The following is a 45,325-nucleotide window of genomic DNA, read 5'->3' on the forward strand; positions in this document are numbered from 1 at the left end:
CGGTGTGGCAGATGCCGGTAGCCTTGACCTCGACCAGCACCTCGCCGGCGCTTGGGCCTTCGAGGTCGACCTCCATGATCTCCAGAGGCTTTCCGGCCGCGACAGCGACTGCAGCGCGGGTTTTCATGAAATTTCGCTCCGAACAGTTTGCAAATGCATAGGCGTGGATATCCAAATGCTATACGGGATCAGCAATTGCCTCCCACCTTTCCCGGACAAGTTTTCGCATCAAGAGAGCCTCAGCCCATCTATCGGTGCTATCGTTGCCATCCGCAGCGGTGATGGCATATGGCTTTGGTCCTAGTTCACAGACGAAGGCAAGAGTGCCGTCGGCAGGAGCCTTGCGCCTCCAGCTTCTAAAACCAAATTCCCACCATTCAAGAAACAGGTCCACCCACATGCGGTGATGCGGATACGATATCTCAATCTGGACCTGTTCCCGCGAAGCCACCCTGCCGTGAAATGCCCAGCAATTTTCAAGGATTCGGTGAATATAGCTGGTCTCCTCTGCGGGGACAGGAAAAGGAAATTCCCTGCCGACGAGGAAATGGGAAAGATCGCCGACAAGCCGAAGATCTGGCAGGCAGTCCAACAAATCCAAAACGAAATAGAGATCTGTGGTCATGCGGTTGCGGTGCGTTTCAAAATAAACAGGGAAGTCAACCTGTTCAGCTAGGCGGCACCATCCTTCCAAAAGCGGAATGCACTCCTGCAGCCTGCGTGGGCGTATGTCCGGCTGAATATTTAGATGATGAACGCCACAGTCGACAGCGTTTTCAAGAACCGGCTTGAGATCATCGATTGTCTTGGGAAAGCACTGCCCCTCCGCAACCATCCCAGCAGCTTTCAGGAGGGGGGAAAGCCGTCGCACCAGTTGCCGATCCGTCCACTCTTCGCTGACGCCGTCGAATTGTTCATTGACTATCATTTCGACGTTTTCTTCCATTGATCTTTCGAATCCATCGGTGTGCCGGCGCTCCATAGCCCACAAAGATTGAAGCACAAGAAGCTTTTGTACCATTCTCATTCTCCAACCAGCAGAACGCTAGCGAATACCCAAGTCGACGATGCGGTCTCTTATGCCGCAGCACTGCTTAACAGCGATCGCAGATCAACCGACGCGTCGCCGAGGTCCGTGGGACTTGGCCTAACGCTATCCCGCATCAACAGCTGGGCGACTTTCGCGCCGTGTCCGACTTGCCGTGATGAGCCGAAGCCGCTGAACCCGACGACTTCCCCATGTTTACCCAAGTGAAAAATCAAATGGGAATCGTCTTGGCAGAAACGATCGACATCATGATGTGACCTATCCGGATAACCAGCCACTTGAACCGACTTGTCATATTGATCTGACCACAACCAAGGTTCGGGAAAATATGCCTCGGACATCCCGAGCATGTTTCGCCCCGCCGTTGCTCCTTGGTCGTTCGCAGTTTTCCAGCATTCAAGGCGTGTCCGGCGTCCATCCTTCAATTCGAATGCGCACGCGTCGCCCGCCGCATATATGAAAGGATCGCTTGTCCTAAGATGACGATCTACAGCTATACCATTGTCGATAGCCAATCCGGCACTTTTCGCCAGCTCAACCCGGGGTGCCGCACCCACACAAACAAGTACGGTGGTGCTGCTAATGATAGTCCCATCGTCAAGCTCCACGCCGCGGATCTCGTCGTTACCCACGAATGAAACGATCCGTTTACTAAAGCAGAACTCGACCCCGGCCTGCTCGTGACAGGACTGAACGCGGTGCGCGAGTTCTTCGTGCAATGTTCGCATCATAATCCTGTGACCGACTTCAATAACGGTCACGGCACAGCCAAGTGCTCGAGCGCTTGCCGCAACTTCGAGCCCTATGAGCCCGCCGCCAACAATTGCCAATCGCGAACCCGGGGCAATCCGAATCCTTTCGCGAAGCTGAGCGGCGTCAGCGGCATCCCTGAGACTCAACACGCCGGGGAGATCAGAACCAGGAATTGAAAGCGGACGCGCTTCAGCCCCAGGCGCCAGGAGCAACCTTTCGTATGTAAGTGTCTGACCGTCTGACAGGATAATGTGGCGTTCGTTGCGGTCGATCGCTGCCACGCGAGCGTTTCGTCTAAACGTGATCTCCTGCTCCTCCATCTTGTCCGGCGTGAAAATTCGGTGATCTTCGATGGTCCTTTCGCCCCTCAGAATGCTCTTGGAGAGTGGCGGACGCTCATACGGCAGAACGTCCTGCTCTTCGAACAGCGTGATTGTGTGGCGCCATCCGCTTGCACGCAAGGCAAGTGCCGCGCTCACGCCTGCGTGTCCCGCCCCTATGATAACCATGCCGCGATCAGTCACGGGCTGCTCCATCTGTGTTTGAGCGACTGATGCGCCCTACTCATGCTGACCTAACAGAATAGATTGCACGATGTCAGGGTAGACTTGAGTGTTTTCCATCAAACCGCGGAAAGGCAAACGGGTCACTCCATAATCTGGGTTTCCTAGGCCGTTCCAATCCCCAAGCTATTCCCTTTCGGCCAGCAACTACGTCGTTTTAGAAATGTTTTCTTCCATGGTGACGAACCGACTTTTTCCGCCAACTGATGTGAACCACAGATCAAGACAGACCGCACCACCGCGGCAACGTCGTGTTCGGTGCCGCGATCAGGCGCCGACAACGCAGCCGTTGACCTTTGCGCTGTCGTTGGCTTTCGCGGTATTCCGGCCGATCCTTGGATCGGCTCGGGCTTAGGTGCGTCCGCACCATCCAAATGCGTCTAGTGGCTAGCAGCACATCATTGCCTGCGTTCGAAGCTCCCTGCTGTTGCCGACCGTCGTTCTGAGACTCACGATCCTCGTCTTCTTCGCTTCAGCCAGGTCTCCTGGCACCTTCTAAGGGCTCATCGTCGACCACACGTCGCCATAAGTGTTGAGCTGCACCGGCGTTTCCACCGAGTAGTGGTTCTGACGCACTTTTGCTGAAGTGGAATGGCTATGTCGCACCGATCGGTCGCGCCTGCAGCAGATCGAGTTTTGCGCGCCTGTACATCTGACGTTTGATGAGCTTCAGACGCGTGATCTGGTCTTCTGTCCGTTCGACGACACGCCGACGAACCACCCGCAATAGAGTGTAATATCACCGGCATCATAAGGCGATTAATCCGCCGCAGGTCTGTCGCCAAGCGCCAAACCAAGATGGTAGACGATCGTATCCAGCCGCTGGGTCCGACGGCTGTAACGAGCCAGGACACCGTCGTCGAATTTTTCGTAGAAGACGCGGCGACCGCAAAGGACAGCGTCGCACCAAAACCGACGCGCCACGACGGTCAATTCTACCTGTCGACCGCCAAGCGGCAAGTCTGCAGGCCGGCGCAGATATCGGCTTTGAACGCGTCGGCTCTCCGCAGTTCGGACTAGTCCCCGTGGGGCAGCGAGATCGCAAGAGGATATGAACGATTTCACTGACAATCTTGACTTAATCCACAGCAAAGCCATGCGGCGCGAGGCTCGCGCGTTGAAACCGATAGTGCATCCGCAGATCCTCCTAGAAATCACCGGAAATCTCATACGCAACAGCAGCAAAAAAGTCAGAGCCAGCTCTCAGTGGAAATCAACAGGCTTGGGGCGAGCGGGGTTCGGCATGACGCATTTCGTTAAACTGACGAGGCGTCGCATCCACCTCACGGTGGTTAGCTCGGATTGCTGCGCTGCTACTCGAGCACGCCTTTTTCTAGGGCTTGGGGTTCGGGGTTCAATCTTTCGGAGATCCAATAGTTCGCTCGGCGGATTTCGCGCCCGATTATCTCCACTTTGCCGAAGCCGGTGGCACCTATAAGTCGTCCCGCAACATCAAGATGGTAGAGAATGAACGCGCCACCGATATGGCGGGTCACCGCAGAGGAACCTAGATGCGGCAATCCAACGATCTGAATCGACCAATCATACTGGTCGGACCAGAAGAATGGGACCGAGTTGCCCGCCACCTCCTGCCCGAGAAGAGAGGCCGAGACAATCCGCGCATGACCTTCGGCATTCTGCCAAGCCTCTACTCTGATATGTCGCTCGAACAGGGGGTGCCAGAAAGAGGCGCAGTCGCCGCACGCATAAATGTCTGGATGCGACGTTCTAAGCCCCGAATCTGTGATGATTCCACCCTCGACGGTTAAGCCAGCCGACTTTGCCAAGCTGGTGTTCGCGCTGACGCCGGTGCCCACAACCGCCACATCGCAGGGGATGATCTCACCGGTGGAAAGATGTGCCGATTTCAATGTCCCAGAAGCATCGGCCACGAATTTTTCAATCATGCTGCCGAATCGGAAATTGACCCCGGCAGCATGATGATGCAACGCGACGGCGTCGCTCAGGCGTCTCGGGGCGATCCGTGCAAGCAGCCGGTCGGACGCCTCAACCACCAAAACACTCATTCCTCGCAGGCGCGCAGCAGCCGCAACCTCTAGACCGATGAAACCGCCTCCGACGACAATCAGTCGTCTGCCCTTGGAAAAATGTCTTCCAATCTTTTTCGCGTCATCGAACGTCCGGAGGCTGTGGACGCCATGATTGTGGCTGCCAGCCACGGAGAACTGGCGAACATACGAGCCAGTCGCGATGACCAGCTTGTCATATGAAATGGCCTGACCGGTGCTCGTTTGAACGGATTTGTTCCCGACGTCCAAAACGGCGGCTGACACATTAGCGACGAGATCGACACCTTGCCATGCAAGGTCATGTTCGCGCCATATAAGGCAGTCAGCCAGTTCGGAAGTGCCGAGGAGGACGCCTTTTGAAAGGGGAGGTCGATTATATGGCGGATGTGCCTCGCTGCCGATCAACGTAATCTCGAAGTCGCGACCGGCGTTCGATACGATCTGCGCGACACGTCCCCCCGCCTGTCCCCCGCCAATTATGACTAGCCTTGTCGTCATTTTAACTTGCGGGTTCGAACTCTGATGAGCAATTTCGATGTCTCTTTGGTTTCTTTCTATACGCCAGACCGAGTGGGTACTTCTACTGGTTTGTGGTCGAATGATATAGGTTCATATGATGAGGGTAAAACTGAAATTGATTTCAGAACTAGCGGGCGTTGGCCTTGCAACGGTAGATCGCGTACTGAATGAACGGGGGGGCGTCAAGCCCGAAACGGCCCGCAAAGTCCTCGATGCTGCTAGGCGACTCGGCTGGGGAAAATCGTTGCCGCTGCCTTATCGAAGCGGACTTCGATTTGAGATATTGCTAGGCCGACGTGAACTTCCCTACGTTGCGCAGATCAACGATGCCTTCGAGCGCTACCGACCCTTGATTGACCGCAGCGTTACGCTTCAGCGCACATTCGTTGACGATACCAAGCCTCACCGCGTTGCCGAAGCGATTCTTAAGGCGCGCTGCAATGCGTTGATTGTTTATGGACAGGAGCACGATGCCGTTCTCGACGCGGTCGGCTCCATCACGTCCGCGGGTGTGCCCGTTGTCACTATGCTTTCGGATTTGCCGACCACGCCTCGGTTGGCCTACGTCGGCATAGATCACTATAAAGCTGGTAGGGCCTCAGCCTTCTTTATGGCCAAGATGGCGCGTCGACCCGGTCCTGTCATCGGGCTGTATAGCAGCTTCCAGTATAGAGCACAGGCCGACAGGATCGCGGGCTTTCGCGACGGCCTTCGAGATTATTCGCCAGACAGGCACGCCACGGTACTGGTTGAAGGGCAAGATGACGAAACCCTCATACGAGATTTGCTTTCGCAGGCGCTTCGCAGCCATCCTAATGCCGCAGGTATTTACAATGCGGGCGCATTCAACAATGCCATAAAGCAGACCCTCCCTGCAGTCCACCCTTTAGATCGTTTGATTATCATTGCGCACGGCCTTACAGAAGACACGATGAGTATGTTGGAAGATGAGACTATTACAATAGTAATTGATCATAATATAGACCTGCAAGTTCGACAGGCGATTGAAGTTTTAAACTATCGGTTCGGTCTCTCCGATAAGATGTATGGCGCGACCTCTGTCCCTTTCACGCTGCACATGCGAGACAACGTATAGTACGTGGGCGAAAGGCGTGGCGGGCTTCCTCCTCGCCTTTGTTGCTATTGACGATGTGCGTTTTGTTCTTAGCTTTGCGTTGGCGAAGGCGATACTTCAAAATTCGCCAGGCACCGCTAACTCTCGTTGAGATTTGGCACATGCCTCACCGAGATCCAATTTCCTTATTTCCGGAACCAGAGCGAAGCCAAGACTATCGTATCGAGACATGTTAGCGACCGCTTTTCTAAGCGGTTAGGTACTGCTTCAGGTTGCAAGGAGGCATGCAGTGGTTGGAAAGGCAGCATGTCGGCGCCAATGCGGTACGGCTTCTCTGGTTGCTGCCGACTCCTATGGCTCCGACCTCTTGGCGGCATGGACTGAGAGCTGTGACGCCAAAACGAGTGAAAGATAGTCGAGCATCCGTTGAGGGTTTCGCATCAAAAGTGGCATGGCGCCGAGAAAATTTCGTTGGTAATTATGGGGAGGAGATTGATCGATACACCCCCGCAGGATGGCCTAAATGGTACACGAAACAGAACGCGTCGACACCGGTGGCTGGGCTCCTCCAGAGCTTATCGAGATCCCGCCGGTCTTTGTATGGCCACCTCGTCCTATAGACGTATTTAAGTTCGTCTTTGGTTGGAATGGGTATTTGTACCCTTACACCGTTTTGTATGCGGGCCTAGGTTTCTTAGCGTGGTGGTATCTGATACCAGACTTTGCTGAAATGAAGAATTTGCGCTTCGATTGGATCGCGAAGCTGTTTCTTGAGAACCTTGCAATCATCATTGTATGGACCAGCTTCTGGCATCTAAGGCTTTACGTTCAACGGGCGCAGGACACTGAATACAAGTTCAACAAGCGGTGGCCAAAGAACTCTGACTTGTTCCTTTTCGGCAATCAATTCTATGACAACGCCTTCCTGACGCTTGTCAGCGCGGTGCCGATATGGACGGCCTATCTGGTCCTTACGCTTTGGGCTATGGCGAATGGGTGGATTCCCTACGTCGACGCCCGCGAGCATCCGATCTACGTAGCGCTTTTCGTGTTGCTGTTGCCGCTATTCCGGGAAGTGCATTTTTATGCGATTCATCGCCTGGTCCACTGGCCGGTTCTCTATCGCTGGATCCACAGTGTTCATCATAAGAACTCAAACCCAACGCCCTGGTCTGGCTTGGCAATGCACCCGGCGGAGCATGTCCTCCTTTTCTCGTCTATCCTTCTCAATTGGATTATACCTTCGAACCCGTTCATGGTTGTAATGCATTTGCTTCGGATTTCTTTGAATTCGGTGGTCGACCACACCGGTTTTGGCAAAGTTGTCTTTGTGGATGGCAAGGCCCAAATCGATGGGGCGTCATATTCGCACTATCTCCATCACCGCTTCTTTGAGGTAAACTATAGTGATGGTGTTGTGCCGATCGACAGGTTATTTGGCACCTTTCATGATGGATCCCAGAAGGCCCATAACACAATGAACGAGCGGTTTAAGAAAAAGAACGCAAAAGAACCAAGCGCGCCTACTCCTTGAAACAGACTCAGTGGCTGTCTTTCTCCTAGTGAGAAAATGCGCTCTTAAAACTGATCATAAAATACGTTTTCTCCTCCTGCTGCCACGGAGCGCGAACTGCGTTTGACGTCAAATCAAAAAACCCGGCATGACTGTGCCGGGTTTTGAGCATTCCAATGGTTTTTAGGTCTTATCCTGTTATTCGGCGCTCCCACTGGAATGCACCCCCCAGACTGAGACAAAGAAAATCGCGGACAGTTTCCCCGCAGGGAGAGGAAACTGACGTATGGCCGGACGGCAAAGAGTTGGCGCATCGCTTACTGCACAGGTGCTGAAAGGCGTTAGTGGGCACGGCGGGTCGCCGTCATCGCGAAGGCGTGATCGAAGGACCGACGACTCGTCGGGCTGATTTCGGCGCGACTCGGCTCATGGTCGAACGGTAGCCGGCACTCGCCGCATAGGTCTCGCCCCGCAGGTCGAGAGCCACGAGCGAATGCGGCCAGATCAAGGCGTTCGGGATGATGAGAGACGTGCCTTTACCCGAGCGCGGCGGCCCTATGACGAAGCCGCCAACATCATCGCCGTCAATCCACAATTTCTTGCCGCCGATCAGCTTGCCCTGCGTCAAACGAAGCTTGCCGGAGCGCTGATCGCGGCCGGGCGAGGAAATTTCGGCAAGCCTGCCGCCGGCTCGACCGACGAAGACGCCCCCCACTTTCGTCAGGCCGGTCTTCGATACGTCGCTCATCGTCATGAAGCGAGAGTCATTGCGCTTTCTCGGGCGCATGAGAAACAGGCTGACCAGTGGCGCAAGAAACCCTAATGCTCCTGCTGCAACGGCGTATTGGACCCGGCCAAAATCCCTGGCCATCGTGTCCGCCCAAGCTTGTGTCGAAGTCTCGCGGGCCACGCGCCAATGCTCACCTCCAACCGCGCAGGCATGCCAAGGTAGCCTCTGCCTGGCTGCACCGCCTCAGATTTCTCTGGCCGAGAAGGACTTGGATGAAGCGGATGTCGGTGCCGTTGTCCAGAAGATGCATGGCGAAGCTATTTCGCAGTGTATCCACCGTCGCTTCTCAGCATGTTGAGTGCCACCGAGAGAAATTCACTGCACTACAAGGTCAGCTTTTCGCGCATGAACGTTATTGGCCTATCGGGGCGGTCCGGATTTCATGTAAGGGAAGGACCATCAACGCTGGATGGGGCGTAGACGGATGACGACGTCGACATGGGCGATTTCCATGCCTTCGGGCGGTTCCGGTAAATTGTCGATCTCAAGATTGCTCATCGCGATATCCAGAACTTCGTTGGGGCCTTCGACGAAGAAGTGGTTGTGGTCGGCCACGTTGGTGTCGAAGTAGGTTTTGGCGTTTTCCAGGGCGAGAACGCGGATCATACCCGCTCCCGTGAACTGGTGCAGCGTGTTGTAGACGGTGGCCAGCGATACGGGAACATTCGCGGCAGCAGCTTCCTCGTGGAGCTGTTCGACCGTCAGGTGGCGGTCACCCTTGGCGAATAGCAGATCGGCAAGGGCAACGCGTTGCCGCGTGGGCCGCAGCCCCGCCATCCTCAGTCTGGTCTCGATTGCCAAGTCCGCAACGACAGCCATAAAGGGAACTCCAATCCCCGATCAGGGGTATTTCTAATTGGGCGATCTGGCGCGGGCCCAGTTGATGCGTTTGTCATCTCGCCCAACCTGGAGTGTGGCATATACGAACGGTACGTGAAGATTTCTGGTCCTAACCCACGAATTGGCGGTAAAATCAAATTATTGATTTTACCGCACTTTTCTTCGATGAGTATCGGAGAAGCTCCCGAATCTACCCTTAAGGCTCCATCGTCGCTTGCCCAAGGCGCCCAACTGCGCCTGACCAGCTAGGCTCGCCCGACGATCGGGTTGATCGTGTCGTCGCAGAGCCTGTCGCCGACTTTCAGACTTTCGAAGTAAGACGTGGGCAGAATGTCTTGGAGCCCATTAAAGGTGGAGCCATCGGGCATGAAGCCCGCCGTCATCGCAATCCGGCGGCGGCGTGTCATGTTGGCCCCGGCACCATGAGCTGTAAGTCCGTTATGAAAGCTGCAATCGCCGGCGGGCATTGGCACCGCGACAGGGTCCGTCTCTGCCATCCCAGGGTAGATCTTGAAAAGTCCCGCAAGGTCTTTCCCGATGTCGGTGTTGTCGTAGTTGGCGAGCCTGTGGCTGCCCGGCACGAACGACAGGCAGCCGTTGAGGGGCGTCGCATCCTCGAGCGCGATCCAGATCGATATCGCGTCGCGCGAATAGAATGACCAGTAGGGATCGTCCAAGTGCCACGCGGTCGGGTTGCCGTATGGCTCTTTGATCAGCGCTTGGTCGAGCCAGATGCGCATCGCGGGCTGGCTGGCAAGGGCGCTGGCCATGTTGCCGATCTCGGGGCCGCGGATGTAACGGTGGATCGTCTGATTAAGTTTGGAGACGTTGATCCGCTGGGTAAAGACCTTATCGTAGTAGCGGTCGTCGCCGTCGAGCCGCTCGATACCGCCTGATGCGATCTTGCGGTCAGCCATGATCTCAACTGCCTCGAGGACGGCGGCTTTGAGTTCGGCCACCTCGGCCGGCGACAAGAGGCCTGGGATGTGCACGAACCCTCGTTCTTGGTATTCTCGGATCTGATCCTCAGTAACTTCACTTTTCATTAGCGCGTTCCTTCGTCTGCTAATCCAATCAACATTCCCAGCGTTGGTCATGGCGCCTGCACCGTGGCCCACTGCTCGCCTTGACCCGCTGTCACCGACTTAATTTTCTCCACGGTCAACTGGTCATGCGAATCCTGTTTATTTTTTGACGCCGACATCGCGACCAAGTCGATGAAGAAGCGTTGAAAGCCAAGCAGGACGGCTGCACCGCACGATGGACCCACCATAAGTTATCCTAAGAGGATGGACGCATCGGTCTGGGAAAATAGGTTACGGCTGACCCTTAGGCTCCGAGTGCTCGTGTGTTGTCGGGCTTTCTAAGCGTGTCATAGCGAGAAGCCGCTGCAGAAAGGCTTTCCGCTCCTTCGGCTTGAATTGAGGCAACCCTATTGCCTCGCTAAAGTACAGACCATCGACTGCGAGCCGGATGACCTGAGCGTAAAAATAATCGAGACCGTCTTTTTCCAGTCGATCAGACCATTTTGTATTCTCTGCCGAATACTCATTAAATAGCTCGATGTCGGAGGCGATGCCGGCGATCATCGCGGCGGCGATGTCATCAGCGCCTTCCGCTGGAAAACTCGTCGTTATATAGGCGCGAAGATATGAACCAGGCGTCGGATCAGCAGCGACCATCGCCATCGTCTTCTCCTCGAAGGATTCCAGCCCTGCAGCGATCATCGCTCGAATAAGATCGTCCTTCGAGGAAAAGTAGTGAAGCAAGCCGCCCTTACTGATGCCGGCCTCAGTCGCAACTTCTGCAAGTGTCATGCGGGCCGCCCCTCGCTCCATGACCACCTTTGTTGCGGCGTTGACGATCAGCGCTTTGATTTCTTCGCCGCTCTTGCGAAACTTCACAATCTTCTTTGGCTCATTCATAAATCGCCTCGACTTCCCTGTGCGCGTTTTTCAGCGCGAGATATGACAAAACCCTCCGAAAGAGAACCTCTTGAAAATATGCGACCGTTTGGACGGTTTTTTATAGACCGGCTGGACGGTTTGAGTTAGCTAACATGTCGGGAATTTAAAAGCAACGGAGGAATTTCCATGCACAGTCTTCGATCTCTTTCACTCGCGACAGCCTTCGTCGGACTCACACTCGCCCCTCAATCAGTGCTGTCCGCACAGCTTGGCGATACAAATGCGCCGATCCGCATTTCGCTGAACGAATGGACCGGCCAGAACATTACTGCCCACGTTGCAGGCCAGCTTCTCGAAAAGCTCGGATACAAGGTCCAATACCAGACTGCGGGTTCCTTCCCACAATGGATCGGGATGCAGGACGGCTCGATCGATCTCGTCCCTGAGCTTTGGACGAACAATCTTGGCGATATCTATCCCAAGATGCTGGCGGAAAAGAAGGTCGAAGTGGTTGGCGATCTGGGCCTCGATGGCCGGGACGGTTGGGCCTATACCGATGCTACACTCAAGGTATGCCCTGGCCTGCCGAGCTGGAAAGCCCTGATGGAACCAGATTGCGCCGCGGCACTTGCAACCGCCGAAACGCTTCCAAACGGCCGCCTTCTCGATTATCCCGCAGACTGGGGTACGGCGTCTGCAAACGAAATCGCCGATTTCAAGATCCCGCTCACTGCGGTGCCGGCTGGCTCCGAAGGGGCTCTCGTCGCTGAACTCCAGGCGGCGGTGGCCGCCAACAAGCCACTCCTGATGCGCTTCTGGGCACCGCATTGGATCCTCACGAAAGTCAAACTCAACTGGCTGGATATGCCACCTTGCGATCCAAAGGATGGCGCACGTTGCATGGCTCCCGCTCCGATCATCAAGGTGGTTCGCGCGGGATTCAGCGACAAATGGCCCGCGGCCTACGAGCTGACTAAGCTCTACCAACTGAGCGCCGACGACCAGGGGAAAATGACCTATGAGATCGATCAGGAGAAAAAGCCGATCGAGGACGTGGTCAAGGCATGGGTGGATGCGAACACCGCAACGTGGTCGCCTTGGATCGACGCCGCAAAGAAGTAAGCGGGTCGGGATCGAGGGAGAACAGCATGATATCTTCACATGCGAAGGCAGGTCCGGGCTCTGTAAAGCTCGCTTGTCGCGACCTCTGGAAAATCTACGGCGCGAGCCCGCCGGAAGCGGCTGAGATAGCCAGCGCTTCCAGCAATGACGGCAACAATTCGGTCACCGGTAAAATCGCGCCGGGTCATGTGGCCGCTGTCGCTGGTGCAACGCTTGACATCCATGAGGCGGAAATCTTTGTGTTGATGGGCCTGTCTGGATCGGGCAAGTCGACATTGCTGCGCTGCCTGACGCGGTTGATAGAACCGTCCTATGGAAGCGTCACCCTCGACGGAGAAGATCTCCTGGCGGCGGACCGCCGGCGAATGACAGATATTCGCCGGCAAGCCATGGGGATGGTTTTCCAGAACTTCGGCCTTCTCCCTCATCTCACCGTGCTCGACAACGTTGCCTTCCCGCTTCGTGTGCAGGGGATCGACCGTGCCAAGCGGGAGGCTCGAGCACGGGAGATGACGGAACTTGTCGGATTAAAGGGCCGTGAGGCCCAATACCCCCGCGAATTGTCTGGTGGGCAGCAGCAGCGCGTCGGTATTGCCCGATCATTGGCAGCCGAGCCGGAAATCTGGTTCCTTGACGAGCCCTTTTCGGCACTGGACCCGATGATCCGGCGGCAAATGCAGGATGAATTCATTCGCTTGCAAAAGATGCTACGCAAGACGATCGTCTTCGTGACGCATGACGTCCAAGAAGCCTTCCGTCTTGCGGACCGTATTGCGATCATGCGTGACGGCGCCATCGAGCAGATCGGAACACCGGTCGAAATCGCGCTGTCGCCTGCAAACAACTATATCGCCGAATTCCTCCGTGACGTCCCGCTCCTCAAGGTCATCCGCGCAGGCGACGTGATGACACCAGGGCAAGGTGGCGAACGTCCATCGCGCATTTTCTCGTCCGCGGCCACCTTGGAGGAGATCCTACCCGATCTGCTTGGTGGCCCGCAGTCCATCGGAATCGCTGGTCCCGACGACACAATTCTGGGAGAGATTTCCCCCTCGGGTATTACGCGCCTTCTGCGTGGCGAGCGAGCGACGACCGCATGAAGCGCTTCGAACTGATTTGTAAAGCGCCCACTCTGTTGCAAGCGGTGGGAATGCCGGTGCTTGTCTTGGTCTGCGTCGGCGCCGCAAAGTTATCGCCCACCATCGCCAGCTTTCCGCAGGCATGGACGATACCTGTTCCGACCCTTGTCAACAGTGCGCTCGGCTGGCTTTTTCCGACGATCCTGCCGATCACCTCCTTCGTCAGCCGCCTGGCGGCTACTCTGCTTGCTGCGCTTATCGGCACCTTGCAATTTCTGCCATGGCCTGTCGTTGGTGCGGCCATTTTGCTGATCAGCTTGAAGGCCGGTGGCTTGAGACTGATCGCCATCAGCGTCGGTGCCGTCGCATATATTGTCCTGACCGGCTTCTGGCAGCAAAGCATGGCGACGCTATCGCTGGTCATCCTGGCTGTGCCGCTTTCGGTGCTGATCGGATTCGTGCTCGGACTTGGAGGGTTCTTCATGCCGCGCATGCGCAATGCCCTCGAACTTGTCTTTGATTTCATGCAGACCTTTCCGGCCTTCGCCTATCTGCTGCCGTTGCTCCTACTCTTCGGGTTCGGTCCGATTGCGGGACTGGTCGCGACCGCAATCTACGCAATCCCGCCAATGGCCCGGTGTACACTGAGTGGACTGACAGAAGTGCCTTCTGAACGTCGTGAAGTCGCGGAAATGAATGGATGCACATCGTGGCAGCGGCTCGTCTGGGTCGAACTTCCTTCCGCACGGCCAATGTTGGCGCTCGGCTTCAATCAAACCACGATGGCCGCTCTCAGCATGGTTATCACCGCTTCGATCATCGGTGGCTTCGATGATGTCGGCTGGGCAGTTTTGAGTGGACTGCGTTCTGCAGATCTAGGAAAGAGCCTGATGGCCGGACTGGTCATCGTGATGATCTCGATCGTTGTCGATCGAATCACTGGCGGCCTCCTGGGGTCGGCTGAATCGCGGACTACGGGCAAGCCGATGGCCGGTTGGCCAGCGATCTTGCTCGCGTCGGCAGCTGTTGTAGCCCTTGGCGCCGTGACACGTTACGCCCTTCCCTCTCTCGTGGCAGGATGGAACGAAAGTCGAGGCGTTGTCGATTTCCAGATTCTCAATCAGGGTCTTCTGGCGTTCGTCGCGCGATACAGCGATGTGCTCGACGCAATCAAGAATGCAGTACTCTATTATTTCGTGCTGCCGCTGCGCGTTGGATTGTCCGGTGCGGTTCTGCCGCTGACCTGGGGCTTTTCGATGACCCCGGGTGTCACCGCCGTATATGGTGCACTGGCGGCGATCCTGTCTGCCCGGCAGATGCTGAAAGGCCGCCCAGCGGCTGCAGGTGCAACGATTTGCCTGGCAATGTTGCTCTACACCGGTCTTGTTGCCTTCCCGTGGCCGGGGCTGTCGCGCTTGCAGCCTGGAGTGCATGGCGGGCTGCCGGAATGCGGCTGGCGCTGTTCACCGTGCTCAGTTTCGGCTTCGTGCTCATCACCGGCCTCTGGGTACCTTTCGTCAAGTCACTCTATCTGATCATTGTCGCTGTTGTGCTCTGCGCTTCCGTCGGCGGTCTGATCGGCATCATCGCTGCCCGCAACGATCGCTTCTCGGCCCTCATTCGACCGATCAACGATGCACTGCAGACAATGCCACAGTTCGTCTTTCTCATCCCGGCCCTGATGTTCTTCAAGGTCGGAGAATTCTCGGGCCTGATCGCGATTTCGCTCTACGCTGTTGTCCCCGCCATCCGCTACACCGAGGCTGGCCTGCGCAGTGTTTCGACGAACCTGCTTGAGACCGCCACCCAGATCGGCTGCACACCGCTTCAAAGCATGCTGCTGGTGCAGTTGCCGACGGCCCGGCCGGCCCTCTTGCTTGGCCTCAACCAGGTGGTTATGGCAGCAATCACTATGCTGCCTGTGGCCGCGACAGTCGGCACCGCTGAACTGGGTCAACAGATCTACATCGCGCTTGGCAAGGCTGACGCGGGCCTCGGCATAACCGCCGGCCTGGTCTTCTGCCTGCTCGCCATCAATCTCGATCGTATCCTGCGGGGCGTCGCCGAACGCCTGCGCGGCACGCATTAAAAAGAAAAGGAATACTTCATGCCCTTGTCCGAAGCCCAGCGACTTTCGACGCTAAGCCGTCCCGCCGGCAAGTGCCGTATCGTCATCGACACGGACACCTTCAACGAGATCGATGACCAGTTCGCGATCGTTCACGCTCTCCTGTCGCCCGAGCGGGTGAACGTCGAGGCAATCTACGCCGCACCCTTCGTCAATGAGACCAACGGCGATCCCGCCCGCGGCATGGAACTCAGCTATGACGAGATCCTTGCTCTGCTTTTCCGCTTGAACATTCCCCACAAAGGCCTCGTCCATCGTGGTGTGACGAGATATATCGGGCCGCAGAAGCAGCCGGTAGACGCGCCGGCGGTCGATGACCTAATCGCAAGGGCGATAAAGTCGTCCGCAGCAGACCCGCTCTACGTCATTGCCATCGCCGCGATCAGCAACGTTGCCTCGGCGATCTTGAAAGCCCCAGACATCGCCGACAAAATCGTCGTCGTCTGGTTGGGCGGCCATGCCATAGATTGGAGCCATCAGAACGAATTCAATCTCGCACAGGATGTCGGCGGCGTCCAAGTGCTGTTCGACTCCGGCGTTCCCCTCGTTCTCATTCCCTGCGAAGGGGTTACCACCATTCTTCACAGCACTGTCCCGGAAATCGAGCGCTATGTAGAGCCACATGGTGAGATCGGCGCCTTCCTCGCCATGCGCTTTAAAGGCTACTGCGATGATCATGTCGGCTGGGCCAAGGAAATCTGGGATATGGCGGCGACTGCATGGGCGCTGAGCTTCGACTGGGCGCCAAGCGTTCTCATGCCTACCCCGATTTTGACCGACGATATGCACTACAGCACCAACCGCGCGCGACACATGATGCGCTACGTCTATGCCGTGGACCGCAACGCCATCATGAAAGACTTTATTGGCAAGCTCGCCGGCACGAATCGGAAGCTAATGGCAAGCTACGAGGTCGAGCAGCAAAGCGCTTGAAATCATCAGTCAGGCAGTGAATTAGAAGTCACTCCAAGATTCACAGGCTTGGCGGGGAACTAAATTCAAGCAGCCCTCGCCTCTCTTTTTGACAGGATAGGCACGATGAGCTGGCAACGGCTGAAAATCGTTATCAAAGATGAAATATAACTGCATAGGCCGTTCGGGCCTGATGCTGCCTACCGTCTCCCTCAGCCTTTAGCATACTTTTTGGGCGGCGATACCGCATGAGCGCAAGGTCGACATGTGCCGCTCTCGATCTCGGTATGCCCCATTTCGATTTCGCCACACCGGCCTTCCGGGAGTGACATTCTGGCAATCGTTGCACATCTTCGTCTGAGGCGTGAGGCGAAAACGGCGCGTGTGAGAGAGCTGCTCGAGCAGATCGCACGGCTTATCGATCGGTATCCCGCCGAGCTTTCGGGCGGGCAGAAGCAGCGCGTGGCGATTGCCAGGGCGCTGGCCGCCAAGCCGGAGCTCATCCTCTGCGACGAGCCGACCTCGGCGCTCGATCCGCTCGTCGCCGAAGGCATCCTCAAGCTGTTGAAGCGGTTGAAGGAAGAGCAGCAGCTCTCGCGTAGCCAGGCCGGCACCGTTGAAATCGACGCAGGCGATGGAGCATCGCCAAGCGTGATCTAGTGGCGGGGAGAGACTCTCGGCAGCAGAATCATCGGAAGCACGATGAAACATGACGGCGCTTTTGGGAACAGAAATGGATCAAAAGCGCTGCGGTCGTCGAGCGCTAACAACGAATGATAATCTTGCATTATGGTTTGTGTTTCGGATGAGTGTCGCTCGCGAAATGCCTCAGCCACGGCTGCTGCCATAAGGCCGGCAATCGTCTTGCCTGGCCCCTCGTGCTATCGGCTGGCCACCAGCCTTGTTCCCGACCAAGATGGAACGATTGTACGTTCCTCCATCTCAAGGCATCGTCTAGCGTATTTTCGGCCTTCTCGCAACCGTTCGCCCTTTCATCGTTCGCGGCGGTCGCTCCCCTCCCTCCCTTGCGCCGAGGGTGCTGTTACGCGCACATCTCCCACCGATGCTCTCAAGCCCGCGGGCGCAAGTCTGTCACCGGCCGGTAGCGCCTCGTGTTGCCGGCGCCAGGCGTTTGATCCGCTGCCGCCAGATCCCCAAGTTGTCGGCCTCAGGCCTCGGGATCGGCAAGGGACAAAAGTCTGTGTCGACCATTGAGTGCCGCCTGGTGCGTCCCTGACCTGGAACTATACGCAATGCGGTCAACCGCAGACCGGAAGGACCGGCATATCGCCACCGTGCTCACCGGTATCCGCAACAAACACGCCTCCCCTGCCCGTCAAAAGGAAGCCATCCTGCGCGAGGATCTTGTCACCATGCTGGAAACGCTCGACCGCGGCACGCTGCGCGGTCTTCGTGACCGCGCCATGCTGCTTTGGACTTCGCCGGCGGCCAACGATGCGCTGGTCTTTCACCAGGCCGGCCTGCTGGGGGCGACGGTCCTGATCGGCAACGTTCGGGATTTCGATTACCTTAACCAGCTTGTTCCCTCGGTACGTGCGATCTCGTGCCACCTCTTGATCGTCGATCCGCTCGGCTCCCACCGCTTTGCCTTGCCCGGTGCTCGGTTTGATCGCGCGCAACATCAAGGTCTCCCCCGCAGGTCCTTGAGTCGCGACAAGCAACACTGCCCGCGCATCTCGAAAAGCTGGCCGACGGACTGGCGACCGGGATGCGCGGCGGTCTCTCGGAGGGAGAGCGGAGATGAAATTTTCCGGGCACTCGCTTCGCGCCGGCCCCTTCTTCCGCCGCGTCCTCGCCTCCTCGACCGAGGTCGACGAGCGTTACGTGCAAAAACAGCTCGGTCATGCCAGTGCGGAAATGACCGCAAATACCAGCATCGGCGCGATCGCTTCCGCGTCAATCTCACCAAGGCTTCTGGGCTATAGGCGCTAAGAGGCTCCCCTACCCGACCTTCAGTGAGATGCAGGTGGTAATAGGAAGGAATTTCCTCGGTGGATTTGTCGGTCGACAGGGCCCGCAAGACTGCTTCGGGCCCTTTCTCCATCTTCCGGAGCAAGGTGACTCGCCCTCGTGGCCCCGCCCGCGAGGGGAACGGTCCTGGGTCTGGCGCACGAGATCCGTCAAATATGACGGGTTCACTATCTTTGCTGTTGGGTGAGTCTGGCCCTAAGTAGCGGATTAAGTGGGACAATCTGCCCGTCGCGGGCATAATCCTGAATTATCGAGGAGTCGCGTTTAAGTATCTGTTAACCTTAAAGAGCTGGACGAACGCGAAGAATCGTGGCCTACCTTTGTCGGGCAAAGGGCGATAAACCGCCAAAAGGCCGACAATAAGGGTTTGCTACGACAATGGCTGTACAGGCTGCGACCGCTGCACCCCAGGAAGATCCGGCGGACAAGATTGTCCGGCATGCGGGGATGCTCTCTAGCCATCTACAGGCCAGACGCCACCAGATGTATCCGCCTCACGCTCAGAAGAGCCTCAGGTACTTCATGACTCATGAGGTTTCACGACTCACTTCAATACCTGAATCTACCCTCAAGTTGATGTCGAATGAAGGCAAAGGCCCGATGCCGGCTCGACTTGAGAACAATCATCGCGCCTACACGCTCGCTCAGATCAATGAACTTCGCGAATTGTTCGCGGTGCAACGCCCGACCGAAGCTTTGCGTTTCTTGCCACATCGGCGTGATGGCGAGCATCTTCAGATTTTAGCCGTCGCTAATTTTAAGGGCGGGAGCGCCAAGACAACGACGAGCGCGCATCTCGCACACTACCTCGCCCTCCACGGCTACAGGGTCCTGGCGATTGACCTCGACCCTCAAGCGTCGCTGTCGGCCATGTTCGGCGCGCAGCCGGAGATGGATGTACAGCACAATGAGACCATCTATGCCGCGTTGCGCTACGATGACGAGCGGCGTCCGATCCGGGAGATAATCCGAAAAACCTATTTTACCGGAATCGACCTGATCCCGGGAAACATTGAGGTCATGGAGTACGAGCATGAGACTCCCCGGTTCTTATCAAAACGGCAAGGCAGGTCCGACAGCATCTTCTTCGAACGGCTTCGGCTCGCGCTGCGAGAGGTCGAAGATGAATATGACGTCGTCATTCTGGACACCCCCCCTTCCCTCGGCTTTTTGACGCTCGGTGCAATTTATGCAGCGACCGGTCTCTTGGTGACGGTCCATCCAGCGATGCTCGATGTGATGTCCATGAGCCAGTTCCTGTTGATGATGGGCGATTTGATATCGGTTATTCGCGACGCAGGAGCAACGATGAAACAGGACTTTCTTCGATATGTCGTAACGCGGCATGATCCGATGGATCATTCCCAAGTTCACGTCGTAACGATGCTCCGACATCTCTTCACTGAGGATGTCCTTACGTCGACCGCGGTAGAAAGTGCCGCCATCGAGACTGCGGGTCTCGCTAAACGGACCCTGTACGAGCTTGAATCCGGGAATATCTCTGCAGCGACCGCTAAGCGTGCGAGAGAGTCGATCGACGCAGTCAACGATCAGATACTCGGCTTGATTAGCCAGAGCTGGGACGAACATGATGAGCAAGCGCCCCTCTGGGAGGTCGATTCTGGCGAACTTTAGTTCCTTTTCCGAACCGGACGCGGAAGTTGGTGAGTCGGCCTCCTTAGAGAGCGCGAAGCCTCCGATTCACGCGCAACCCCTGCCTCGCGTGGGTGCAGGCGTGATCGGGGCGACTCATCGATCTCTTTCCGAACTCAGGGAAGAGCGTGACCGGCTTCAGGCGCTGGTTGACGCCGGCGGCGGAGCCGAGCTGGATCCAAAGTTGATCGATCCCTCTCCGTTCCCTGATCGATTGCCGGATGACAGTGATGTCGAGTTCGAGGCACTGAAGAAGCTGATATCGGAGGAAGGTCAAAAGGTTCCCATTCAGGTTCGCCGGCATCCGACCACGGAAGGTCGATACCAGGTCATCTATGGACATCGCCGTTGGCGCGCCGCGGTCGACCTTGGCATCAGCGTCAAGGCGACGGTGGTTGCATTGTCAGACAGCGAGCTTGTCGTTGCACAGGGTATCGAAAATGCGGCCCGCCAGGACCTGAGCTGGATAGAGCGCGCGCTTTTTGCCTGGCGAATGGATGAGGCGGGCATAAAGTCACGAGATATTCGCGCTGCGTTGTCCATCGACGACCCAGAGTTGGCGCGCCTCCGCGCGGTGTCTAGAGTGCTTCCACTCGACGTGATTGAGGCAATTGGGCGTGCTCCCAAGGTTGGTCGACCTCGATGGCTCGCACTGGCGACGACAGTTGGCGCAGACAGCTCTGCGCTAGGTCGGGTGCGAAAAACCTTGTCAGCTGACAAGGTTTTGAGGCTCCCCTCGGATGAGAGATTCAGACATGCGCTGGATGCAGTCAAGGTGCCGGCACAGCGCTCGCACAGTGAAATCGAGCTCAGGAGCCCGAACGGCAAAGCCGTTGGAAGGGCAACCTTCTCAGGTGCCGATGTCAAGCTTTCAGTAGGCGGCGAGCACGCTGCAGCATTCAATGCCTTCCTCGAAGCAGAGCTGCCCGCACTGATGGAGCGGTTCTTTTCGCAGGAGGAGCGAGCGTGAATTCAGTGTTGGGCTCAAACCTTGTCATCTGACAAGGGTGAGCGAAGCGCTGGAAGGGGTGGAGGCCTCGGCCAAAGCCAGACGAACTTGGTGCAACAAACACAGAGGTAGCAAACGGTAAAAAGAAAGGCCCCCGAAACAGCGTCTCGGAAGCCCCTCTCGTTCGTTTGGCGACAATGAGAATCTCACTTCCGCGAATCACAGTCAAGGGTCTCCTTGCGGAGATTGGACGCCATTTTGGTGAGCACTTTCGCTTTGCCTAAAAGCTGAAGGGCAGAACCATGACTCAACGACTAGCAACGACGCCCTTTGGGCGGCGGCCGATGACGCTTGGCATGATCTCAAGCCAAGTCACCGCAAGGGCAGTGCCGAAGGACGCGACCGTCCACAAATGGCATGTGTTCCAAGATATCAAGGACGCCAGGATCGCTCTGGGCGCCACTGATCGCGCTTTGGCCATTCTCGACGCGCTGTTGTCGTTCCATCCGGACACAGCGCTTTCGGGCGACAGCGAGCTGATCGTCTGGCCATCCAACGATCAGCTGATCCGCCGCGCCAACGGTATGCCTCCAACGACGTTACGGCGGCACTTGGCCGTCTTGGTCGAGTGCGGATTGATCATCCGTAGGGACAGTCCGAACGGCAAGCGCTTCGCCCGGAAAGGGCAGGGGGGCGAGATCGAGCAAGCCTATGGCTTCGACATCTCGCCGATCATCGCGCGCGCTGAGGAGTTCAAGGATCTTGCGGAAGCGGTCAGATCTGAGAAGAAGGCCTTTCGTCTCGTTAAGGAGCGGCTAACCATATGCCGCCGTGACATCGCCAAGATGATCAACGCCGGGATTGAGGAAGGCGTGCCGGCGAACTGGGGCAGGGTCCAACACGCCTACCAGGCGATTGTCGGTCAAATACCACGCACCGCACCTAGACAGACCCTCGAGGCGATTGCCGAGGAGCTTGAAGGCCTTTGGGCGGAAGTGCGTGAAGCATTGGAATCATTTGTAAAAACACAGAAAGTGGACGCCATTGAGTCCGGAAATGGACGACACATACAGAATTCAAAACCAGACTCTAAATTTGAATCTGAAAGCGGCTTACGAGACGAAGAAGAAGCGGGCGGCAACGTTGCGGACACAGACAACGTACGGAGCCTGCCGAAACGCGAGCTGCCGCTAGGAATCGTGCTGGATGCTTGCCCGGACACGCTTTGGTTGGTGAAGGGTGGCGGCGGAATCCGCAACTGGCGTGAATTTCTGGCGGCCGCGGAGGTTGCCCGACCGACAATGGGCATTAGCCCGAGCGCCTGGGAGGAAGCGCGAACGGCAATGGGCGAGCAGCAGGCGGCGATTACCATTGCGGCGATTTACCAGCGGCAGGACCAGATCAACAGCGCTGGCGGCTATTTGCGCAGCCTGACGGACCGAGCAAAGGCCGGAAAGTTCTCGGTCTGGCCGATGGTGATGGCCTTGCTGCGCGCAAAACTGGAAGCGTCGAAAGCTGCCGGAAACGGTGCTGAAACTGCTGCCGTCGATTTGGAGACGGCGGGCAAGGTTGTGCGCACCGAATCGCGGCTGGAAATCAGCGATGCCTTGCGCCGCAGCCTCAACAAGCCGGGGCGCGGATCATGACCAGTCCGGTGGTTTTCGATCCGCACTGTGGGACATCGACCGTGGCTGCAGCGCTTGTTAGGAAAAGCGTCTTATGAGAGCATCGAAGATATGAAAAACGAACACGACCGGAAACCGACGCCCGATGAAACCGCTGGAATGGTGTGGTGGAACTCACTTGCCGAATCCGATCGTGCGGCGTGGTTGGCGCGGGCTGACAGCGCGATTCCAGCTGATGCCTGGGCGGCGTACAAGCGGCTCGGGGATGTTGAGCGTCAGCCACGGAGCGTAAACTGAGGGCTGTTCTGAAGCGCGATGACGTCCCTGTATCTCGGTCAGCTAGCGGGTAGTTCGGCGACGAGACCAAGCCGGCGGGCTCGATCGAGCAGGTTCTTGACTGATGAGGCCGACCATTTTGCGCTCCCTCGTGGAGTTCGCTCGTGCAGGCGCTCGAGCTGGTCAGCGATGTCGCGTAGCGATAGGTCTGGGTTGGACTGCGAAATACCCGCCACGAGGGTCATCAGGCGATCTTCGGGAGACCGAGGAGACGCCCGCTTTAGCAGCAAGGAATCGGCCAGATGCTCGGTGACGAGCCACCTCACTGCCCGCCGCAGTCGTTCAGGCGTCCAGTCGAGGCCACGCTGCTTCAGGACCCGAGCGATGTCGTCCCAGTTGTGGTCCGGTCGCATCCGGCGGACCGTCGGAAGCCACTGGTTCATCGTTGATTGTAGCCGTCGGCCATAGGCTGCCTTTTGCACCGCAGTCATCTTCGCCAAGACTTCCGGCTTGCGCTCCCGGATAGCAGGATTGCCGGGCAGCCGCCCCTTCGCTCGTGCGGCGATGATGCCGGCCTTGGTCCGCTCCGAAATCAGCGCACGCTCGAGCTGGGCAACGGCGCCGAGGACCTGCAGCGAAAACATGCCCTGTGGCGTCGACGTGTCAATCGGATCTCGCAGAGATCGGAAATGCGCGCCCTTTTCAGTCAGATCCTCGATCACCTGAAGGAGATGGCTGACCGAGCGCGCAAGGCGATCGAGACGCACAACGACCAGGACATCGCCGGCGCCGATATCGCTGATCAACCGCAGTAAGGCAGGGCGAGCTCTCGACGCACCAGATCCATGTTCCTGAACGACGACGTCGCACCCGGCCGCCCGCAGCTCCATTTCCTGCGCTTCCGTTGCTTGTTCGTCCGTCGAGACGCGCGCGTAGCCGATTTGCCGGCCATGGGGTCGACCGGAGCGTCGCTCTTGCGCTTCACGGGCCATTTGCGGCGTCTCTCAGCATCGGAAAGGCCTTTTGTACAAACACAGAAGATATCAGCAAACCATCGTTTGTAAACGTCTCTAGTTGCTCTTTACATCGCTCCTACCGCCTCGATGAGCCGGCAAATCAACGTTTTTCGGCCTCCTGAGCGTCCCAGGGCGTCGTGCTGTACAGTCCCGATATGGGGTCATTATCGATGGTGAGAAAGCCGCCAGAGAAAATCCCCTACAAGTCAACTTAACTGCCGGATAGCTTGACTAACGCGAATCAGCCATCATGAAAACAATGGCTTACACGCTCGACAAACTGCCCCTGGAAACCCTAATCGGACTGGTTGCCCGCGCCACCGAGGTTTTGGCCCGCCTTGACGAGCGGCTGGCTCGTTCCCCCGTCCGCGACGGTTTTGTCGAGCGCCAGCACTTCGCCGACGCGGCCGCCGCGCTGTGGCTCGAAGGCGAGCTCGTCCATCTCGAAGACCTCGTCCTGCACGACGCCCACATGGACATCCGCACTCCGACCCACGAGCTCACCCGGGCGCATGCCGTTTTGCGCGTCCGCCGGCGAATTTTGTCGCAGAAGCCGGACTGGGCGCTTAGCCGGGAAGGATTACGTGAGTTGACTGGTCGCGGGCACACGGCATCGGCGGCGGTTGGTGTCGGCCAGGAAGGGCAGGGGGCTGGAACCAGCGTAGTTGAAGCCGATGTTCGGGACGATGTTGAGGACGATCTTCTGGCTGAGGAGTTTGCCGAGATCGATGCTGTCTTGGCGCGCTCATCAAAGATCCTCAACGGCGCCGACGTGCCGGCAAGGACGCTGCGTTCGGACGAACGGCCGGACTTGATCTACGATCTCGACTGGAATGAAGAGGAACGGCTGGCCGAATGGCAGGCCGTCCTCGCGGAAACGCGGGAGTTGCCGGCGGTGTTGCGCGCGGCGATCCTGCTCGAAGCCTGGTCCGACATCGCGGTGCTGCAGCATGCCGCCTGGCTCGGATCGCTGCTCGTTGCCGCGCTGCTGCGGCAGGATGGTCTCGCCACCAACCATCTCGCCAGCCTGCATCTCGGCGCCAAAAACATTCCGCGCGAGCGGAGACGGGCGCGCAATCAGCCCGATCGGTTGTTGGCTTGTGTTGACGCCATCCATGACGCTGCGCTCGCCGGGCTAAAGGAGCACGACCGCCTTGTGATGGCGAAAGGCCAGATGGAGCGGCGCCTACGCGACCGCCGTGCCAGCTCAAAACTGCCTGACCTGGTCGAGCTGGTGCTCTCGCGGCCGATCGTCTCGACCGGCATGATTCAGGATGGGCTAAAAGTCTCGAAGCAGGGGGCGCTCAATCTGGTCGGCGAGCTCCGCCTGCGCGAGATGACGGGCAGGGGAAGGTTTCGTGCGTGGGGGATCGTATGATGATGGCTTTTTGAATAATAGACGGGCTGACGCTGGCGGCTTATCAATAGTGTGGTCGTGGATTGCAATGCCGTAAACTAAAAACAAACCTGGTTAAAAGAATAGATCGGCTCCAAAAGCCAGCCAATACGGCGGACGCCATGCAGCTGCTTTTCGAGGCGACCAGAACTTCGATTCTCAGCACACCCCGGGAATCGAATGCTTGCGGCCTGCACCTCTGTCCGGATGGCTGACCAAGGACTCCCGGGGCCACCGGCCTGAACCGGGCATCCCGCCTGAGGGGCCGGATTCGGGTCTTTTCGGCTGATCTGTCAACAAAGGAGCGATTTGCAGGCCCATACAGCGCGTTCGTCGACGCCTTGCGATACCCTCAGGTCAGGGGGAACGAGGTCACCTGTGCATGTGGCGTACACCGTGCTAGTGCAGTCTTGGGACGGCACGGGGCTCACATGGACAAACAGACTAAGGGTGCATGGGTCATCCATCACGGCAGGAAGATTTCGGGCGACCAGCGTGGCGCGTCAGATTACAGCGCGATAGACCTTGCAGCGAAGGCGGCTTCGCTGCTGGTCAGGCTTGCGGAGAGCAAGCAAGCGGACCTGAACAAGAGCCAAGTGATAGCCGCTGCAAGGATCGGCGGCCTGAATCCTAAGACAGAGCTTCAGGCATGCCTCACCCAGCTTCAGGATCGGCGGGTCATCGACGTCGCCGCTGACGGTTCGGTTTCGGTCATTGGCGTGACCGGTCGCACCGCGCTTGGTCACGCCTCGGACCTTTTCGACGAGAACGAGCCCCAGCCCTTCGAGCTCGCCTCCATAGGCCTGGCGGAGCTGGCATCGTCCTCGCCCGTCGGCGTGAAGGCTGCGTCGGAGTACATCGGCGACACCTATAAGCTCACCAAGAACGATACCTCCGATTTCCTCGGCCAAGCTTATGGCATCGGGTTCGTTGACGCCGAGGGAGAAGGCGATGAACGCCTTCTGTTCAACGGCAACCTGTTCCGCCGGAACACAGCCGAAAAGACCAAGAAGGTGCTCGACTCGCTGACCCCGGCCGAACAGGCAAGCCTCCAGCAGTTCGAGCAGCTGCTCAAGGTGAAGGGCGCGGTCGTAGCCACTCACGCCAAGAAGATGCTTGGCGCCCCACTGCTCTCAAAGCTGCAGGCCGCTGCCGTCTTCGACATTAACGTCGTCTCCAACGAGGCCGGCGAACACGCTTTCATGACGTCGCCAGGCGCGTTCCACAAGTTTACCAGTCCGCTGATCGACGACGCGTTTGATCATGCCAAGGCGCTGGTTTCCGCTCTCAGCTACGGCATGTCGCAGAGCACGCCTGTCCGCGGCCGGATTTGGGGAGTTGAATTGATCCTTGCCAAGCTGCTCCGAGGCGAGGCCGTCGGCCCAGCTCCTGCCATCGGGAGCGACTACAGGGCGCTGGAGTTCGAGCGCGTCGTCCAGATAACGCGTACCGGAAACGGCTATTTCACGATGCGCCTCCTGAAGATGGAGGTCGGTCAGATCGCCTTGCAGGTTCTGAAGGGTGGCGATGCCGCCGCAGCGGCGCTGGAAGTGCTTCCGAGCGCTGGCATGAGCGGGTACACTCCTCCGGAAGCCGCTCGGACGGATTTCAGGACAAAGAAACAGGGCCCTCAAAGCAAGTCGCAGATGCGGACGCTGTTGAGCGCCGTACGCGGTGGAGGCAGCCTATGATGGCCACGGCAAGCGGTGCTAAGGGTCTGAAGACCGAAGAGCTGGTCAGAGCCTATTTCCTCCGTGCCGGGTTCTTCGTTATGCGCGGAATCAAGCTGCGGCATGATGGCGTCGAGCTGACCGACATCGACATGTGGGTATACGAGCGTTCAGCGACGCTGGCCCGGCGGCGCACTATCATCGACATCAAGGACAAAAGGACTCCGCAAGCAGCGGAACGGCTGTTCTTCGTCAAGGGAGTGGCAAGCGTCATCTCCGTCGAGGGCGCAGGCGTGGCCACGACCGACAACCGCCCGATGCTCCGGGAGCTGGCGCGGAAGCATGGAGTCCTGTGGATCGACGGGGCGGACCTCCAGCGCCTCAAGGACAGCGACGCGCTTTCCGGACTGAACCGCATGACCGAAGAGGAGTTCAACGGCGAGATCGCCGATATCGATAACGCGAGAAACGGTCGCGTCTTAAGGGACAAGATAGACGAGGTGAAATCCGCTGTCGCCGACAGGTTCGGGCCGTCATGCGCCAATACCGCGCTTGAAGGCTTCCAGCTGTTCGCCCGCGAGGCCGTGAACGCGCATCCTGCTTCCGCCGCCGCTCGGGGAGCCGGACGCCTCACCTATCTCGCCGCCGCCATCGCTGCCGCCGCCTTCGATTTCGCGTCTGCGGACACCGCCCTCAGACCCTCTGCCGAACGCGTTCGACACATGACTGACGCCATCCGTTTCGGGGCGAACACCGAGGGAGCACTCGCTAACCTGCGGTGGACCGAGGCTGCGATCAGGGAATACTTGCCGAACGGCGCAGGGCTGGCTCAGGTGGTCCGGGAGAAATTCACGGCGGAGCTGAATGCGGTTCCTGCCGAAGGACTGGCGGAAATCGTCATCAGGCTGAGCAATTCGGAGAAGCTGTTCAGCATCGCCAAGTCCCTTGAGAAGGCCGCCTACGCGTCACATCTCGTTTCCTTCGATCACCTCGATGCGGACACAAAGGGGTTTCTCGGTGCGTTGCTTGACTTCGCCGATATCAGCCGACCGAAATTCGCGGAAGGTTGGACAGGCCATCCGCAGGCTGACACTGGCGTTTCCGGCAGATTCATGGAAGTTAAGAACGACGGCCGAAAGATATCGAACAAGAGCGAGGAAGGCTCTGATAAGAGGAAACCCCCTCCGGCTCCGGCAAAGAATCAGCGCCGTCTGCTGTGACGGCCGGCCTCGTCGATCGTGCGGCCGTTTTCATTCAGTGGCCATGAAGGTCACACAGCCCATTTCCCCCTTCGGGATAGAATCGGAGCACAATGCTGATTCAGGAAGACGATTTCAGCCAAAAAGCTCCGAGAGAAACCGGATAGGAAAGTTCGTGGGGTCGGCCGGGGGGTGTTCGTGGGCTTGTTGATAGAGATGCCAAAGATACAACTCGATCAGGTTTTGCTGAAAACCTGGGGAGCGAAGTGGCTTGGTGCTGTTGCCTCGGAAGTTAACCCGAAGAACAAGGGGGCGGTCGCACCAGCTCCTAAAGCGAAGAAACCAAACCGTTTCGACAAGAAGCAAGGCATGGACTTCGGCCTGGTTTTTGATGTGGCTTTTGGCAACGCACTCGCGACTATGCTTGGAAATAAGGTTGCTAGTCCAATCAACAACTCGCTGCTCCCTCCTGCGCCCGATGTGGTCGAGGTCGGAAAGGCGCGAATCGTGGGTGGCATTCGTCCGCAGAATTACGACGCCGCTTATCGACCTGATGGTCCGCGACTGGTCTATGATAGCAAGACGCTGAACGACGCAGGGAGCATTCGAAAAAACTGGCAGAACATGATCAACGACCTCGCAACTGAGGCATCGACCGTCCATACTCGGTTCCCTTACTGCATTGTCGTCTTCGTTATCGCTTTGCCGCGGCCTGCTCTGCTTTGGCCTCAAGAGCAGGCGCTTATCCGAACGCTTGACCGGCTGGGATCACGTGAGGACGAACTCGATCAGCATCATTTGGCTGAAAGCATCTCGCTCGTCATCTGGAACCCTGAAGACGGTTCAATAGACATGAAGTCTCCCCCGCCAGACAGTCGGCTCCGCTTGGAGACGATGAATGATAGAATCTATCAAGCATACATAGACCGCTATCGAAACTTGCCGCCGCATGAGATCGAAGAGGCTGTTGATGTAGACTCGGAACCTGCGGCCGACGGATCTGGTATTGTTTAGGAAGTTCCTCCTACGCAGGGACAGGAACGGCGCGGACTACTGCCATGTCGGCATCTGACAGCGCGAAGAGGGCGGTGACGCGGGCTTCAATCTGTTCCCGGAAAGCGCCGGCGTTTCGCTCGTGAAGGTTGCGCTGGTGCGGTGTTCTTGCGGCCAGGGCTGCATCATTAGCGGCGATGATCTCCCCAACGAGCCTTTCGATCTCGGCCCGCTCATGGGCGGGCGGAACGGGCACCGGCAGGTGCTCGATGAACTGCTTGCCATGTGAGTAATAGCCGCCTCGGAAGGGGCTGGTGTTGGTGCGGATCATCGCCTCGCTCAGGGGATGATGCAGGATTGCCAGCAGATAGAAGTTGCTGACCCCGGAATCCGGGCGCGGCCTCACCATGTAATAGGGGCCGTTGCCGCCGCCGGTCATCATTACGTTGCTGTCGTCATAGGCGTAGCGGGCTTCGAGCGAGAGGATCGGCAGGATGATCTTCGGGCTGTCGAACTTGGTCAGGCTTTGCGAACGGCCGAACTGGTAGAATTGCCGCTCGGCGACCGCGCCGCCGACGATGTTGCGGCGCTCCAGCTCGGCGTGCCGCGCCGAGAGATAGGCCCAGCAGCCGGGGAAGCGCTGCGCCATGTTGGCCGGCTGGATCAGCCGTGCCTCGGTGCGCCTTGCGCCGGCGACCAGCTCGTAGGGGAAAATCATCCAGGCGTTCGCCGGCGCGCGGGTGTAGGGAAAGAGTTGCGCATCATGTAGACAGGGCCGCAGCACGCCGCGCTCGATCGGCCAGTACTGGCCATTCCAGTTCACGGAAACAGCCGCCGCCGTCTCGACCGCCGCCTTGAATATGTAGATCGGGTCGGCGCTCGTCTGCACGCCGACGAAAATCTCGGCGACCTGGCCCAGCTCATCGGGAAAGGCGGCCCGCACGCGGGCAAACAGGCTGCGGGTCTCGGTGTCGGCGAACTGCCAGGTCTCGGCCCCCAGCTCGATTGCCGGGATATCCATGCGCTGACCGGGAACGCCGTAGCGCCACGCCTCAAGGGTGTCGACACGCTCGACATTGACGGAATTGCGCCCGCCCCGGTCGAGGACCAACAGGCAGGTATAGTTGGCGGCCTGGCGTCCAAAGACTTGTTGGACGCCGAAATGCACGACTTCCTCCAGCAACCGTCCGGCTGTGATCAGCTCCCGGAGCGCACGACCGGCCTGGGTGGTCATAAACTTATGCGGGACGATCAGCCCAAGACGCCCATCGGCGCGAATCAAGGTCAGCCCGCGCTCGATGAATAGCGCGTATTTGTCGAAGTTGTCCTGCCGCGCCGTGGTGTAGGGCGACGCAGGGCTCTGATAGAAGGCTGCCTCTTCCGGCGAATAAGCCGTCATATTCTGAATGCGGATATAAGGCGGGTTGCCGACGATGACGTTGAAGCCGCCGCGTGCCATCTCAACAGGGAACTCGGCCGCCCATGTGAATGGGTTGACTTTATCCAGCAGCCGCGGCGGCAAGGGGCCGCGGGCGGCCGTCCATTCAGCTTGGCTTACCAGACTGTTGCCTGCCCGGATTGTGGCATCGAGTGCCGGTAGTGCAGGCGCGCGGCGGGTCGCCACATAGTCGCGCAACCCTGTGGCAGTCTCGTCCTCGATCAGTTTCAGCAACAAACTGAAGCGCGCCACTTCGATGGCGTTGGTGTCGATGTCGACGCCGCGAACATGGGCCAGCAGGATTCGGCGCTTTTCCTCGAAGGTCAGCCGCCATTGCCCGGCTACCACTTCATAGATGGTGCTCCCGACGTACCGCTGCCGGTCGTTGGCGAGATACCAGCTCAGATGGTGATCGAACAGGATCTCAAGAACCGCCAGTAGGAAAATGCCGGAGCCGCAGCAGATATCGGCGACCGTGAATTCCACCAGCGCCTCGGGGCTCTTGCCGGCGAGAGCCGGCCCCAGGGTGCGCGCAACGATGGCGTCCACGATGTAGCGCGGCGTCGGGACAACGCCACCGCTCTCGCGCACTTCTGGCTTACTGATGATCTCAACCGCGCCGCCAGCGGTGATGGTAATCACCTCGCCAAGGAATTGCTCGTAGATTTCGCCCAGCACCTCGGTCTCGACGACGGCGAAGGTGTAGGGGCTCTGCGGGTAGTAAAGCTCGGCAATGATGCCATGCAGGACCGCGTCGCTGATGCGGATTCCCAGCCGGGCGTCATCAAGCAATCTGAAGAGTCCAGAATCATAGAAATCATCGGCGCGCCGCAGCTCGGCCATGAGCGCGTCGAAGGTATTGGCTGCTGCGAGGCTTCGTAAGGTTTCGTAGCGCTCGATTTCCCGGTCCTCGCAGATGCGCAGAAACACAATGCGGGAGAGGAAGAGCTGAACCGCATAGGTCAGCTCAGCCGGGCTGAGGCCGGGCGTATGGGCATGGATGTCTACGGCAAGGCGCTCGCGCCATGACTTGACCTGCCGCAGGAAGAAATCATCAAACTGCTCGGCACCGTGCCGCGAGACATCGACGGCGAACCGACGGTCGAAATCGCCGGAGTAAACGGCCTGGCGGGACAGGAGGGGCCAAAGCTCGTCGAAGCGGGCCTCGAATTCGTCATATCGGATCAGCAGCAGCCGTGCGATCGGAGCTTCGTCGGTGAGGACAGGTTTCGGCACGCAATCATAAACGGCGAGCTGGTGAAAGTTGGTGAGGACGGCGATCGGCAGGCTTGCCGAAAAGCCGTAGCGGCGGGTCTGAAAAGCCGCGTCGCGGTTCCGGTCGATGCGGACGCTCGGCTTCTTCGCCTCAATGAAGAGCTTGCGCTGTCGCGCCAGGCGCAGCTCGTAGTCCGGCTTCTTGGAAAGCCTTTCCTCGTCCACCTCAACGGTGGCTTCTTCGATGACCTCACGGAGCCCGAGCGGCTGTCCTGTCGCATTGTGGACATCCCAGCCAAAGGCCTCCAGCAGCGGCGTGATGAAATCGGTGCGGGCCTGGGTTTCGTTATAGACGGCGCGAAGATAGTCCGCCTCGTGACGCTGGAAATTTCGGACCAGTTCGCCGACGCGAACGCGGGCGGCCGCCTTGAGCGGGTCGTCCGTCATGAGCCGCTGTCCTGTGCCGCCTTTCCCCGAGCGCCGCGCCGACGGCCCATGCGACGGTCGCGCATCTTGGTCCAGATATCCCGCAAAATGACGCAGTCGGCCGATGACAGACCCATGTGTCCCATCAGAACGATGCGGGCATTCTCTTCAAGCACGGTGTCCAACGCGCCGGCGCGAGTCAGGCGATCAGCTTCCGCAAGCGGCATGGCGCCGTTGAGCTTCGCCGGCATCATCAGGCGTTCGGCTTCGGTAGGCTCAAGCTCGAGGACGCCGCCGCCGTAGCTCCGGCCCTCGATCTCTGCGGAAGCCGCCGTTAGCCATGTGTAGGTATTGGCGATAACCCGCTCAGGTTTCCCCGATTTGCTAGTCAAACGATGGATCGTATCCGTCGAGGTTGCGCCCGAATTATTGAGGACGATGCGCGGGAAATCATAAATCTGCCGGAACATAAAGCCGTCTGGCGTCCAGACGGACGGCACGGTGAACCAGGGCCTCCGGATCGAGCACTTATAACCCTTGTGGTATTCTTTCTCTTCGCCATCGCGGATATAGCGCCGCAGTGCGGTGCTGAGCTTGCTGGCCTGAGCGGCGCTGATGTTCAACAGGTGAACGCGGTCGCCGGCTCGGGAAAGCGTCTTCCAGTCCGCTTTCCCGAGCCGGGTGCCTCTGAGCTGCACGGAACGCGACACAAGAGGCGTTGTGTATCCCTCAAGTCCGAGAGCTTCGACTTGCTCGCCAGACAGTACGAAAAACTCGTTCTTGCCGGTCACAACGCCAACATCGACGCTAGCGTGAGTCACCATGGCGGTCGTGTTCTCCGCCTGGCGCAGCTCGCGCATGAAGGCGATCTCGCGGGCGGTGAGGAAATATTTCAGCCACTTCTCATTGTCGTGCTGGATCGTTTTCGGCTGGGCGGCCTTGAGGAGCGCTGCAGGCTTCCGCTTCGTGATTTCGCCGACGGTCGTGGCTTCGGTCATCGCGACGCGGCAGGTATTCGTCTCCGATGCCTCGGCCAAAGCGCCATCGGCGAGCAACAGGACCACTTCCTGTTCGGCCTTCTCGAAAAACAGCTCGTTGCACGCAACGATATCGATCCGCGAAAAGCGGTCTGTCAGGAAAGAGCGCAACTGCGCGGCATAAGTGACCTGCAGCAGCTCTGCCGGCAGGACTAGGGCCATGCGTCCGCCGGGCCGCAAGCTGGCGGCCGAAGCGACGACGAAGGGCACCCATATGTTGGTCAGGCGATTAGGAGAGAGACCCTGCTCTCCCATCATCGCCATGGCGCGCGAGCGGTGCGGCTCGGGGAAGGACTGATATCGGATAAAGGGCGGGTTGCCAATCACGGCATCGAAATTTGGTTGAACGCTGCCCTGCCACCAGCCAAAGAAGTCCGACATTTTCACCACGTCGCCGGCGCGAAGGCCCAGTGCCGGACGGAGACGATCGGTGGCACGCTCGGCTTCTGCCGGGATAATCTCGATACCTGTCAGGCGATCCGCAATATCAGGGCCGCGCACGCCGAGCTGCGTGAAGCGCTCGGCGGCGGCTGCGAGGAACGCGCCATCGCCGCAACTCGGCTCCAGCACGTTGTCCGACGCCTCACGGATGGCCCATGCGCAAAGCCAGTGCGCGACTTCCGCCGACGTATAATAGCCGCCACGCAGCTTGTCCTGGTCGAGGTCCGTGAAGCGCCCCGCCGGCGATGCGCTCACCTTGGCCGGCGTCGCGCCGTTCGTTTTGCGGGACTGGCCCCGTTCGCTTGTCATTCTTTCCCCACGTGCAGAAGCGGCATTTCGTCTTTCAGCAACCGATCGATCGCCTCGCGGACGACCCAGGCAACAGACACCCGATTCTTCCGTGCGATTTCGGCGAGTTCCCGGTGCTGCTCCGCCGTCAAACTGACTGAGAGCCGATGCGAGGATTTTTCATCCTGATGGGCGGTGGTCGGCATGGCCTTCATTTTGTTAGGTCTTGTGCACCACATTACACCGTAATGGTGCATAAGCTAGTAAAAGGAAAAAGCATAGCGACATTCACACTGTTTTTTGCTCCTTGCCGCCTTCTTCGCCGCGTCGGAACGCGCATGAAACGGGCGAGCCCTTGGCCGACTCTGCCGGCACGCCTTGGCGCTGCGAATCATCTCGTTTGAGGCCGGATCCGGACTGGTGAGTTATTAGGGCTAGATGTAGTCCTTGTTCTCGACGGCGAGTCTGCTGCACATTGCCCACTCAAGATCCGGCCGCTCCCGTGCCGGGACATGTACCTGGCTTTCAGCTGGGTTCTCCTCATCCAGGCGGATTAGTCCGATGCCGTGAGCTAGCACGCCTCGTGTGGCAAAAGGAGAAGGGCGAGAGCCCATGGCCTGCAATGGAGCGTTCGGTCATTGCGATCGTGCAACCAAGCTGCCCGGTCGACCATCCGGACCGCGGCCTTCAACGCCAGCTCGCCTTGGAACCGGCCCTCCAGCAATTGGGTCAGTGCGCAGCGGAATTCGGCTGGACCGAGGACGAGATAGCCCAGGCGCTCCTCGAACTCGCCGGCGCGCGCCTCAAGGGACAGCTACCGAGCGGGGCGTGATTTGATCGGGATACAGGACCTGGATACGCAGCATCTGAAGTTCCTTCACTGCCAATCCCAGGCGACATATCGGCGGTCAGCCCGATCAGGCTGATGTGCCTCTCGTATTCTCGTCGGCCATGGTGTGCCCGGATGGAGTTCTTTGTGCGGACGCCACTATCGTGGCGGCATCGTCGGAACAGGAAGAACGGTTTTTTCGCCTAAACCTTGTTGAAGCCGGCATAAGTCAGCCGCAAGTGCTGCAGGCATGAATCCGCGAGGTTTCGCGGCGAGTGGCTTGGCTCCTTTGCAGGGCCCATTTCCCGCTCTTTCGGCTTAATTCCCTTGTTCCAGCCCGGACCTTGCCGATCAACCCGCTTCGGGGTCGGACTACGCAAGCGTGCCGTCGCTCAAGGCTTCGCCATCGCGATGATCGCGGTCCCGGCTGGACCCGACGGGCGCCTGTCGAGCGGGGAATGGTCCCCGCGAACACGGGAGCCAACACATGTCGCACGAACTCAGCCTCGCTCAGAGCCACGCCTGGAACCTCGCTCGCACCCTGATGACGCCGGTCATCCTCTTCAAGGTCAATGACAACGAGTACGGCGTTCTCCCTGCTGAAGACCTCGACGGCGACGAGGTCGAGGCGATCGCCGAATACTGCCCATACACGGGCGGACGGCCGGTTCATTGAACCGGCCCTCTATGCCACGGCGTGCCGCTTGCGAGCGGCAGGCCGCAAGGGAGGCTGCGCCGCGGCGGAAGCCGCGCCCTTGCCGCCTTTGCTCTTCGCGGCGGTCGCGGAGTGTTCCGCGAAATTGTATGGAGCAGACAGACTTGGAGAAAGGCCGGCAGGTAGGCTGCCGGGAGAGAAGAATGGAAAAGGCGGATATAGAAGAGCTGCGCGGCCGGGTCGGCTGTGCGGCGGTGCTGGAGACCGGCGGCTTTGCGGTCGACCTCAAGGAAAGCACCCGCAAAGCGGTCAAATACCGCCGTGGCGACGATATCATCATCGTCATCCATGACGGCAAGGGATGGTTCGACCCGTTGTCGGATGCAAAGGGCGATGTCTATTCGCTGGTCCAGCATCTGGACGGCGGCGATTTCATGGAAGCCTTCGTGCAGGTAGCGTCGCTTGTGGGATTCGTGCCGAGCGAGCCCGAATGGAAACGACGGTCCCGCGAGAGCGAACCCGACCAGTCCGTCCCGGCACGTTGGGCGGCACGACGAAAGCCGTGGCGCGGGTCGGCGACCTGGCGCTATCTGCGCGATGAGCGGCGCATTCCCGAACAGGTCATCCGCACAGCTATCGCCCAGAACGTTCTGAGGGAAGGCCCGCTCGGCAGCATGTGGGCCGCCCACAGAGACGTGGCCGGCATCGTCACCGGCTGGGAGGAGCGCGGCCCGCAATGGCGGGGTTTTGCGGCTGGAGGCGGCAAGATGTTGTTCCGGTTGGGGACGACGATGACAGCCACCCGCATCTGCGTCACCGAAGCGGCGATCGACGCCATGAGCCTGGCCGCGATCGAACGGATCCGGCGTGATACGCTGTATGCCAGCACCGGCGGCGGCTGGTCGCCGGCGACGGACACGGCTCTTCGCCTGTTGGGGGCAAGGCCGAACACGCGGCTTGTGGCGGCCACCGACGCCAACCCGCAAGGCGAGGCATTCGTGTCGAGGCTGCGTGAGCTTGCCGGCGAGCTCGCCTGCGACTTTGAGCGGCTGAAGCCGCGCGCCGAAGACTGGAACGCGATGCTGCAGGACGCGGCATCCGCCTGACGGCGCCGATCACTCAACCGCCGGCGCAAGATTGAAGATCGCTGCCAGCGCTTTGCCAATGACCATGTCAACTCGAAAGTCTGCGCCACGCGGGCATGACAGCAGGTTCGCACCGCCAAATTGGGGAGGAAGAGAGAGAAAAGGAAAGGAAACCGGGTTGCCGCATGCCCGCCGGTCGCGTGCAAGGGTGAAGCTTCGCCCGGCTGCGCCGGCCCTTGACCCGCCCGGACGGAGAGGCGGCCGCTGGGAAGGGGTCATGAAGGGCTGAAGATGATGGGCATCCACGAGGGTGTTGCGCGCTCAGGCCCGACGAGGCTGAAGGAGCCCGCCGATGAACCCCTTTTCTCCCATCCGTAAAGTCTACCAGGGCATTGCCGACCGACGGCAGATGTTCCGTTTGTTCGACCGCCATGCGCAGCGCCCGAACCGGGATCACGTCGATGCCGGATCTCTTTATCTCGGGGAGTGGTTTGGAGTCGGCCGCGCCGAGCACGACTACATGCTGGAAATTCTGCCACCGCTCTGGATGCGAGGCGAGATGTTCGCGCTACGCGAGTTTCTTACCGATAGCATCACCAGCGTCTTCTACACACTGCGCATCGACGGCGGAACGCGTTACTATCATGCCTATTGCGATCTGAATGTGGCGCGATCGCCTGCCGAAATGCGCGATGCCATCGTCGAGCGCGAGTCCTGGCCGGTGAAGGCGATGACGCGCGAAGAGCGGTTGGAGCATATCTGGAGCGCCACGCACGACGATTACCGTGGCTATGCCGGGGACCGCTGGCTGCCGGAGCATCGCGGCAAGCGCACGGTGCTCTGTTATGGCGGCCGGCAGGGCACCACGCTGAAGTTGCTCGACGAACTCACCGATGATGAGATCGCGGCCAAGCTGCCGGTGCATCTGCGCCATCTCCCGATCCAGGCGGCGGCGTGAGGTGGTGCGATGTTTACCTTTCCCATCCTTGCCGTCCGCAAGGTGATCGATCGCGGCATTGCCGATGCCGCCGCCAATGGAGGCTTCCGCAATCCCTACTATGGGACGAGGCCCGGTGAGGGCGAACGGCCCGGCCTCTGGTTGGTCGGCGACGAGGGCGTCTACATCATGTCCAACGGCAAACTCGCCGAGGGCGCACGTGCGCTCGTCGCCTATTCGGAGCAATGCCACCCTGTCGGCAATCCCGACTGGTGGGACTACAAGCGCCGGCATTTCGGCGGTGACGACGGCATCGAATTCATCGACGCCGAGCAACTGATCCCGCTGTTCGATCGCAACCTTCGCTGCACGCATCTCAACGTGCAGCTCACCGAGACCGAAGTCTCGCTCTCGCTGATCGCCCGCTAACCCCAGCCAACCCGCCAGCCTTTCACGCGGCCGCCAACGGCGTCCGCGTGCTCGCGCTTGCCCTCAAATCCAAGGAGATTTTTCATGGCCCATGACGACCCCTTTACCATCGACCTGTTCGGCAGCACGGCCATTTCGTCCGGACTCGGCCTTGGCGTCACCGCCTTCGCGGCTGACTTCGGGCCGGGCGATGACGATGATCCCAATTCTTCCGCGCCTTCGCCGGTCACGCCGGCGGTTGCAGCCATGCAACCGACGTCGAAGCCTCGACGGGGTCATGGACTGAACTTTCATCTTGCCGGCGATCGTGGGCTGGCCCGTGGCTGGAAGGATCGGGCCGGCGACAACATCGCTTCGATCCGGCTCGCCGCCGAGATCGAGGCCGATGAGCGCTCTGCCACGCGCGAGGAGCAGGAGCGGCTGATCCGGTTCACCGGCTTCGGCGCGTCCGACCTTGCCAATGGCGTCTTCCGCCGCCCCGGCGAGAGCGAATTTCGCAAAGGCTGGGGCGAGATCGGCTCGGACCTGGAAGATGCCGTCGGCGAGATCGACTATGCCTCGCTCGCGCGCTGCACCCAATATGCCCATTTTACGCCTGAGTTCATCGTGCGGGCGATCTGGTCAGGCCTCCAGCGTCTCGGATGGCGCGGCGGTCGGGTTCTTGAACCAGGCGTCGGAACTGGCCTGTTTCCGGCGCTGATGCCGCAGTCCCTGCGCGGCGTCTCCCACGTCACTGGAATCGAACTCGATCCCGTCACCGCGCGCATCGCCCGGCAGTTGCAGCCGCAAGCGCGGATCATAACCGGAGACTTTGCCGCCACGCAGCTGCCGGCGACCTTCGACCTCGCCATCGGCAATCCACCGTTTTCGGATCGAACCGTGCGCTCCGACCGGGCATATCGGTCGATGGGATTGCGGCTGCATGACTACTTCATTGCCCGGTCGATCGATCTGCTGAAGCCGGAGGCTCTTGGCGCCTTCGTCACCAGTTCGGGCACGATGGACAAGGCAGACAGCACCGCGCGCGAGCACATTGCGAAGTCGGCCGATCTGATTGCCGCCATGCGCCTGCCCGAGGGCAGTTTCCGGGCCGACGCCGGCACCGACGTCGTGGTCGACATTTTGTTTTTCCGCAAGCGCAAGATCGGCGAGCCAGAAGGCGACCTGTCATGGCTCGACACCGAGGAAGTCCGCCAGGCGACGGAGGGTGAAGGCGCGATCCGCGTGAACCGCTGGTTCGCGCGCCACCCGGATTTCGTGCTCGGCACGCATGCCACGATCTCGGGACCTTACGGCGAGGCCTATTCCTGCCTGCCCCATCCCGGTGTCGATCTGGAACGGGCGCTCACCACAGCGATCTCCCTCCTTCCGGAAGCCATTTATGACGGCGAGCCGGACGAGATTGATGATGAGATTGATCATGACGCCGAGCCCAGTGCCGATATCGTCGATGCCGTGCCGGGAGGCGCCGGCGTGCGCGAGGGCAGTTTCTTCGTCGCGAAAAATAGCGCCCTCGTGCAGATGATCGATGGCGCTGCTGTGACCATCACCGTGCGCAAGGGCGGGGCGAGCGAAGGCGTGCCGGAAAAGCACGCGCGTATCATCCGTAAATTGATCCCCATACGCGATGCCGTGCGTGAAGTCCTGAAGGCCCAGGAGTTCAACCGGCCCTGGAAGCCGGCCCAAGTCAGGCTGCGCATCGCCTGGTCGAATTTTGTGCGTGCCTTCGGTCCCATCAACACGACCGTCGTTTCCACCAGCGAGGACGCCGAAACGGGCGAGGTCCGCGAAGTGCATCGCAGGCCGAACCTGCAGCCCTTCCTCGACGATCCCGATTGCTGGCTGGTCGCCTCCATCGAGGACTACGATCTCGAAACCAATACCGCCCGGCCGGGTCCGATTTTCACCGAGCGCGTCATCGCGCCGCCCGCGGCACCCATCATCACAAGTGCCGCCGATGCGCTTGCCGTCGTGCTCAACGAACGCGGCCATGTCGACGTCGATCACATCACCGAATTGCTGCACGCCGATGCCGAAGCAGTCATCACCGAACTCGGCGACGCCATCTACCATGATCCCGAGACCGGTTCCTGGCAAACGGCCGACGCCTATCTCTCCGGCCAGGTCCGCGACAAGCTCAAGGCCGCAAAAGCCGCTGCCGCACTCGACCCCGTCTTCGAGCGCAATGTCCGTGCCCTGATCGAGGTTCAGCCGGCCGATCTTCGGCCTTCCGATATTACCGCCCGTCTTGGCGCACCATGGATCCCCGCCGCCGATGTCGTCGCCTTCGTCAAGGAGACGATGGGTGCCGAGATCAGGATCCATCATATGCCGGAGCTGGCATCGTGGACCGTAGAGGCGCGGCAATTGGGATGGATGGCGGCCGGCACGTCCGAATGGGGCACCGATCGCCGTCATGCCGGCGAGCTCCTAGCCGACGCGCTGAACAGCCGGGTGCCGCAGATCTTCGATACGGTGAAGGAGGGCCCTGCCGAAAAGCGCGTGCTCAATGTCGTGGATACCGAAGCCGCCAAGGAAAAGCTGCAGAAGATCAAGACCGCTTTCCAGAATTGGATCTGGTCCGATCCCGACCGCACCGACCGGCTGGCGCGGGTCTATAATGACCGCTTCAACAACATCGCCCCCCGACGATTCAACGGGGATCACCTGCGACTTCCAGGCGCCTCCGGCGCCTTTTCTCTTTATGGGCACCAAAAGCGCGGCATCTGGCGCATCGTCTCGGCCGGCTCGACCTACCTCGCCCATGCCGTCGGCGCCGGCAAGACCATGACGATTGCCGCGAGCGTCATGGAGCAGCGCCGGCTTGGCCTGATCGCCAAGGCCATGTTGGTCGTTCCCGGCCATTGCCTTGCACAGGCGGCACGCGAGTTCCTGGCGCTCTATCCGAACGCGCGAATCCTCGTGGCCGATGAGACGAATTTTTCTTTAGCCAAGCGACATCGCTTCCTTTCACGTGCGGCGACGGCGACCTGGGATGCGATCATCATCACGCACAGCGCCTTCCGCTTCATCGGCGTGCCTTCGGCATTCGAGCAGCAGATGATCAGGCAAGAGCTGGAACTCTACGAGACGCTGCTGACCAAGGTCGAGGGCGACGACCGCGTCTCGCGCAAGCGTCTCGAGCGGCTGAAGGAGGGGCTCAAGGAACGGCTGGAGGCGCTGGCGACCCGCAAGGACGACCTGCTCACCATTTCCGAGATCGGCGTCGACCAGATCATCGTCGACGAAGCCCAGGAGTTCAGGAAGCTCAGCTTCGCCACCAACATGTCGACGCTCAAGGGCGTCGATCCGAACGGCTCGCAGCGGGCCTGGGACCTTTATGTCAAATCCCGGTTCGTGGAGACGAAGAATCCGGGCCGGGCGCTCGTGCTGGCCTCCGGCACGCCGATCACCAATACGCTTGGCGAGATGTTCTCCGTGCAGCGTTATCTCGGTTACGAGGCGCTGCTTCAGCGCGGTCTGCACGAGTTCGACGCCTGGGCTTCGACCTTCGGCGACGTCACGACTGAACTCGAATTGCAGCCATCCGGCAAATACAAGCCGGTGACGCGCTTCGCCACCTTCGTCAACGTGCCGGAGCTGATCGCGATGTTCCGCTCCTTCGCGGATGTGGTGATGCCGCAAGACCTTCGAGACTATGTGAAGGTGCCGGCGCTTTCCACCGGCGCGCGTCAGATCATCACCGCCAAGCCGTCCGCGGCCTTCAAGCGCTACCAGATGGTGCTCGATGCCCGCATCAAGGCCATCGAGGAACGCGACCGTCCGGCAGAACCTGGTGACGACATCCTGCTCTCGGTTATCACCGATGGCCGGCACGCCGCTATCGACCTGCGCCTGGTCGATCCGGACGATGACAATGAGCCTGACAACAAGCTCAACGCCCTGATCGGCAATGCCTTCTGTATCTGGCAAGAAACAGCGCAAAGCAGCTATGTCCGCCCTGACGGCAAGCCGTTCGAGCTTGCGGGCGCAGCGCAGATGATTTTTTCCGATCTCGGCACGATCAGCGTCGAAAAAACCAGAGGCTTTTCGGCCTATCGCTGGATCCGCGACGAGCTGGTCCGCATGGGCGTTCCGCCCTCCGAGATCGCCTTCATGCAGGACTTCAAGAAGTCCGAGGCCAAGCAGCGCCTGTTTAGCGATGTGCGCGCTGGAAAAATCCGGTTCCTAGTCGGCTCTTCCGACACGATGGGCACCGGCGTCAACGCGCAGCTCCGCCTCAAGGCGCTGCATCATCTCGATGTGCCGTGGCTTCCCTCCCAGATCGAGCAGCGCGAAGGCCGTATCCTGCGGCAGGGTAACCAGCACGATGTCATCGATATCTTCGCCTACGCCACGGAAGGATCGATGGATGCCCAGATGTGGCAGAACAACGAGCGCAAGGCCCGGTTCATCGCGGCCGCTCTGTCCGGTGACACGTCCATTCGGCGGTTGGAGGATATGGGTGAGGGGCAGGCCAACCAGTTCGCGATGGCCAAGGCGATCGCCTCAGGCGATCCGCGCCTGATGCAGAAGGCAGGTCTGGAGGCGGACATTGCCCGTCTGGAGCGCCTTCGCGCGGCCCACATTGATGATGAGCACGCCGTTCGCCGGCAGATCCGTGATGCCGAGCGCGATATCGAATACTCGGCCCGGCGCATCGGCGAGGTCGGCAAGGATATCGAGCGGCTCGTGCCGACGACCGGCGATGGGTTCAGTATGGTGGTCGGAGGCGACGCGGTCACGGAGCGCAAACTCGCCGGTCGTGCGCTGATGAAGGAAATCCTGACCCTCGTGCAGCTTCAGCAGGAAGGCAAAACCACCATCGCCTCCATCGGCGGGTTCGATTTCGAATATTCCGGCGAGCGCTTCGGCAAGGACGGCTACCGCTATGCCACCATGCTGATGCGCACCGGCGCCGATGATGAGATTGAGCTCGCGGTGACCACCACGCCGCTTGGTGCGATTTCTCGCCTCGAGCATGCCTTGGCCGGCTTCGAGGGCGAGCAGGTACAATACCGCCAGCGTCGTGTGGATGCCGAGCGCAGGCTCACCTCCTATCGCTCGCGTCAGGGCGGCGAGTTCGGATTCTCTGGTGAACTGGCCGAGAAGCGCCGGCAGCTTGCGGAAATCGAAGCCGATCTTGCGTCTTCGATTGATGGCCGGGATCCGCGTGCAGCCGCATAGCAGGCTGACACAGGCTGCCGGTTATTGTGTCAGGCATTGACCGGCAGAAAAGGTTCAAGGCGGCCCGTGTGTAAGCGATGCAGGTGGCGCGCCGAACTGCTTACCCATGTTGATGCCACGTTTCGGTCGTGCTCGGCTCCGGCCAGCCAGACCACATGACGTAACGTCAAGAATCAGCTAACTGGATCATCGCGGCGGACCTGATTGGACCGTCCGGCCGGCGCCTGCCAGACCCCCCCGCAAAAGCAGGCGCCGGCCTTTTAGCGCTTGAAAGCCGAGCAGTCATATTGTTTCGTCTTGTCCCCATCCAGACACGAGGCAGTTGCGATGGACGACACCAAAGGCGGCGCAAACCACACGTCCGTTGAGATAGTCGAGGCCATGGGCGAGTGGTTCGTCCGTGTTGTTGGGAACGGCGAAGAACTTACCCGATCATTCGACCTAGAATCGGTCGCCCTTGCCTTCGCGGAAGGCCAGCGGATACGCCTAGGGCTTAAGGACTTCAAACGGATCTGACCCGACTTCCGCGTTCACACCATAGCCACCTAAATTCAGTTTGCTATCGATCCATTGCGGGATGGCCCTATGTCGTGCCGATCAAATCCCGTTCTTCACCATAAGACGGCAGGACCAAAGTCTTGCGCCATGCGAGCAAAGGTCTGACGTAACCGCTTTGGTTCCGTACTTGTCCGTTGGACGTTCCGTTATTTTAGCTAATCGGCATGTAATCGACCCGTCACTTAGATGGCTGACGGGCCGCCTGTTTATTGGTCTACAGCTTAGTCGCGGGCCAAAAAGAACGCGTCAATTTCGGCGTCGCTCTTTGCCCAGCGCCGCAAAGCCGGCCGCCATCATTGGCTCAGAATAGATCAGGCCCGGTTGCGTACTGGACATTGCTCAAATAGAGATGGGACAAATCAGACAAAAGGACCGACACATTGACAGAAGAATTCGACCACCGCGCCGCCGAACTAGCCGAGCTTACTGCGGAGATTGTGTCCGCCTACATAAGTAAGAACCCTCTACCGACTACCGGCCTGCCTGAACTAATCGCATCCGTGCACAAGTCTCTGTCCGGGCTTGGTATGCCGATCGCGCCTGTCGTTGAGCGGCAAACTCCCGCGGTCAACCCGAAGAAGTCGGTGACGCCAGACTTCATTATCTGCCTCGAAGACGGCAAGAAGTTCAAATCCCTGAAGCGGCACCTTAGCACGGACTTCGGTCTGACGCCGGACGCTTATCGCGAGAAGTGGGGCTTGCCGCGCGACTATCCCATGACGGCTCCGAATTACGCCGCGCAGCGCTCGCAACTGGCGAAATCCATCGGACTTGGCCGCAAGGCTGAACCCGTCGCATCAGCCAAGAAGGCACCAGCGAAGCGGAAAGCCAAAGTGTCCGCCACCACCTGACGCCACGTAACGACTCAGCTATGTCAAGGCGCGGCGGATCCCAATCCCGCCCATGGCCGGCGCCATTCGGATACCCTTCAGCGAGGGCGCCGGCCTTTGTTCGTAGCGTGGCGGAACTCGCCGGGCGAAGAAACCCCAACCACCTCAAGCCCGGCGAGCCTACACCTGATCAAAGTACGCGATCAGGACCGGGATCAACCGGCACCACGTCCGAAGCAAGAGCAATGCCGGCACTTTGGTCCCGAAATGGGACAATACCGGGGTCCCCCGCTAGCAGCCGGGTTTCTCTTCAGAACATAGAACAAAACCTTGTGGGCTCTGGCCACGGAGCCGCCGAGACAGAGAACTGTCCAACGACCTGCGAGCGCTGATTGAGGTCCACAAGACAGCATACGCGGTGTTCGGCAACGCCCTCTACGAAGTGGGCGAAAACAGCCGTGACCATGATAGAGCGAGCCGGGTTGAGGAGATGGCGCGGCTGGCCATCTGCGCCTATTCTGCGATCAGGGACGGCAATGCTTGGCGAAGGCCCGATATCTTTTAGAGTTCGAGGCGCGCGGCTTCGCTCAACGATGGGAAGGTCAGATGGTTCGGACTTCGCCGGTCGATGTCTTTCCGGAACGTTTGTCCTGCACGAGTTCGTAGCTGACCTTCCGACCATGAATGGGTGACCTCATGATCACAGCGCGACAGCTTCGAGCCGCTAGCTCTCATGTTCCCTGTCAAGGTTGAAGGCAAGAAGGCTCGCCTGCTTGGCAGGTTTGCGAAGCAGTCGGATTGGCTGAAGCTGCACAGGGCTGGGGGTGGAGCTCAGAGACGACGGTTGATCAGACTCTCATCCGCGGGGTTGGGTACCGGCCTTCCGTGTCTTCGTCTCGGGGCTGTCCTCGGTCTAGAGGGC

Annotated in this window: 35 protein-coding genes and 5 pseudogenes (1 of these 40 running past the window's edge); 25 read left to right on the top strand and 15 right to left on the bottom strand. The window is 59.3% G+C overall.

Translation table 11 applies throughout. From position 1 onward, the window contains the following. The 4 genes from A6B35_RS29760 to A6B35_RS29785 all read right to left on the bottom strand — a co-directional run. Positions 1-127 carry the beginning of an S-(hydroxymethyl)glutathione dehydrogenase/class III alcohol dehydrogenase gene (locus tag A6B35_RS29760; RefSeq protein WP_006200729.1) on the bottom strand. Its footprint begins 1,001 nt before the window's first position, so 127 of the gene's 1,128 nt are visible here — the first part of the coding sequence; it begins with the start codon at positions 125-127; its stop codon lies beyond the left edge, outside the window. Positions 128-178: 51 nt separating this feature from the next. Continuing rightward, positions 179-1,021: a hypothetical protein gene (locus A6B35_RS34835; protein WP_006200730.1), complete on the bottom strand. Its 843-nt coding sequence runs from the start codon at positions 1,019-1,021 to the stop codon at positions 179-181. A gap of 56 nt (positions 1,022-1,077) precedes the next feature. Continuing rightward, positions 1,078-2,337: an NAD(P)/FAD-dependent oxidoreductase gene (locus tag A6B35_RS29775; RefSeq protein WP_006200731.1), complete on the bottom strand. Its 1,260-nt coding sequence runs from the start codon at positions 2,335-2,337 to the stop codon at positions 1,078-1,080. Between the two features lie 1,340 nt (positions 2,338-3,677). Next, positions 3,678-4,892 (bottom strand): NAD(P)/FAD-dependent oxidoreductase, encoded by a 1,215-nt coding sequence (locus A6B35_RS29785; protein WP_006200733.1) that lies wholly within the window; start codon positions 4,890-4,892, stop codon positions 3,678-3,680. Between the two features lie 115 nt (positions 4,893-5,007). Here A6B35_RS29785 and A6B35_RS29790 point away from each other — a divergent pair, with 115 nt between their 5' ends. Together A6B35_RS29790 and A6B35_RS29795 are read left to right on the top strand one after the other, a co-directional pair. Beyond that, entirely contained in the window at positions 5,008-6,009 is a 1,002-nt protein-coding gene (locus A6B35_RS29790; RefSeq protein ID WP_006200734.1) for a LacI family DNA-binding transcriptional regulator, read from the top strand. A gap of 502 nt (positions 6,010-6,511) precedes the next feature. Next, positions 6,512-7,522, top strand: a complete 1,011-nt coding sequence (locus A6B35_RS29795; protein ID WP_065518330.1) for a sterol desaturase family protein — start codon at positions 6,512-6,514, stop codon at positions 7,520-7,522. A 343-nt stretch (positions 7,523-7,865) separates the two neighbouring features. Here the strand turns inward: A6B35_RS29795 and A6B35_RS29800 are convergent, their stop codons facing one another. The 6 genes and pseudogenes from A6B35_RS29800 to A6B35_RS29820 all read right to left on the bottom strand — a co-directional run bounded on the left by A6B35_RS29800 (position 7,866) and on the right by A6B35_RS29820 (position 11,056). Beyond that, positions 7,866-8,411: a type IV secretory system conjugative DNA transfer family protein gene (locus A6B35_RS29800; protein WP_156788629.1), complete on the bottom strand. Its 546-nt coding sequence runs from the start codon at positions 8,409-8,411 to the stop codon at positions 7,866-7,868. Between the two features lie 64 nt (positions 8,412-8,475). After that, positions 8,476-8,571 (bottom strand): annotated as a pseudogene (locus A6B35_RS36790) (tyrosine-type recombinase/integrase); the annotation flags it as partial. 119 nt (positions 8,572-8,690) lie between these two features. Further along, entirely contained in the window at positions 8,691-9,110 is a 420-nt protein-coding gene (gene irrA / locus A6B35_RS29805) for an iron response transcriptional regulator IrrA (protein WP_006205742.1), read from the bottom strand. A gap of 266 nt (positions 9,111-9,376) precedes the next feature. Next, complete coding sequence (locus A6B35_RS29810) at positions 9,377-10,177, bottom strand: phytanoyl-CoA dioxygenase family protein (protein WP_040583913.1); 801 nt, start codon at positions 10,175-10,177, stop codon at positions 9,377-9,379. 47 nt (positions 10,178-10,224) lie between these two features. Next, positions 10,225-10,404 carry a hypothetical protein gene (locus A6B35_RS29815; protein WP_006205744.1) on the bottom strand — a complete coding sequence of 60 codons (180 nt, stop codon included), beginning with the start codon at positions 10,402-10,404 and terminating at the stop codon, positions 10,225-10,227. Between the two features lie 43 nt (positions 10,405-10,447). Then, positions 10,448-11,056 carry a TetR/AcrR family transcriptional regulator gene (locus A6B35_RS29820; RefSeq protein ID WP_006205745.1) on the bottom strand — a complete coding sequence of 203 codons (609 nt, stop codon included), beginning with the start codon at positions 11,054-11,056 and terminating at the stop codon, positions 10,448-10,450. Between the two features lie 168 nt (positions 11,057-11,224). On the opposite strand from A6B35_RS29820, the gene A6B35_RS29825 reads away from it, so the two are divergent. The 11 genes and pseudogenes from A6B35_RS29825 to repC all read left to right on the top strand — a co-directional run bounded on the left by A6B35_RS29825 (position 11,225) and on the right by repC (position 22,519). Further along, the gene (locus A6B35_RS29825) at positions 11,225-12,160 is read left to right on the top strand and encodes an ABC transporter substrate-binding protein (protein ID WP_040583914.1); all 936 of its coding nucleotides are present in this window, start codon (positions 11,225-11,227) and stop codon (positions 12,158-12,160) included. Positions 12,161-12,186: 26 nt separating this feature from the next. Beyond that, a complete protein-coding gene (locus A6B35_RS29830; RefSeq protein ID WP_006205747.1) occupies positions 12,187-13,260 on the top strand; it encodes a quaternary amine ABC transporter ATP-binding protein in 1,074 nt (357 codons plus the stop codon). After that, complete coding sequence (locus tag A6B35_RS29835) at positions 13,257-14,774, top strand: ABC transporter permease (RefSeq protein ID WP_083209851.1); 1,518 nt, start codon at positions 13,257-13,259, stop codon at positions 14,772-14,774. Before A6B35_RS29830 ends, A6B35_RS29835 begins: the two co-directional genes overlap by 4 nt. Further along, complete coding sequence (locus A6B35_RS36310; protein WP_065518332.1) at positions 14,687-15,328, top strand: ABC transporter permease; 642 nt, start codon at positions 14,687-14,689, stop codon at positions 15,326-15,328. The genes A6B35_RS29835 and A6B35_RS36310 overlap by 88 nt, the downstream gene beginning before the upstream one ends. A gap of 18 nt (positions 15,329-15,346) precedes the next feature. Beyond that, positions 15,347-16,300, top strand: a complete 954-nt coding sequence (locus A6B35_RS29845) for a nucleoside hydrolase (RefSeq protein WP_006205750.1) — start codon at positions 15,347-15,349, stop codon at positions 16,298-16,300. A gap of 139 nt (positions 16,301-16,439) precedes the next feature. Further along, positions 16,440-16,587 (top strand): annotated as a pseudogene (locus A6B35_RS37415) (L-glyceraldehyde 3-phosphate reductase); the annotation flags it as partial. Positions 16,588-16,636: 49 nt separating this feature from the next. Then, positions 16,637-16,876: pseudogene (locus A6B35_RS36795) on the top strand (ATP-binding cassette domain-containing protein); the annotation flags it as partial. 604 nt (positions 16,877-17,480) lie between these two features. Further along, positions 17,481-18,225: pseudogene (locus A6B35_RS37750) on the top strand (site-specific integrase); the annotation flags it as partial. Positions 18,226-18,649: 424 nt separating this feature from the next. Beyond that, positions 18,650-19,906, top strand: a complete 1,257-nt coding sequence (gene repA / locus A6B35_RS29865; protein ID WP_065518334.1) for a plasmid partitioning protein RepA — start codon at positions 18,650-18,652, stop codon at positions 19,904-19,906. Then, positions 19,863-20,894 (top strand): plasmid partitioning protein RepB, encoded by a 1,032-nt coding sequence (gene repB / locus A6B35_RS29870; RefSeq protein ID WP_006205757.1) that lies wholly within the window; start codon positions 19,863-19,865, stop codon positions 20,892-20,894. Before repA ends, repB begins: the two co-directional genes overlap by 44 nt. 281 nt (positions 20,895-21,175) lie before the next feature. Then, positions 21,176-22,519, top strand: a complete 1,344-nt coding sequence (gene repC, locus A6B35_RS29875) for a plasmid replication protein RepC (RefSeq protein ID WP_006205758.1) — start codon at positions 21,176-21,178, stop codon at positions 22,517-22,519. 314 nt (positions 22,520-22,833) lie between these two features. Here repC and A6B35_RS29880 read toward each other — a convergent pair whose 3' ends face one another. Next, positions 22,834-23,766, bottom strand: a complete 933-nt coding sequence (locus tag A6B35_RS29880) for a recombinase family protein (RefSeq protein WP_040583916.1) — start codon at positions 23,764-23,766, stop codon at positions 22,834-22,836. 274 nt (positions 23,767-24,040) lie between these two features. Between A6B35_RS29880 and A6B35_RS29885 the strand changes: the two genes are divergently transcribed. The 4 genes from A6B35_RS29885 to A6B35_RS29900 all read left to right on the top strand — a co-directional run bounded on the left by A6B35_RS29885 (position 24,041) and on the right by A6B35_RS29900 (position 29,069). Continuing rightward, a complete protein-coding gene (locus tag A6B35_RS29885; protein WP_167361633.1) occupies positions 24,041-25,168 on the top strand; it encodes an RHE_PE00001 family protein in 1,128 nt (375 codons plus the stop codon). Between the two features lie 449 nt (positions 25,169-25,617). Next, positions 25,618-26,877 (top strand): hypothetical protein, encoded by a 1,260-nt coding sequence (locus tag A6B35_RS29890; RefSeq protein ID WP_006205763.1) that lies wholly within the window; start codon positions 25,618-25,620, stop codon positions 26,875-26,877. Continuing rightward, positions 26,874-28,076, top strand: a complete 1,203-nt coding sequence (locus A6B35_RS29895) for a hypothetical protein (RefSeq protein ID WP_006205764.1) — start codon at positions 26,874-26,876, stop codon at positions 28,074-28,076. The genes A6B35_RS29890 and A6B35_RS29895 overlap by 4 nt, the downstream gene beginning before the upstream one ends. A gap of 177 nt (positions 28,077-28,253) precedes the next feature. After that, positions 28,254-29,069: a hypothetical protein gene (locus tag A6B35_RS29900; protein ID WP_202799471.1), complete on the top strand. Its 816-nt coding sequence runs from the start codon at positions 28,254-28,256 to the stop codon at positions 29,067-29,069. A gap of 10 nt (positions 29,070-29,079) precedes the next feature. Here the strand turns inward: A6B35_RS29900 and A6B35_RS29905 are convergent, their stop codons facing one another. From A6B35_RS29905 to A6B35_RS36805, 4 genes and pseudogenes are all read right to left on the bottom strand, one after another. Then, entirely contained in the window at positions 29,080-32,148 is a 3,069-nt protein-coding gene (locus A6B35_RS29905) for an Eco57I restriction-modification methylase domain-containing protein (RefSeq protein WP_006205766.1), read from the bottom strand. Further along, a complete protein-coding gene (locus tag A6B35_RS29910; RefSeq protein ID WP_006205767.1) occupies positions 32,145-33,914 on the bottom strand; it encodes an Eco57I restriction-modification methylase domain-containing protein in 1,770 nt (589 codons plus the stop codon). The genes A6B35_RS29905 and A6B35_RS29910 overlap by 4 nt, the downstream gene beginning before the upstream one ends. Then, on the bottom strand, positions 33,911-34,108 hold the full coding sequence (locus A6B35_RS29915) for a ribbon-helix-helix domain-containing protein (protein WP_006205768.1): 198 nt from the start codon (positions 34,106-34,108) through the stop codon (positions 33,911-33,913). The genes A6B35_RS29910 and A6B35_RS29915 overlap by 4 nt, the downstream gene beginning before the upstream one ends. A 222-nt stretch (positions 34,109-34,330) precedes the next feature. Continuing rightward, positions 34,331-34,465 (bottom strand): annotated as a pseudogene (locus A6B35_RS36805) (HrgA protein); the annotation flags it as partial. A gap of 50 nt (positions 34,466-34,515) precedes the next feature. Between A6B35_RS36805 and A6B35_RS29920 the strand changes: the two are divergent. The 8 genes from A6B35_RS29920 to A6B35_RS29955 all read left to right on the top strand — a co-directional run bounded on the left by A6B35_RS29920 (position 34,516) and on the right by A6B35_RS29955 (position 44,424). Continuing rightward, complete coding sequence (locus tag A6B35_RS29920; RefSeq protein WP_006205769.1) at positions 34,516-34,725, top strand: hypothetical protein; 210 nt, start codon at positions 34,516-34,518, stop codon at positions 34,723-34,725. Positions 34,726-35,209: 484 nt separating this feature from the next. Next, positions 35,210-35,398, top strand: coding sequence for a hypothetical protein (locus A6B35_RS29925; RefSeq protein ID WP_006205770.1), 189 nt, complete (start codon positions 35,210-35,212; stop codon positions 35,396-35,398). Between the two features lie 182 nt (positions 35,399-35,580). Further along, a complete protein-coding gene (locus A6B35_RS29930) occupies positions 35,581-36,483 on the top strand; it encodes a DUF3991 and toprim domain-containing protein (RefSeq protein WP_006205771.1) in 903 nt (300 codons plus the stop codon). Between the two features lie 331 nt (positions 36,484-36,814). Then, complete coding sequence (locus tag A6B35_RS29935; protein ID WP_006205772.1) at positions 36,815-37,420, top strand: DUF1419 domain-containing protein; 606 nt, start codon at positions 36,815-36,817, stop codon at positions 37,418-37,420. A 9-nt stretch (positions 37,421-37,429) separates the two neighbouring features. Next, positions 37,430-37,828 (top strand): DUF3085 domain-containing protein, encoded by a 399-nt coding sequence (locus A6B35_RS29940; RefSeq protein WP_006205773.1) that lies wholly within the window; start codon positions 37,430-37,432, stop codon positions 37,826-37,828. An 84-nt stretch (positions 37,829-37,912) separates the two neighbouring features. Continuing rightward, the gene (locus tag A6B35_RS29945; protein ID WP_006205774.1) at positions 37,913-43,015 is read left to right on the top strand and encodes a helicase-related protein; all 5,103 of its coding nucleotides are present in this window, start codon (positions 37,913-37,915) and stop codon (positions 43,013-43,015) included. Positions 43,016-43,342: 327 nt separating this feature from the next. Further along, a complete protein-coding gene (locus tag A6B35_RS29950) occupies positions 43,343-43,531 on the top strand; it encodes a hypothetical protein (protein WP_006205775.1) in 189 nt (62 codons plus the stop codon). Between the two features lie 422 nt (positions 43,532-43,953). Next, a complete protein-coding gene (locus A6B35_RS29955; protein ID WP_040583918.1) occupies positions 43,954-44,424 on the top strand; it encodes a Ros/MucR family transcriptional regulator in 471 nt (156 codons plus the stop codon). Positions 44,425-45,325: the final 901 nt, after the last annotated feature.

The organism is Mesorhizobium amorphae CCNWGS0123 (genome assembly GCF_001686985.1).
GTDB lineage: Bacteria > Pseudomonadota > Alphaproteobacteria > Rhizobiales > Rhizobiaceae > Mesorhizobium > Mesorhizobium amorphae.

Bases quoted from the DNA above. Each gene is read 5' to 3' on its own strand.
- A6B35_RS29815 (WP_006205744.1), bottom strand. From the start codon at position 10,404: ATGGTGGGTCCATCGTGCGGTGCAGCCGTCCTGCTTGGCTTTCAACGC.
- A6B35_RS29790 (WP_006200734.1), top strand. From the start codon at position 5,008: ATGATGAGGGTAAAACTGAAATTGATTTCAGAACTAGCGGGCGTTGGC.
- A6B35_RS29930 (WP_006205771.1), top strand. From the start codon at position 35,581: ATGGAAAAGGCGGATATAGAAGAGCTGCGCGGCCGGGTCGGCTGTGCG.
- A6B35_RS29880 (WP_040583916.1), bottom strand. From the start codon at position 23,766: ATGGCCCGTGAAGCGCAAGAGCGACGCTCCGGTCGACCCCATGGCCGG.
- A6B35_RS29895 (WP_006205764.1), top strand. From the start codon at position 26,874: ATGATGGCCACGGCAAGCGGTGCTAAGGGTCTGAAGACCGAAGAGCTG.
- A6B35_RS29810 (WP_040583913.1), bottom strand. From the start codon at position 10,177: ATGAAAAGTGAAGTTACTGAGGATCAGATCCGAGAATACCAAGAACGA.
- irrA (WP_006205742.1), bottom strand. From the start codon at position 9,110: ATGGCTGTCGTTGCGGACTTGGCAATCGAGACCAGACTGAGGATGGCG.
- A6B35_RS29785 (WP_006200733.1), bottom strand. From the start codon at position 4,892: ATGACGACAAGGCTAGTCATAATTGGCGGGGGACAGGCGGGGGGACGT.
- A6B35_RS29905 (WP_006205766.1), bottom strand. From the start codon at position 32,148: ATGACGGACGACCCGCTCAAGGCGGCCGCCCGCGTTCGCGTCGGCGAA.
- A6B35_RS29940 (WP_006205773.1), top strand. From the start codon at position 37,430: ATGTTTACCTTTCCCATCCTTGCCGTCCGCAAGGTGATCGATCGCGGC.
- repB (WP_006205757.1), top strand. From the start codon at position 19,863: ATGAGCAAGCGCCCCTCTGGGAGGTCGATTCTGGCGAACTTTAGTTCC.
- A6B35_RS29820 (WP_006205745.1), bottom strand. From the start codon at position 11,056: ATGAATGAGCCAAAGAAGATTGTGAAGTTTCGCAAGAGCGGCGAAGAA.
- A6B35_RS29845 (WP_006205750.1), top strand. From the start codon at position 15,347: ATGCCCTTGTCCGAAGCCCAGCGACTTTCGACGCTAAGCCGTCCCGCC.
- A6B35_RS29890 (WP_006205763.1), top strand. From the start codon at position 25,618: ATGGACAAACAGACTAAGGGTGCATGGGTCATCCATCACGGCAGGAAG.
- A6B35_RS29935 (WP_006205772.1), top strand. From the start codon at position 36,815: ATGAACCCCTTTTCTCCCATCCGTAAAGTCTACCAGGGCATTGCCGAC.
- repA (WP_065518334.1), top strand. From the start codon at position 18,650: ATGGCTGTACAGGCTGCGACCGCTGCACCCCAGGAAGATCCGGCGGAC.
- A6B35_RS29925 (WP_006205770.1), top strand. From the start codon at position 35,210: ATGTCGCACGAACTCAGCCTCGCTCAGAGCCACGCCTGGAACCTCGCT.
- A6B35_RS34835 (WP_006200730.1), bottom strand. From the start codon at position 1,021: ATGGTACAAAAGCTTCTTGTGCTTCAATCTTTGTGGGCTATGGAGCGC.
- A6B35_RS29945 (WP_006205774.1), top strand. From the start codon at position 37,913: ATGGCCCATGACGACCCCTTTACCATCGACCTGTTCGGCAGCACGGCC.
- A6B35_RS29830 (WP_006205747.1), top strand. From the start codon at position 12,187: ATGATATCTTCACATGCGAAGGCAGGTCCGGGCTCTGTAAAGCTCGCT.
- A6B35_RS29825 (WP_040583914.1), top strand. From the start codon at position 11,225: ATGCACAGTCTTCGATCTCTTTCACTCGCGACAGCCTTCGTCGGACTC.
- A6B35_RS29950 (WP_006205775.1), top strand. From the start codon at position 43,343: ATGGACGACACCAAAGGCGGCGCAAACCACACGTCCGTTGAGATAGTC.
- A6B35_RS29835 (WP_083209851.1), top strand. From the start codon at position 13,257: ATGAAGCGCTTCGAACTGATTTGTAAAGCGCCCACTCTGTTGCAAGCG.
- A6B35_RS29885 (WP_167361633.1), top strand. From the start codon at position 24,041: ATGAAAACAATGGCTTACACGCTCGACAAACTGCCCCTGGAAACCCTA.
- A6B35_RS29795 (WP_065518330.1), top strand. From the start codon at position 6,512: ATGGTACACGAAACAGAACGCGTCGACACCGGTGGCTGGGCTCCTCCA.
- A6B35_RS29915 (WP_006205768.1), bottom strand. From the start codon at position 34,108: ATGAAGGCCATGCCGACCACCGCCCATCAGGATGAAAAATCCTCGCAT.
- A6B35_RS29775 (WP_006200731.1), bottom strand. From the start codon at position 2,337: ATGGAGCAGCCCGTGACTGATCGCGGCATGGTTATCATAGGGGCGGGA.
- A6B35_RS29920 (WP_006205769.1), top strand. From the start codon at position 34,516: ATGGAGCGTTCGGTCATTGCGATCGTGCAACCAAGCTGCCCGGTCGAC.
- A6B35_RS36310 (WP_065518332.1), top strand. From the start codon at position 14,687: ATGCGGCTGGCGCTGTTCACCGTGCTCAGTTTCGGCTTCGTGCTCATC.
- repC (WP_006205758.1), top strand. From the start codon at position 21,176: ATGACTCAACGACTAGCAACGACGCCCTTTGGGCGGCGGCCGATGACG.
- A6B35_RS29910 (WP_006205767.1), bottom strand. From the start codon at position 33,914: ATGACAAGCGAACGGGGCCAGTCCCGCAAAACGAACGGCGCGACGCCG.